This is a genomic window from Xanthomonas sp. F4 (genome assembly GCF_011761895.1).
On record NZ_JAASQX010000002.1, the window covers coordinates 455,430 to 513,100 of the forward strand.

47 protein-coding genes (1 of these 47 only partly in view) are annotated in these 57,671 nt (G+C 69.1%); 28 read left to right on the forward strand and 19 right to left on the reverse strand.

What is annotated here, in order from left to right; translation table 11 throughout:
- The 3 genes from FHR66_RS09915 to FHR66_RS09925 form a co-directional block, all read right to left on the reverse strand.
- Nucleotides 1-81, reverse strand: partial view of a DUF2589 domain-containing protein gene (locus FHR66_RS09915; RefSeq protein ID WP_160967886.1) — the 5' end (the start) only. 552 nt of this gene lie to the left of the window's left edge; 81 of the gene's 633 nt are visible here — the first part of the coding sequence; the start codon lies at nt 79-81; its stop codon lies off the left edge, out of view.
- Nucleotides 82-93: 12 nt separating this feature from the next.
- Complete coding sequence (locus FHR66_RS09920) at nt 94-672, reverse strand: DUF2589 domain-containing protein (RefSeq protein WP_173003349.1); 579 nt, start codon at nt 670-672, stop codon at nt 94-96.
- Between the two features lie 70 nt (nt 673-742).
- Nucleotides 743-1,282, reverse strand: a complete 540-nt coding sequence (locus FHR66_RS09925; protein ID WP_160967888.1) for a glycoside hydrolase family 108 protein — start codon at nt 1,280-1,282, stop codon at nt 743-745.
- A 180-nt stretch (nt 1,283-1,462) separates the two neighbouring features.
- On the opposite strand from FHR66_RS09925, the gene can reads away from it, so the two are divergent.
- From can to FHR66_RS09965, 8 genes are all read left to right on the forward strand, one after another.
- Nucleotides 1,463-2,125 carry a carbonate dehydratase gene (can, locus tag FHR66_RS09930; protein ID WP_160967890.1) on the forward strand — a complete coding sequence of 221 codons (663 nt, stop codon included), beginning with the start codon at nt 1,463-1,465 and terminating at the stop codon, nt 2,123-2,125.
- 39 nt (nt 2,126-2,164) lie between these two features.
- Nucleotides 2,165-2,689: a 3-hydroxyanthranilate 3,4-dioxygenase gene (locus FHR66_RS09935; protein ID WP_160967892.1), complete on the forward strand. Its 525-nt coding sequence runs from the start codon at nt 2,165-2,167 to the stop codon at nt 2,687-2,689.
- Between the two features lie 31 nt (nt 2,690-2,720).
- Nucleotides 2,721-4,862 carry an FUSC family protein gene (locus FHR66_RS09940; RefSeq protein WP_160967894.1) on the forward strand — a complete coding sequence of 714 codons (2,142 nt, stop codon included), beginning with the start codon at nt 2,721-2,723 and terminating at the stop codon, nt 4,860-4,862.
- Between the two features lie 123 nt (nt 4,863-4,985).
- Nucleotides 4,986-6,257 carry a kynureninase gene (kynU, locus tag FHR66_RS09945; RefSeq protein ID WP_160967895.1) on the forward strand — a complete coding sequence of 424 codons (1,272 nt, stop codon included), beginning with the start codon at nt 4,986-4,988 and terminating at the stop codon, nt 6,255-6,257.
- Between the two features lie 46 nt (nt 6,258-6,303).
- Nucleotides 6,304-7,668: an FAD-dependent oxidoreductase gene (locus FHR66_RS09950; RefSeq protein ID WP_160967897.1), complete on the forward strand. Its 1,365-nt coding sequence runs from the start codon at nt 6,304-6,306 to the stop codon at nt 7,666-7,668.
- 148 nt (nt 7,669-7,816) lie between these two features.
- The gene (gene sbcB / locus FHR66_RS09955) at nt 7,817-9,256 is read left to right on the forward strand and encodes an exodeoxyribonuclease I (RefSeq protein WP_160967899.1); all 1,440 of its coding nucleotides are present in this window, start codon (nt 7,817-7,819) and stop codon (nt 9,254-9,256) included.
- Nucleotides 9,253-9,939 (forward strand): DUF2461 domain-containing protein, encoded by a 687-nt coding sequence (locus tag FHR66_RS09960; RefSeq protein ID WP_017914978.1) that lies wholly within the window; start codon nt 9,253-9,255, stop codon nt 9,937-9,939. The genes sbcB and FHR66_RS09960 overlap by 4 nt, the downstream gene beginning before the upstream one ends.
- 110 nt (nt 9,940-10,049) lie before the next feature.
- Nucleotides 10,050-10,586, forward strand: a complete 537-nt coding sequence (locus FHR66_RS09965) for a DUF2939 domain-containing protein (RefSeq protein ID WP_160967901.1) — start codon at nt 10,050-10,052, stop codon at nt 10,584-10,586.
- 402 nt (nt 10,587-10,988) lie between these two features.
- On the opposite strand, the gene FHR66_RS09970 is transcribed toward FHR66_RS09965, so the two are convergent.
- From FHR66_RS09970 to FHR66_RS09990, 5 genes are all read right to left on the reverse strand, one after another.
- Nucleotides 10,989-11,921 carry a hypothetical protein gene (locus tag FHR66_RS09970; protein ID WP_167087754.1) on the reverse strand — a complete coding sequence of 311 codons (933 nt, stop codon included), beginning with the start codon at nt 11,919-11,921 and terminating at the stop codon, nt 10,989-10,991.
- Between the two features lie 479 nt (nt 11,922-12,400).
- Complete coding sequence (locus FHR66_RS09975; RefSeq protein ID WP_160967904.1) at nt 12,401-13,213, reverse strand: fused MFS/spermidine synthase; 813 nt, start codon at nt 13,211-13,213, stop codon at nt 12,401-12,403.
- Nucleotides 13,210-14,175, reverse strand: coding sequence for a 5'-nucleotidase (locus FHR66_RS09980; RefSeq protein ID WP_160967905.1), 966 nt, complete (start codon nt 14,173-14,175; stop codon nt 13,210-13,212). The genes FHR66_RS09975 and FHR66_RS09980 overlap by 4 nt, the downstream gene beginning before the upstream one ends.
- Before the next feature lie 133 nt (nt 14,176-14,308).
- Complete coding sequence (locus tag FHR66_RS09985) at nt 14,309-15,079, reverse strand: NAD kinase (RefSeq protein ID WP_184646711.1); 771 nt, start codon at nt 15,077-15,079, stop codon at nt 14,309-14,311.
- A 370-nt stretch (nt 15,080-15,449) separates the two neighbouring features.
- A complete protein-coding gene (locus FHR66_RS09990; protein WP_160967909.1) occupies nt 15,450-20,582 on the reverse strand; it encodes an NAD-glutamate dehydrogenase in 5,133 nt (1,710 codons plus the stop codon).
- A gap of 241 nt (nt 20,583-20,823) precedes the next feature.
- Here FHR66_RS09990 and FHR66_RS09995 point away from each other — a divergent pair, with 241 nt between their 5' ends.
- The 3 genes from FHR66_RS09995 to FHR66_RS10005 are packed head-to-tail and all read left to right on the forward strand — an operon-like array spanning nt 20,824 to nt 25,943.
- Complete coding sequence (locus FHR66_RS09995) at nt 20,824-21,477, forward strand: TetR/AcrR family transcriptional regulator (protein WP_160967911.1); 654 nt, start codon at nt 20,824-20,826, stop codon at nt 21,475-21,477.
- Nucleotides 21,474-22,757 carry an efflux RND transporter periplasmic adaptor subunit gene (locus tag FHR66_RS10000; protein WP_160967913.1) on the forward strand — a complete coding sequence of 428 codons (1,284 nt, stop codon included), beginning with the start codon at nt 21,474-21,476 and terminating at the stop codon, nt 22,755-22,757. The genes FHR66_RS09995 and FHR66_RS10000 overlap by 4 nt, the downstream gene beginning before the upstream one ends.
- 12 nt (nt 22,758-22,769) lie before the next feature.
- Complete coding sequence (locus FHR66_RS10005; protein ID WP_160967915.1) at nt 22,770-25,943, forward strand: efflux RND transporter permease subunit; 3,174 nt, start codon at nt 22,770-22,772, stop codon at nt 25,941-25,943.
- Nucleotides 25,944-26,424: 481 nt separating this feature from the next.
- On the opposite strand, the gene FHR66_RS10010 is transcribed toward FHR66_RS10005, so the two are convergent.
- Nucleotides 26,425-27,573: an acyl-CoA dehydrogenase family protein gene (locus FHR66_RS10010; protein ID WP_160967917.1), complete on the reverse strand. Its 1,149-nt coding sequence runs from the start codon at nt 27,571-27,573 to the stop codon at nt 26,425-26,427.
- Nucleotides 27,574-27,699: 126 nt separating this feature from the next.
- Between FHR66_RS10010 and FHR66_RS10015 the strand changes: the two genes are divergently transcribed.
- From FHR66_RS10015 to FHR66_RS10030, 4 genes are all read left to right on the forward strand, one after another.
- Entirely contained in the window at nt 27,700-28,689 is a 990-nt protein-coding gene (locus FHR66_RS10015) for an ArsR/SmtB family transcription factor (RefSeq protein WP_160967919.1), read from the forward strand.
- The gene (locus FHR66_RS10020) at nt 28,686-29,828 is read left to right on the forward strand and encodes a homocysteine S-methyltransferase family protein (protein ID WP_160967921.1); all 1,143 of its coding nucleotides are present in this window, start codon (nt 28,686-28,688) and stop codon (nt 29,826-29,828) included. Before FHR66_RS10015 ends, FHR66_RS10020 begins: the two co-directional genes overlap by 4 nt.
- A 103-nt stretch (nt 29,829-29,931) precedes the next feature.
- Complete coding sequence (gene metH / locus FHR66_RS10025; RefSeq protein WP_160967923.1) at nt 29,932-32,697, forward strand: methionine synthase; 2,766 nt, start codon at nt 29,932-29,934, stop codon at nt 32,695-32,697.
- A 77-nt stretch (nt 32,698-32,774) separates the two neighbouring features.
- A complete protein-coding gene (locus FHR66_RS10030) occupies nt 32,775-33,686 on the forward strand; it encodes an NAD-dependent epimerase/dehydratase family protein (protein WP_237475350.1) in 912 nt (303 codons plus the stop codon).
- A gap of 397 nt (nt 33,687-34,083) precedes the next feature.
- Here the strand turns inward: FHR66_RS10030 and FHR66_RS10035 are convergent, their stop codons facing one another.
- The 7 genes from FHR66_RS10035 to FHR66_RS10065 form a co-directional block, all read right to left on the reverse strand.
- Nucleotides 34,084-34,836, reverse strand: coding sequence for a transporter (locus FHR66_RS10035; protein ID WP_167087826.1), 753 nt, complete (start codon nt 34,834-34,836; stop codon nt 34,084-34,086).
- Nucleotides 34,837-34,981: 145 nt separating this feature from the next.
- A complete protein-coding gene (locus tag FHR66_RS10040; protein ID WP_160967925.1) occupies nt 34,982-37,126 on the reverse strand; it encodes an SGNH hydrolase domain-containing protein in 2,145 nt (714 codons plus the stop codon).
- A 2-nt stretch (nt 37,127-37,128) separates the two neighbouring features.
- Nucleotides 37,129-37,836: a DUF2058 domain-containing protein gene (locus tag FHR66_RS10045; protein WP_160967927.1), complete on the reverse strand. Its 708-nt coding sequence runs from the start codon at nt 37,834-37,836 to the stop codon at nt 37,129-37,131.
- Between the two features lie 27 nt (nt 37,837-37,863).
- Complete coding sequence (locus tag FHR66_RS10050; protein ID WP_017908102.1) at nt 37,864-38,100, reverse strand: SlyX family protein; 237 nt, start codon at nt 38,098-38,100, stop codon at nt 37,864-37,866.
- On the reverse strand, nt 38,090-39,436 hold the full coding sequence (locus FHR66_RS10055) for a UDP-glucose dehydrogenase family protein (protein ID WP_160967929.1): 1,347 nt from the start codon (nt 39,434-39,436) through the stop codon (nt 38,090-38,092). The genes FHR66_RS10050 and FHR66_RS10055 overlap by 11 nt, the downstream gene beginning before the upstream one ends.
- Before the next feature lie 15 nt (nt 39,437-39,451).
- Nucleotides 39,452-40,402: an FKBP-type peptidyl-prolyl cis-trans isomerase gene (locus FHR66_RS10060; RefSeq protein ID WP_160967931.1), complete on the reverse strand. Its 951-nt coding sequence runs from the start codon at nt 40,400-40,402 to the stop codon at nt 39,452-39,454.
- A 100-nt stretch (nt 40,403-40,502) separates the two neighbouring features.
- Entirely contained in the window at nt 40,503-41,069 is a 567-nt protein-coding gene (locus tag FHR66_RS10065) for a glutathione peroxidase (protein WP_048492503.1), read from the reverse strand.
- Between the two features lie 128 nt (nt 41,070-41,197).
- Here FHR66_RS10065 and FHR66_RS10070 point away from each other — a divergent pair, with 128 nt between their 5' ends.
- The 6 genes from FHR66_RS10070 to FHR66_RS10095 are packed head-to-tail and all read left to right on the forward strand — an operon-like array spanning nt 41,198 to nt 45,137.
- Entirely contained in the window at nt 41,198-41,440 is a 243-nt protein-coding gene (locus FHR66_RS10070) for a hypothetical protein (protein ID WP_160967933.1), read from the forward strand.
- Nucleotides 41,441-41,442: 2 nt separating this feature from the next.
- The gene (locus FHR66_RS10075) at nt 41,443-41,805 is read left to right on the forward strand and encodes a GntR family transcriptional regulator (RefSeq protein ID WP_160963726.1); all 363 of its coding nucleotides are present in this window, start codon (nt 41,443-41,445) and stop codon (nt 41,803-41,805) included.
- Complete coding sequence (locus FHR66_RS10080; protein ID WP_160967935.1) at nt 41,802-42,683, forward strand: ABC transporter ATP-binding protein; 882 nt, start codon at nt 41,802-41,804, stop codon at nt 42,681-42,683. Before FHR66_RS10075 ends, FHR66_RS10080 begins: the two co-directional genes overlap by 4 nt.
- Nucleotides 42,680-43,672 carry an ABC transporter permease gene (locus tag FHR66_RS10085; protein ID WP_167087756.1) on the forward strand — a complete coding sequence of 331 codons (993 nt, stop codon included), beginning with the start codon at nt 42,680-42,682 and terminating at the stop codon, nt 43,670-43,672. Before FHR66_RS10080 ends, FHR66_RS10085 begins: the two co-directional genes overlap by 4 nt.
- Before the next feature lie 43 nt (nt 43,673-43,715).
- Nucleotides 43,716-44,540: a GIN domain-containing protein gene (locus tag FHR66_RS10090; RefSeq protein WP_167087758.1), complete on the forward strand. Its 825-nt coding sequence runs from the start codon at nt 43,716-43,718 to the stop codon at nt 44,538-44,540.
- Nucleotides 44,541-44,582: 42 nt separating this feature from the next.
- A complete protein-coding gene (locus FHR66_RS10095; RefSeq protein ID WP_160967941.1) occupies nt 44,583-45,137 on the forward strand; it encodes a DUF2884 family protein in 555 nt (184 codons plus the stop codon).
- A gap of 99 nt (nt 45,138-45,236) precedes the next feature.
- Here the strand turns inward: FHR66_RS10095 and FHR66_RS10100 are convergent, their stop codons facing one another.
- Nucleotides 45,237-46,100, reverse strand: coding sequence for a DMT family transporter (locus FHR66_RS10100; protein WP_160967943.1), 864 nt, complete (start codon nt 46,098-46,100; stop codon nt 45,237-45,239).
- A 161-nt stretch (nt 46,101-46,261) separates the two neighbouring features.
- Between FHR66_RS10100 and FHR66_RS10105 the strand changes: the two genes are divergently transcribed.
- The gene (locus FHR66_RS10105) at nt 46,262-47,629 is read left to right on the forward strand and encodes an aminotransferase-like domain-containing protein (RefSeq protein ID WP_160967963.1); all 1,368 of its coding nucleotides are present in this window, start codon (nt 46,262-46,264) and stop codon (nt 47,627-47,629) included.
- 79 nt (nt 47,630-47,708) lie between these two features.
- Nucleotides 47,709-48,149, forward strand: a complete 441-nt coding sequence (locus tag FHR66_RS10110; protein WP_160967945.1) for a hypothetical protein — start codon at nt 47,709-47,711, stop codon at nt 48,147-48,149.
- A 262-nt stretch (nt 48,150-48,411) separates the two neighbouring features.
- Here the strand turns inward: FHR66_RS10110 and FHR66_RS10115 are convergent, their stop codons facing one another.
- On the reverse strand, nt 48,412-49,845 hold the full coding sequence (locus FHR66_RS10115) for a class II fumarate hydratase (RefSeq protein ID WP_160967947.1): 1,434 nt from the start codon (nt 49,843-49,845) through the stop codon (nt 48,412-48,414).
- 390 nt (nt 49,846-50,235) lie between these two features.
- Entirely contained in the window at nt 50,236-51,237 is a 1,002-nt protein-coding gene (locus FHR66_RS10120; RefSeq protein ID WP_160967949.1) for a YiiG family protein, read from the reverse strand.
- Between the two features lie 398 nt (nt 51,238-51,635).
- Between FHR66_RS10120 and FHR66_RS10125 the strand changes: the two genes are divergently transcribed.
- The 5 genes from FHR66_RS10125 to FHR66_RS10145 all read left to right on the forward strand — a co-directional run bounded on the left by FHR66_RS10125 (nt 51,636) and on the right by FHR66_RS10145 (nt 57,522).
- Entirely contained in the window at nt 51,636-52,955 is a 1,320-nt protein-coding gene (locus FHR66_RS10125) for a hemolysin family protein (protein ID WP_167087760.1), read from the forward strand.
- 37 nt (nt 52,956-52,992) lie between these two features.
- Nucleotides 52,993-54,360 carry an adenylosuccinate lyase gene (gene purB, locus FHR66_RS10130; RefSeq protein WP_167087762.1) on the forward strand — a complete coding sequence of 456 codons (1,368 nt, stop codon included), beginning with the start codon at nt 52,993-52,995 and terminating at the stop codon, nt 54,358-54,360.
- A 122-nt stretch (nt 54,361-54,482) separates the two neighbouring features.
- Entirely contained in the window at nt 54,483-55,088 is a 606-nt protein-coding gene (locus tag FHR66_RS10135; protein WP_160970487.1) for a DUF3060 domain-containing protein, read from the forward strand.
- 285 nt (nt 55,089-55,373) lie between these two features.
- Nucleotides 55,374-56,615, forward strand: a complete 1,242-nt coding sequence (locus FHR66_RS10140; RefSeq protein WP_160970485.1) for a ribosomal protein uL16 3-hydroxylase — start codon at nt 55,374-55,376, stop codon at nt 56,613-56,615.
- Between the two features lie 7 nt (nt 56,616-56,622).
- A complete protein-coding gene (locus FHR66_RS10145; protein WP_160970483.1) occupies nt 56,623-57,522 on the forward strand; it encodes a GNAT family N-acetyltransferase in 900 nt (299 codons plus the stop codon).
- Nucleotides 57,523-57,671: the final 149 nt, after the last annotated feature.

Here is a 57,671-nt window from a genome sequence, read left to right on the forward strand (position 1 = left end):
CGCATCCAGCGGGCCGCCGATCAGGTCGCCCATCGGCAGACCCTTGAATTGACTTGACATGTTGACGAGTTCGTCAGCCATTGCAGTGACTCCTTAGTTGGTGGGATTGGTTACATCGTCCGTGCCCGCGACGTCCGGCTTGTCGGCCATGACCGTCTTGAACACGCCCTGCGTCTGCGCCAGATGGTTCAGCAATCTGGCAGCTCCGTCAGTCGGTTCGGTCCCCTCCACGCGCAACACGACGTGGACGGCACTCTGGCGCTGGCTCCGCGCGCTGGCGCTGGTATCCACGCGCACGCTGGAACGGGTGGCGGTGCGCTTGGCCTGCCAGGCACCGCGCGGGCCGGGCGACTCCGGCGCGAAGAAGCCGTCGGCGGATTGCAGGCCGCCGAGGTCGCCGAGCTGCGCATCGAAGCTGATCTCCACGTCCTTGATCCGCAGCACGTTGGTCGAGACCAGCGGCAGCAGCGGCGCGCGGTAGTAGTCCTCGTCGCCTTCGGCGGCCTGCGGGTGCTGCGACGGCAGGCGGATGATCACGCTCTTGGGCCGGTGGAACTCGTCGAAGTAGTCGCCGAGGTTGGCCATCTGGTGCTGCTCGATGCGGTCCTGCGCCTCGATCACGGCGCCGGCCAGCGCTTCGATCAGGTCGTTCAATGCGGTCGGTCCAGCCATGGTCGCTCCTGGGGAAAGAAGGCTGCCGTCGGCGACGGCGGCGGATCGGCGTCGTACGCCGTGTGCGCGCTCAGCTCAGGTCGGGGAAGGAATCGGTGCGCGCCAGCCAGCCCTTGAGAAACTTGGCCAGCGGCGGCCTGGCCGCGACCAGCCGCTGGTAGTAGTCGCGCCGGCCCTGCTTGTAGCGTGCGTACAGATCGCGCTGGTCGGCCGCCAACAGCGCCGCCAGGGTGGCCGAGCCCAACTTGCCGTCCTCCGGCAGCTTCAGCGTCGGAGTCTGCGCATTGAGCACGCGTTGCAGCAGCTTGATGGCGTTGTTGCCGGCATTGACCTGGAAGTCGAACAGGATGTTGACCAGCGGCTGCAGCGCGATCTCGTCACCATGCACCGCATTCCAGTAGCAGGTCTTGTAGATCACCCCGGCCTGCGCGTCGGTGAGCGCGCGCAGGTTGTCCAGGGTCGGTTCCAGTTGCAGCAGGCTCTTGGCGTACACGCGGAAGGTCGCCAGGGTGATGCCCTTGTTGGTGGCGCCGCCCGGATCGACCGGATCGTTGACGAAGCCGCCCTCGTGCTTGAGCAGGGTCGAAAAGAACGCGTTGAAGTCGGCCATGGGATCCTCCGCTGATGCCCGGTGTGGGCGTGGAGGAAGTCTGCGCAGCGGGCCGCGCCAACGGGATCGGCAAAAGCCCGATCCGGCGACGCCTGCGCACTGAGGCGCCGCGGCCCTCATGCGCGTCGGCGTATGCGTCAGCTGCACGCCGGACCCAGGCTTCTGGAATAATGCGACGCTATGAGCAAAATCGCGCAACTCCTGGACAACAACCGCTCCTGGTCCGAACGCATCAACCGCGAGGATCCGGAGTTCTTCAGCCGCCTGTCCAAGCAGCAGACCCCGGAGTACCTGTGGATCGGCTGTTCCGACTCGCGGGTGCCGGCGAACCAGATCATCGACATGGCGCCGGGCGAGGTGTTCGTCCACCGCAACATCGCCAACGTGGTGGTGCATACCGACCTCAACTGCCTGTCGGTGATCCAGTTCGCGGTCGAGGTGCTGAAGGTGCGGCACATCCTGGTGGTCGGCCACTACGGTTGCGGCGGAGTGCATGCCGGCCTGACCCGCGCGCGGCTGGGCCTGGTCGACAACTGGATCCGCCACGTCACCGACGTGGCCGAGAAGCACGAGCACTGCCTGCAGCAGGCCGGCGCGCTCAACGTGCAGCACGCGCGGCTGTGCGAACTCAACGTGCTCGAGCAGGTGGTCAACGTCAGCCGCACCTCGATCGTGCTCGACGCCTGGGCACGTGGCCAGGAACTGACCGTGCACGGCTGGGTCTACAGCCTGCGCGACGGCCGCGTGCACGACCTGGGCATGGAACTCGGTCGCATCGACGACCTGGTGCCGCGCTACGATGCCGCCCTGGCGCGCATCAGCCAGGACCGCGAGGACCGCTGAGCGGCGCGCGCCGTTCCGTCATCGCCCGCGAGGATCCCCATGCTCCCTGCCCCGTTGAACCTGCACGCCTGGATCGACGCCCACCGGCACCTGCTGAAGCCGCCGGTCGGCAACAAGTGCATGCATGCCGGCGACTTCATCGTGATGGTGGTCGGCGGGCCGAACGCGCGCAGCGACTACCACTACGACGAAGGCCCGGAGTGGTTCTACCAGCTCGAAGGCGAGATGGTGCTGAAGATCCAGGAGGACGGCGCGGTGCGCGAGATCCCGATCCGCGCCGGCGAGACCTTCCTGCTGCCGCCGAAGGTGCCGCACTCCCCGCAACGCGGACCGGAGTCGGTGGGCCTGGTGATCGAGCGGCGACGCCTGCCGCACGAACAGGATGGCCTGCTGTGGTACTGCGAGCGCTGCAACCACCTGCTGTACGAAGCCTACTTCCCGCTGCAGAACATCGAGACCGACTTCCCGCCGGTGTTCGCGCGCTTCTACGCGTCCGAATCGGTGCGCACCTGCGCCGCCTGCGGCCACGTGCATCCGCTGCCGGCCGCTGCCGCCGCGCCGTGACCGCCCTGCGCCCGCGCCGTTCCCCATCGCGATGCTGCGCGGCCTGATCGCGCTCAAGCCGCGCGACGTGCCGGTGCGCGTGGCCCTGCGCAACACCGCCGCGGTGGTCGCGCCGCTGGCGCTGGGCGTGGCCGCCGGCCATGCCGAACTGGGCCTGGCGGTGTCCACCGGCGCGCTCAACACCATGTTCTCCGACCAGCCCGGCCCGTACCGGGCGCGGATGCAGCGCATGCTGATGGCCGCGCTGGCGGCGGGCGTGGCCGCGTTGCTGGGCATGCTGATCGGCGCGCACACGGTCGCACTGGCGCTGTGCGCGCTGCTGCTCGGCCTGGGCGGCGGCCTGCTGGTGGCGCTGGGTCCGGTGGCGGCGCGGGTCGGGCTGACCAGCATGATCCTGCTGGTGGTCAGCGCCGACGTAGGACTGCCGCCTGCGCAGAGCGTGGGCGTGGCCGCGCTGATCTTCGCCGGCGGCGTGCTGCAGATGCTGATGGCGCTGGCGGCCTGGCCGCTGCAGCGCTACCGCCCGGAGCGCTTCGCCCTGGCCGACCTGATGCGGCAACTGGCCGGCCTCGCCCGCCAGCGGCCGAGCGCGACCGCGGCGCCGCCGGCCACCGAAGCGGTGCTCGAGGCAATGGTGATGCTGCACGGCGAACACCGTTCGCGCGGGCGTGCGGTGCAGGCGTTCCGGGTCATCGCCGAGCTGTGCGAACGCGCGCGGCTGGAGCTGCTGACCCTGGCCGATCTGCACGGGCGCCTGGACGCAGCGTCGCCCGCGCGGCTGCCGATCGAACGCGTGCTCGAACGCAGCGCGGTGGTGCTGGACCAGCTGGCGCATGCGCTGGACAGCGCCGAAGACCCCGACGCCGCCAACGACTCGATGACCGGCTTCGACGATCTGGTCGAGGCCCTGGCGCAGGTGCAGGCGCAGACCGAGGACACCCGCGAACGACGCCTGCTGCGCATCGCCGTGGCCCGCGCGCAAGGCCTGGGCGGCCAGCTGCGCGCGCTGGTGCGCAATGGCCGCTGGGCCAGCAGCCGCGGCGAGATCCAGGCCGAACTGGCCGAAGCGCGGCTGCCGCCGGCGTTGCGCCCGCTGGCGCCGCTGCAGACATTGCGGGCGAACCTGAACCTGTCGTCGGTGGCGTTCCGCCACGCGCTGCGCTGTGGGGTATGCCTGGCGCTGGCGGTGCTGTTCGCCCGCTGGCAGGCGATCCCGCACGGCTACTGGATCCCGATGACCACCGCGATCGTGCTCAAGCCGGATTTCGGCGGCACCCTCAGCTTCGGCGCGCTGCGCGTGGCCGGCACCTTCGCCGGGCTGCTGCTGGCCACCGTGCTGGCGCATTTCGTAATGGACGGGGCGGTGGTGCGGCTGCTGTTGCTGACGGTGTTCTGCCTGGGCTTCCGCCTGCTCACCCAGGTCAACTACGGGCTCGGCGTGGCCTGCCTGACCGGCATGCTGGTGCTGTTGCTGTCGTTCGAGGGCATGGCCCCGGGCGAGGCGATCGGCGAGCGCATCCAGGCCACCGTGCTCGGCAGCGCCCTGGCGCTGGCGGCCTACGCGCTGTGGCCGACCTGGGAACGCAAGCACATCCGCGCCATCCTGGCGCAGTTGCTGCTCGCCTACCGCGACCATCTCGACGCGGTGCTGGAGGGGCGCCTGCAGGCGCTGCCGGACACCCGCGCGGCCTCGCGCACCGCCCGCACCAATGCCCAGGCCTCGATCGAACGCCTGCGCGGCGAGCCACGGCGCAAGCGCAACCTGCGCGAACTGACCCTGGCCGAATCCGTGCTGGCCAACGGCAACCGGCTGATCCGCGCCTCGCTGGCGCTGGAGGCGGTGCTGCGCGATGCGCCGCCGTTGCCGCCGCTGCCGGAACTGCCGCAGTTCCGGCAGCAGGCGCACGCCGCACTGACCGAACTGGCCGAGAGCCTGCGCACCGGCACGGCGCCGCCGCAGGCCAGCCTGCGCACGGACGAGCGGCGCCTGGCCGAGGCACTGGCTGCGCAGCAGGACGGCAGCGACGGCGGCGCCCTGGCCGCGCTGGCCGACACCAGCGACCGCGTCGCCGACAGCATCGGCACCCTCACCCACCTGGTTCGCGGTGCGCTGCTGCCGGCCGCGGCGGCATCGAAGGATCCGCCGCCGGTGGGCGCGCAGCGCAGCGGGTGAAGGCGCGTCGTACCGACGGCGCCAGCAACGTCCGCAGCGCCCCAAGCGCCACGCCTCCGGTTAGCTACCTCACGTCGTCCCACACCCTCTAGACTCTCGCCCTGCTTCCAGGAACCCAAGCCGATGAACGAGATCCTGTCCCGCCAGCATGCCATCGCCCTCGACGCCGCCGATCCGCTGCGGGCCCTGCGCCAGGAGTTCCTGTTCCCGCAGCACCAGGGCGCCGACCAGGCCTATTTCGTCGGCAACTCGCTGGGCCTGCAGCCGCGCGGCGCGCGCGCCGCGGTGCAGGAGGTGCTGGACAAATGGTCGTCGCTGGCGGTGGAAGGCCATTTCAACGGCGACACCCAGTGGATGACCTACCACGAACTGCTGGCTGCGCCGCTGGCACGGCTGGTCGGCGCGCATCCGCACGAAGTGGTGGCGATGAACACGCTGACGGTGAACCTGCACCTGCTCATGGTCAGCTTCTACCGGCCCACCCGCGAGCGCCCGGCGATCCTGATCGAGGCCGGCGCGTTTCCTTCCGACCAGCACGCGGTGGCCTCGCAGATCCGCTTCCACGGCCTCGACCCGGCCACCGACCTGATCGAAGTGCAGCCCGACGGCGCCGACGGCACCGTGTCGCTGGCGGCGATCGAGCGCGCCATCGGCGAGCATGGCCCGCGCCTGGCGCTGGTGCTGTGGCCGGGCGTGCAGTACCGCACCGGCCAGGCGTTCGACCTGGCTGCGGTGGCGCAGCTGGCGCGTGCGGCCGGCGCCGCGGTCGGTTTCGACCTGGCCCATGCCATCGGCAACGTGCCGCTGCACCTGCACGATGCCGCCCCGGACTTCGCGGTGTGGTGCCACTACAAATACCTCAACGCCGGCCCCGGCGCGGTCGCCGGCGCCTTCGTGCACGAGCGCCACGGCCACGGCGACACCCCGCGCTTCGCCGGCTGGTGGGGCCACGACAAGCGCACCCGCTTCCGCATGGCGCCCGAGTTCGTCGCCGCGCCCGGCGCCGACGGCTGGCAGCTGAGCAATCCGCCGATCCTGAGCATGGCGCCGCTGCGCGCCTCGCTGGACCTGTTCGAGCGCGCCGGGCTGGACGCGCTGCGGCAGAAGTCGCAGCAGCTCACCGGCTACCTGGAGACGCTGATCCGCGCCCGCCTGGCCGACACCCTGCAGATCATCACCCCGTCCGACCCGGCACAGCGCGGCTGCCAGCTGTCGCTGCGCGTGGCCGGCGGCCGCGAGCGCGGCCGTGCCCTGTTCGAGTACCTGCAATCGGTCGGCGTGCTCGGCGACTGGCGCGAACCGGACGTGATCCGGATCAGCCCGGTGCCGTTGTACAACCGCTACCGCGACGTCTACCGCTTCGTCGAGGAAGTGGAAACCTGGGCCGGCGTCTGAGCCGCCTTTTTCGCGCGGCGGCCTGCCGCGCTTTCCGGACACCGCATTGAACGCATCCCCCCGCAGCATCACCCTGATCGGCGCCGGCCTGGCCGGCTCCCTGCTCGCCATCCTGCTCTCGCGCCAGGGCTGGCAGGTCACCGTCTACGAACGCCGCGGCGACCCGCGCGTGCACGATTACGAGCGCGGCCGCTCGATCAACCTGGCCCTGGCCGAACGCGGCCTGCACGTGCTGCGCCAGGCCGGCGCCGATGCCGCGGTGATGGCCAAGGCGGTGATGATGCGCGGGCGCATGGTGCATTTCGCCGACGGCCAGCAGCAATTGCAGCGCTACGGCCGCGACGACAGCGAAGTGATCTGGTCGGTGCACCGCAACGATCTGAACATCACCCTGCTGCAACTGGCCGAACAGGCCGGCGCGCGCATCCACTTCTACCGGCGCCTGCACACGGTGGATTTCGATGCCGGCTATGCGCGCTTCATCGACGACCGCGACGACCAGCCGCACGACATCCGCTTCGACAGCATGATCGGCGCCGACGGCGCCGGCTCGGCGCTGCGCGCAGCGATGCAGCGCAAGGCGCCGATGGCCGAGCACATCGAGTTCCTCGATCATTCCTACAAGGAACTGGAGATCCCGCCCAGCGCCAGCGGCGGCTTCCGCATCGAACCCAACGCGCTGCACATCTGGCCGCGCGGGCATTACATGTGCATCGCCCTGCCCAACGATGAAGGCACCTTCACCGTCACCCTGTTCCTGCCCAACAAGGGCGAGCCGAGCTTCGCCACGGTGCGCAGCGGCGAGGAGGCGCTGGCGCTGTTCGCGCGCGATTTCGCCGACGCACTGCCGCTGATGCCGCAACTGGCCGAGCACTGGGAACAGCATCCGCCGGGCCTGCTCGGCACGCTGCGCCTGGAGCGCTGGCACCTGGACGGCCGCGCGGTGCTGCTGGGCGACGCCGCGCACGCGATGGTGCCGTTCCACGGGCAAGGCATGAACTGCGCGTTCGAGGATTGCGCGGCGCTGGCCGCGCACCTGCAGCGCGAGCCGGACCTGGCGCGCGCCTACGCCGCCTTCGAGGCCGAGCGCAAGCCCAACGCCGGCGCGATTCAGCAGATGGCGCTGGAGAACTACGTGGAAATGCGCGACCGCGTCGGCGACGCGGGTTTCCTGCTGCAGCGCGAACTCGGCCAGGCCCTGCAGGCACGGCATCCCACCCGCTTCGTGCCGCACTACACCATGGTCACCTTCCTGCGCACGCCGTACGCGCAGGCGCTGGAACGCAGCGAGGTGCAGCGCGACATCCTGGTCCAGGCCACGCAGGGCCACAGCGATCTGTCGCGGATCGACTGGAACCGGCTGGAGCGCATCGTGCACGCGCGGCTGGCACCGCTGGAGGGGGCGCATTGAACCGGCGTACCCTATCCGGATGTCCTATCTTCCCTAGGAGCGCCGCGGCGGACATTCCCGGTAACGCCCGTCGCGGCTGAAGCCGCTCCTACACAAGCACTGCCGCGCTCCGCGCCTCGCCTGCCTTGCCCGGACCATTCGACTCTTCATGCCAGACAGCTTCCTCTTCTACGACCTGGAAACCTTCGGCGCCGATCCACGGCGCACGCGCATCGCGCAGTTCGCCGCGGTGCGCACCGATGCCGAACTCAACGTGATCGAGGAGCCGATCAGTTTCTTCGTCAAGCCGGCCGACGACCTGCTGCCCTCGCCGGTCGCCACCCTGATCACCGGCATCACCCCGCAGCAGGCTTTGCGCGAGGGCGTCAGCGAAGCCGAGGCGTTCGCACGCATCGCCGAGCAGATGGCACGGCCGCAGACCTGCACGCTGGGCTACAACTCGCTGCGCTTCGACGACGAGTTCGTGCGCCACGGCCTGTTCCGCAATTTCCACGATCCCTACGAACGCGAGTGGCGCAACGGCAACTCGCGCTGGGACCTGCTGGACATGCTGCGGCTGATGCACGCGCTGCGCCCGGAGGGCATCGTCTGGCCGCAGCGCGAGGACGGCGCCACCTCGTTCAAGCTGGAGCAACTGGCACTGGCCAATGGCGTGCGCGACGGCGATGCGCACGAGGCGCTGTCCGACGTGTACGCCACCATCGGCATGGCCCGGCACTTCCGCCGCAGCCAGCCGCGGCTGTGGGACTACGCGCTGAAGCTGCGCGACAAGCGCTTCTGCGGCGGCCTGCTCGACGCGGTGGCGATGCAGCCGGTGCTGCACGTGTCGATGCGCTATCCGGCCGCGCGCCTGTGTGCGGCGCCGGTGCTGCCGCTGGCGCGGCATCCGCGCATCGACAGCCGCGTGCTGGTGTTCGACCTGGAAGGCGACATCGAGCCGCTGCTGCGCTATTCGCCGGAACAGATCGCCGATCGCCTGTACACGCCGCAGGCCGATCTGCCCGAAGGCGAACAGCGCATCCCGCTCAAGGAAGTGCATCTGAACAAGGCGCCGGCACTGGTCGCCTGGGCGCACCTGCGCGAGGCGGATTTCGCCCGGCTGCGACTGGACCCGGCGCACCTCCTGGCCAAGGCCGCGCGCCTGCGCGAGGCCGGCCCGGCGCTGGCGGAGAAGGTGCGGCGCGTGTTCGCCAACGAGCGCGCCGCGGTGCCGGCCGATGTCGACGCCTCGCTGTACGACGGCTTCCTCGCCGATGGCGACAAGCGCGCAATGGCACAGGTCCGCGCCACCCCGCCGGCGCAATTGGCTGCACTGGAAGGCCAGTTCCGCGATCCGCGCCTGCCCGAACTGCTGTTCCGCTACCGCGCGCGCAATTGGCCGGAAAGCCTGTCCATCGCCGAGCAGGCGCGCTGGGACGACTACCGGCGGCAGCGCCTGCAGCAGGACAGCGGCCTGTCCGAACTGAGCTTCGACGGCTTCTACGCGGAGCTGGCCGGTTTACGCCTGGCTCACCCGCAGGATGCTACCAAGCAAGCCCTGCTCGACCAGTTGGCCGCCTGGGGCCACGACCTGCAACGCAGCCTATGACCAGCTATTTCAGCGACGCCAGCTTCAAGTTCCTGCGTGCCCTGGCGCGGCACAACGACAAGGCCTGGTTCAACGACAACCGGCACAAGTACGAAGAACACGTGCGCCAGCCGTTCCTGCGCCTGATCACCGACCTGCAGCCGGACCTGGCCCAGGTCAGCGAGCACTTCCGCGCCGATCCGCGCGGTGTCGGCGGTTCGCTGTTCCGCATCCATCGCGACGCGCGCTTCTCCCACGACAAGTCGCCGTACAAGACCTGGCAGGGCGCGCGCCTGTTCCATGAGCGGCGCAAGCAGGTGCCGGCGCCCTCGTTCTACATCCACCTGCAGCCGGGCGAGAGCTTCGTCGGCGCCGGGCTGTGGCATCCGGAGCCGGACACGCAGCGCAAGGTGCGCCAGTTCATCTTCGACAATCCCGGCAGTTGGAAGGCCGCCGCGCATGCGCCGGCGCTGCGCCGCCGCTTCGATTTCGAGGAAAGCGAGATGCTGGTGCGGCCGCCGCGCGGTTTCCCGGCCGACTTCGAATGCATCGACGACCTCAAGCACAAGAACTGGGTGTTCTGGCGCCAGCTCGACGACGCGACCATGACCGGCCCGCGGCTGCGTACGCAAATCGCCGCCGACCTGCAGACGCTGGGTCCATTCGTGGACTATCTGTGCGCGGCGCTGGATCTGGAATTCTAGGGAGGCAACGCTCGCTGCAGGAGCGGCTTCAGCCGCGACAGGCATTACCGGTCACGCGTCGCGGCGGAAGCCGCTCCTACAGAACGCCCACACGCGCAAGGAGACATGCGATGAAGAAATGGCTGGCATTGCTGTTCCTCGCCCTGCTCGCCCTCGGCGGCTATGTCGCCGCCGGGCCGTACCTGGCCATCCGCGGTATCGACCAGGCACTGCGCGAGCGCGATGCCGCCGCGTTGGAACGCTACGTCGACTTCCCCACCCTGCGGGTCAACCTCAAGGCGCAGGTGGACGATGCGCTGGTGCGCCGCGCCGGGCCGGACCTGCAGTCCAGCCTGTTCGGTGGCGCGCTGCTGTCGCTGGCCGGTGGCCTCGGCGGGATGAGCGTGGACGCGATGGTCACCCCGGCCGGCATCGGTGCGCTGATGCAGGGCGATGCATTGTGGAAACGCGCCAGCGGCGACACCGTCGGCGGCGACACCTACGCCGCGCCGCGCCCGCCGCAACCGCTGCGCCAGGCCGAGCACCGCTTCGAATCGACCACGCGCTTCGTTGCCACCGTGCACACCGCCGACGGCACCGCGGTACCCTTCGTATTCACGCGCGACGGCCTGCAGTGGAAGCTCAGCAATATCCTGCTGCCGTTGTAGGCGATGCGGCGGTTGGCGGCAAATGGGCGCGGCCGGAGACTGGAGGCCACCTCGAGCCGCCACGCATGCGCGTTGCTCTTGTAGGAGCGACTTCAGTCGCGACGGGCGAAGCGCCAATGTTTCATCAGGCAGCCTGCAGTTGGGACTGAAGTCCCTCCCACACTAGGCACTCTAGCGATCTCGATCCGCTCACTTAACGTGACGCGACGCAGCGTTGGACCATCAGCCGCAGCATCACTTCTCATGAATCAGCGGCGACGCAGGGCATCAGTAACGCCCGTCGCGGCTGAAACCGCTCCTACAAGCGCGACGAGGTGGTCCGCTGAGCCACCGACAAGCGCGTTTGCAAGAGGCTCGCTGAGGTCCCCGCCCACACCACACGACTCGGCGCGCGCGGAAGCGCTACAGCTGCAGGCAGATCAACTCGGACAGTTCCGGATCGCCGGCACTGCGCCACAGGTTGCGGGTGGCGAACGCGCATCCCGCGTCAGGGCACATCAATACGATCTCGAACTCCGGCGGCGCCTGCACCCACCGGTGCCGGCCGCCATCGTCGGTACGAAAAGAGGCAACGCTGGTCTGCACATGGCGCGGCGACTCGTCGGTTGTCGGCGTCGTTGCGGCCACCGACAGCATGCTGCCATCCCGGGTGACCGCGATGTTCCAGAAGTCCATGCCGAGGTCGATCTCCGTCACCGACGTGTATGGCGGGTCCATGAAGCCGGCGGTCGCGGTCGGCGCTGCCCAGAACACCCGATTGCCCTCGACGATCCGGCCGGGTCCGAGCGAGAGCCAGAGGCGGCCCTGTCCATCCATCGCCGATTGGCAGGTCGGCGGCGTCTGCGCGATGCGCTTGGGCGGCTGCGGCAGGCCCGGCTCCGCCAGCCAGAGGCTGCCCTCGGCCGCCACCGCCAGGAGCTTCGCGTCGGGCGTCGCGTGCAGCTGCAATTCGTCCGCCAGCGCCCTGCGCCGCACGCTGCCATCCGCCAGCGCGATGGCGCTGAGCTGTGCGGAGCGCGCGTTCGCCGCATGCACGTGGCCGCCCAGCGGCAACAGGCGATCGATGTAACGCGGAATGCGCGAGGTCCATTTTTCCACTACGCGCAGCGTGCCGGCATCGAGCCGGAACAGCTTGGTATCGGTGGCCACCAGAACGCTGCCCTCGCCGTCTCTGGCGAACGCCCGCGCCTGGTTGCCGAGGGCGACCGACGCCAGTTCGGCCCCCGTCGCCATGGCCAGCGCGCGAACCCGCAGCGCACCGAAGCTGACGCCCCATCCATCCGCGACCAGCACATGCCCGGCCTGGTCATCCACCCAGAGTCGATGGGCGGCCACGCCGGGAACCGTGGTCCGCCACAGAATCGTGGCAGCCTGGGGATGTGCGCTCGTGTGCGCAGGCAGGGACGCAGCTGAACCTTGTCGCGGACGCATCGATGCGAGAACTCTTCCATCAAAGACGGCAGGATTTTCGCAAATCGCAGCTGAGCGGGACGTGTTTGCCAGCGATGGCGGGCTGCGTCCAGACAGGTGCCGCGGACCGGGCGCTGCAGGCGCCAGGCAAGGATGTCCTCGCGCGCGCCACATCGCAGATGCTCACCTCGCGCACCCCGCAACCACCATTCACGCTGCAGCGACTGCGCACCGCCGTGCGCATCGTGCCAGTGCGCGCCCCGACCCGTACCGGCACGCGCCAGTCCGCGCTTCGGGTGAGCAGCCGGTGGCCGCCGGAAAGGCCGATGGGGCAGGCGCGCAGAGCATCGCGCCTGCACGTCGCAACTCGAAGGACATAGTGCCCCTACGAAGCCAGATCCTGCCTAGCGCTGAGTGCCTGCCCCGGTCCTGCCCGCCATCGCTTGCTGCAAGCGATGAAACGGCGTGCGCAATTGCCAGCGCGCCGACCACGGCAGGCGCGCCAGCGCCGCGTGCGCCTCCAGCGCCGGCAGCGCGCCGGTCCAGGCGAACACCACGTGGTTGTCCATGCCCGGCTCGTCCAGGCGCAGCACGCGGCCGCCGAATAGCGCGCGCAGATGCCCCAGGTGGCGGCGGGTGTCGGTGTCGTACAGGTTCACCGCCAGCACCCCGCCCGGCGCCAGCGCCGCATGGCAGTCCTCGTAGAAGCCGCGGCTGAGCAGCGCCGCCGGGATGCCGTCGGCATCGTAGGCGTCGAGCAGCAGCAGGTCGTAGCGGTCGCGCCGCTGCGGGAGCAGCCGCGCGCCGTCGCCGTGCACGGCCTCGAAGCGCGCGTCGTCGTCCGGAATGCGGAAGGCGGCGCGCAAGGCCAGCACGTCGGCATCGGCCTCGATCGCCTCGATCCGCGCCTGCGGCAGGTGCCGATAGCAGAACTTGGCCTGCGAGCCGCCGCCGAGGCCGACGATGCCGATCCGCCGCGGGTCCGGACGCAACAGCAGCGCGGCCAGCATGCTGCGGGTGTAGCCCACCTGCAGCACGTCCGGCCACCAGGTGTACATGCGGCTCTGCGTCACCTCGCCCTTGAACTGCAGGCTGGTATAGCGCCAGCCATGGCGTACGTAGGGTCGCCCGGGACGCAGGTCGGCGCGCGCGTCCACGGCTGGCCGCAGCAGGCGGCGCAGCGCAGCCCAGCGGCCGCCGCCGGGCGCCGCGCTCACGGCTTGGCGATGTCGTTGGCGACCCCGTGCGGCACATGCCCGGCGGCGACGCGCTCGCGGGCCGCGCTGTCGATGTTGTGCTGCGAATCGTCGAAGAAGATGTCCGCGCCGAAGGCCTGCAGGAACGGCCCCTTGTGACGGCCGCCGAGGAACAGCGCCTCGTCCAGGCGCACCCCCCATTCGCGCAGGGTGCGGATCACCCGCTCGTGCGCGGGCGCCGAGCGCGCGGTGACCAGCGCGGTGCGGATCGGCGAGGCCTCGCCGGCCGGGAACGCCGACTGCAGCGCGTGCAGCGCCGACAGGAAATTGCGGAACGGGCCGCCGGTCAGCGGCTGGCGCGCGTTCTCGCGCTCGTAGCGGCCGAACGCCTCCACGCCCTGCTCGCGCGAGAAACGCTCGCCCTCGTCGCCGAAGATCACCGCATCGCCGTCGAAGGCGATGCGCAACTGCGTGGACAGACGATCGGCATCGATCGCGCCTGCCGCCGCGGCCGCCTCCTGCGCGTGCTCGCCGGGCGGCTTGGGCAGGATGGTCGCCGCGGCGATGCCGTGGCTGAGCGCGCGGCGCACCGACTCCGGGTTGGCCGAGAGGAACAGGTCGGTACCGAACGGCTTGACGTAGGGCCAGGTCGCCTCGCCGGAGGTGAAGGTGGCGCGGACGATGCCCAGGCCGTAGTGCTGGATGGAATTGAAGATGCGCAGCCCGGTGTCGGCGGAATTGCGCGACAGCAGGATCACCTCCACCGGCGGCGTCTCCGGCGGCGTGCCCTGGTTCAGCGCCAGCAGCTTGCGCACCACCGGGAACGCGACCCCGGGCGCGAGCACATCGTCCTCGCGCTCGCGCTGGTACGCGCTGTACGCCTCCACGCCGTCCCGCTCGAACAGGGCATGGCCCTCTTCCAGATCGAACAGGGCGCGCGAGGTGACCGCGACGGTGAGCAGACGGGGGGAGTTGTCGGACATGAGAGCAGGGATTCGGCAGTGGGGATTGGGGATTGGCAAAAGCGGGCAAAGGAGTCGGAACGTGGACTGGAGACCGGAAGCAAAGCGGATGCGCTGTTGCGAATCCCCAATCCCGACTCCCGAATCCCCGCCCCTACACCATGAATTGCTCGCTCAGGATCCGCTCCTCCAGATTGTGTTCCGGGTCGAACAGCAAAGTGACCAGGCGGTCGCGGGATTCGCGGATGGTGACTTCGACCACGTCGCGGGTCTCGTGCGAGTCGGCGGTGACGCTGACCGGGCGCTTGTACGGGTCCAATACGCGGAAGCGCACCTCGATGTCGGCCTTGAGGATCGCGCCGCGCCAGCGCCGCGGCCGGTACGGCGCGATCGGGGTCAGCGCCAGGGTGTGCGAGCCCAACGGCAGGATCGGTCCGTGCGCGGAAGAGTTGTAGGCGGTACTGCCGGCCGGGGTGGACACCAGCACGCCGTCGCAGATCAATTCATCGACCCGGGTCTGGCCGTTGAGATCGATGCTCACGTGCGCGGCCTGGCGGGTCTGCCGCAGCAACGAGACCTCGTTGTAGGCCAGCGAGCCGGTGGTGGCGCCGGATTCGGTCTGCGCCAGCATTTCCAGCGGCCGTAGCTTGGCCGGCTCGGCCAGGGCCAAACGCGCGACCAGGTCGTCGTCGCGGAACTGGTTCATCAGGAAGCCGACCGTGCCCAGCTTCATGCCGAACACCGGCTTGCCCAGGCTGCCGTGACGATGCAGGGTCTGCAGCATGAAGCCATCGCCGCCGAGCGCGCACAGCACATCGGCGTCGGCGGGCTCGCAATCGCCGTAGCGCGTGACCAGTTGTTCGCGCGCACGCTGGGATTCCGGCGTGACGCTGGCGAGGAAGCAGATGCGGGGCGAGGACGGCATGGGCGCATTCATGGCGCCGATCATACCTGCCCGGTCATGAAAGCCGGGATTCGGGAATCGGGATTGGGGATTCGCAGAAGCGGGCTGTCGCATCGGAGGCCGGGCTGCGAACGCGGCAAACACCGATAAAGGCCGGGATTCGGGATTCGGGATTCGGGATTGGTAGAAGCGGGCGGTCGCGTCGAGCGATGGGGATCCGCTTGGCGAATCCCCAATCCCGACTTCCCAATCTCGGCAATGGAGGAGAGCCCCCCTTCTGTTAAGGGGGGCGCGGCGAAGCCGCGGGGGATAGGCAAGGCCGCCGTGCGGCGCCAACCGTTTGCGGCGCAAACGGTTGGGTCAGGCCCGCGCAGCGGGCCTGACCACGGGGCTACACCCCGTGTGCCGTCACCCCGTGCGCCGCCAGCTGGCCGAGCCGCTGTACCGCCACCGACACCGTCGGGTAGTCCAGCGTCTTCTGCGCGGCCAGTTCCTGCAGCATGCTCAGGGTGAAGCGCAGGCTGCTGTCGTCGCGCTGCAGCCAATGCTGCACCTTGGCCTCGGCGGTGCCACCCGGCAGGCTCAGCGCCTGGCCGGCCAGCACACCGTGGTGCTTGGCCAACTCGTCGCGCAGCACGCCGCGGGCCACCGCATGCCAGCGGCCGTTGACCTCCAGCGCGTCGATCTGCTCGAACAGCCACGGCAGCTGCAGCGCCTCGCCCAGGCGGAAGTGCACCTTCGACACCTCCACCGGCTTGAGCTTGCGGGTGCGCGCCATCTCGATGATGTCGAACGCCGGCTCCAGGAAGCGCAGTTCCGACAGCTGCTGGGCGAGCGCCGGCGGCAGGCCCTTGTCCTGCCACTCCTGCACCAGCGCTTCGTAGCGCGGACGCTGCGAATCGGGCAGCACGCCGGAGGCGACGCGGATGTCGTTGAACGGCTCGTAGTAGCGCTCCACCGCCGCGGTGATGCCCGGCATCGGGCCCGGACGGAACAGCAGCCAGCGTACGAAGGCGCGCTGCAGCGTCCAGATCACCTCCAGCGCGTCGATCTGCACCGACTCGGGCACCTTGCCGTCCAGCGCATCGATCTGCGTCCACAGCGCGCGCGCATCCAGCGTCTCGCGGCTGATGGTGTAGGCCTTGGCGACCTCGGCGATGCTGCGGCCGGTGTCTTCCTGCATGCGCATCAGGAAGGTGGCGCCCATGCGATTGATGGTGGTGTTGGTGACCGCGGTGGCGATGATCTCGCGCTTGAGGCGGTGCCGCTCCATCGCGTCGGCGTACTTCTTCTGCAGCGGCTGCGGGAAGTAGCGCTGCAGTTCCTTGGACAGGTACGGGTCCTCGGGAATGTCCGATTCGAGCAGTTGCTGGAACGCCACCAGCTTGGAATAGGACAGCAGCACCGCCAGTTCCGGCCGGGTCAGGCCCTGGCCACGCGCCTTGCGCGCGGAGATCTCCGCGTCCGAGGGCAGGTATTCGATCTGCCGGTCGAGCAGGCCCTGCGCTTCCAGGGTGCGGATGAAGTGCTGCTTGGAGCCCAGGCGGGTGACGCTCATCCGCTCCATCAGGCTCAGCGCCTGGTTCTGGCGGATGTTGTCCCACAGCACCAGCTCGGCGACTTCGTCGGTCATCGACGCCAGCAGCTTGTTGCGCGCGTCCAGGGTCAGCTTCTTGGCCTGCACCACGTCGTTGAGCAGGATCTTGATGTTGACCTCGTGGTCGGACGTATCCACGCCGGCCGAGTTGTCGATGAAGTCGGTGTTGAGCAGCACGCCGACCTGCGCGGCCTCGATGCGGCCGAGCTGGGTCAGGCCGAGGTTGCCGCCCTCGCCCACGACCTTGCAACGCAGTTCGCCGCCGTTGACGCGCAGGCCGTTGTTGGCGCGGTCGCCGACGTCGCCATGGGTCTCGATGGCCGCCTTGACGTAGGTGCCGATGCCACCGTTCCAGAACAGGTCCACCGGCGCCTTGAGGATGGCGTTCATCAGGTCGTTCGGCGAGAGCTGCTTGACGCCCGGCTCCAGGCCCAGCGCCTCGCGTACCGGCGCGCTGATCTCGATCGACTTGAGCGTGCGCGGGTAGATGCCGCCGCCGGCGCTGATCAGCTTGGCGTCGTAGTCGGCCCAGCTGGAGCGCGGCAGCTTGAACAGGCGCTCGCGCTCGGCGAAGGACGTCGCCGCGTCCGGGTTCGGGTCGAGGAAGATGTGGCGGTGGTCGAACGCGGCGAGCAGGCGGATGTGGCGCGACAGCAGCATGCCGTTGCCGAACACGTCGCCGGACATGTCGCCGATGCCCACGCAGGTGAAGTCCTCGCTCTGGCAATCGCGGCCCAGCGCGCGGAAATGGCGCTTGACCGACTCCCAGGCGCCGCGCGCGGTGATGCCCATGCCCTTGTGGTCGTAGCCGACCGAGCCGCCGGAGGCGAACGCATCGCCCAGCCAGAAGCCGTGGTCCAGCGCCAGACCATTGGCGATGTCGGAGAAGGTGGCCGTGCCCTTGTCGGCGGCGACCACCAGGTACGGATCGTCCTGGTCGTGGCGCACCACCTGCGGCGGCGGCACGATCTTGCCGCCGACGATGTTGTCGGTGATGTCCAGCAGGCCCTGGATGAACAGCTTGTAGCAGGCGATGCCTTCGGCCAGCACCGCATCGCGGTCACCACCGACCGGCGGGCGCTTGCAGAAGAAGCCGCCCTTGGCGCCGACCGGCACGATCACCGTGTTCTTGACCATCTGCGCCTTGACCAGGCCCAGCACCTCGGTGCGGAAGTCCTCGCGCCGGTCAGACCAGCGCAGGCCGCCGCGCGCCACCGCGCCGAAGCGCAGGTGCACGCCTTCCACGCGCGGGCCGTACACGAAGATTTCGCGGTACGGACGCGGCTTGGGCAGGTCCGGCACCTTGGCCGAATCCAGCTTGAAGCTGATGCAGTGGCCCAGCCCGCCGTCGGCGGCGCGCTGGTAGTGGCTGGTGCGCAGGGTCGCCTCGATCACGCCCTTGAAGCTGCGCAGGATGCGGTCCTCGTCCAGGCTCGCCACCTGGTCGAACAGCTTCAGCAGCGCGGCCGAGACCGCCTCCAGCTGCGCGGCGCGGCTGCCGCTGCGCGCGTCGATCACCGGCTGCAGCGCCTTCAGCGCGGCATCGTCGCCGTTGGCCAGCAGGCGCAGCTGCGCGGACAGCGCGGCCTGGCCCTCGGCGATCTGCGCCTTGCTCTCGTTGCCGGTGGCCGGATCGAAGCGCGCCTCGAACAGTTCCACCAGCAGCCGGGCCAGCAGCGGATAGCGGTTGCAGGTCTCTTCCACATAGGCCTGCGAGAACGGCACGCCGGTCTGCAGCAGATACTTGCAGTAGCCGCGCAGCACCGCGACCTGGCGCCAGCTCAGGCTGGCGCCGACGATCAGGCGGTTGAAGCCGTCGTTCTCGGCATCGCCGCGCCAGATCCGCACGAACGCCTCGCACAGCGGCGCGTCGGCGGCTTCCACGTCGATGCTGCCGGCCAGCGGCTCGACCTCGAAATCCTGGATCGACAGCGCGGTGCCGTCGACCACCAGCCGGTACGGACGCTCGGAGATCACCCGCAGGCCCAGGTTCTCCATCATCGGCAGCACGTCGGACAGCGGCAGGTCGTCGTGCTGGCGGTACAGCTTCAGGCGCAGGCTGTCGGCGCCGTCGCGGCGCAACGCCTGCAGGCTCAGATGCAGGTCTTCCGGACCACGCAACGCGGCCAGGCGCTCCACGTCGCGCGCGGCGATCTGCGCGGTCGACTCCTCGATGTAGCCGGCCGGCAGCGCGCGGCCGTAGCCGGCGGCCAGGCGCAGGCCATCGCGCTCGCCGCAGCTGGCCACCAGCGCTTCGCGCAGGTCGTCGTGCCAGTTGCGCAGCAGGTGCGCCAGACGCGACTCCAGCTCGCTGGTGTCGAACTCCAGCGCCTCGCCCGGCTTCGGCCGCACGATCAGGTGCAGCTGCGCCAGCGGCGATTCGCCCAGCACCACGCTGGAATCGATGTATTCGCCGTGCAGCGCGTCCTTCAGCAACGCCTCGATGCGCAGGCGCACGTCGGTGTTGAAGCGCTCGCGCGGGATGTACACCAGCGCGGAAATGAAGCGGCCGTACTTGTCGCGGCGAAGGAACAGGCGGCTGCGCACCCGCTCCTGCAGGCCGAGGATGCCCATCGCCGTGCGGTACAGCTCTTCCTCGTTGGACTGGAACAGCTCCTCGCGCGGCAGCGTCTCCAGGATGTGGCGCAACGCCTTGCCGCTGTGGCTGCTCGGGGTCAGCTCGGACTTGCGCATGACCGAGTCGAAGCGCTCGCGCACCAGCGGGATCTCCCACGGGCGGCGGTTGTAGGCGCTGGAGGTGAACAGGCCGAGGAAGCGCTGCTCGGCGATGATGCGGCCCTTGGCGTCGAACTCCAGCACGCCGATGTAGTCCATGTAGCCGCTGCGGTGCACCCGCGAGCGCGCATTGGTCTTGGTCAGGATCAGCGCTTCCTTGGTACCGGACTCGCTGAGGCCGTGTGCGGCCAGCGTGCGCACCGGCCGCGCCGGCGACTTGTCCTGCCCGCGCAGCAGGCCCAGGCCGCTGTCTTCCAGCGGCGCCAGCACGTCTTCGCCGCCCTGCTTCTCCACGCGGTACTCGCGGTAGCCGAAGAAGGTGAAGTGGTCGGCCGCGGCCCAGCGCAGGAACTCCTGCGCCTCGCGCCGGCCCTTGTCGTCCACCGGCAGGCGCCGCGTGGTCAGGTCGTCGGCCAACGCCAGCATCTTCTCGCGCATGCTGCCCCAGTCGCGCACGATGTTGCGCACCTCGCCGAGGATGCGTCGGATCGCCGCTTCCACCTTGGCCATGTCCTCCGGCGGCTGGCGGTCGATCTCCAGCGCCATCAGCGATTCCGCCTTGCCCTCGCCCACGCTCTCCAGCGTGCCGCCCTTGTCGCGCTGCATGCGCAGCACCGGGTGGCCCAGCACGTGCACGCCGATGCCCAGTTCCGCCAGCGCCATGCTCACCGAATCGACCAGGAACGGCATGTCGTCGTTGACGATCTGCAGCACGGTGTGCGACGACTCCCAGCCGTCGTCCTTCAGGTTCGGGTTGAACACCCGCACGTTGACCGTGCCCGGCTTGCGCTTGCGCGCGAATTCCAGCATCGACGCGGCCAGTGCCGCCCACTCCTGCGCGCTGTGGTGGGGGAACTCGTCCTCCTCCATGCGCTTGTAGAACTCCTCGGCGAAGGTCTGCGCCTGCTCCTGGCGTGCGGCCGGGTAGCGCTTGCGCAGCGCCGCGAACACCGGCGCCAGGCTGAAACCGCTGGCGACCGGCGCGGCGTCGATCACCTTGGCGGTGGCCGGAACGGTCACGGCCGGCTTGGCCGGCGGCGCGGCCTTGCGCGGGACAGCCGGCTTGGCCGGGGTCTTGGCCTTGGCAGGCGACTTCGCAGGTGCCTTGGCCGACTTGGCGGCGGACGCGGTCGCGGAGGTGCTGGCAGCGGCCGAAGAGGTGGAACGGGAAGCGGCGTGTTTGGGTTTCATGACGGAGAGCAGCAACGATGCTCGATGGGAAAGCCGGAATTGTACCGGTGCCTCGTTCAACTACCTTGCTGCATCGCAAACCGACGGTGCGCCAGAGACCACGCGCCAGATCGCGCAAAGTGTCTACAACATCTTCGTCACGCGGCGGTCACCATGCTTTGTCGGCCGCGCTGTTGTCAGCAAGAACGCCCCGGTGTCAAGGCTGTTCTAATTCTAAACTGGACGGTATAGTCCACAATCAATGAGCACCCCCCTCGCCTCCGCCGCACAGCGCCAGGCGCGCGACCAGCGCGTGTACGTCGCCGTGCGCGAATTGCTGGCCGAGGAAGGCATGGGCCTGAGCATGGACGCGGTGGCGGCACGCGCCGGCTGCTCCAAGCAGACCCTGTACAGCCGCTACCGCAGCAAGCAGGCCTTGCTGCGGCGGGCGCTGCAGGACCACCTAGACCTGGCCACCGCGCACCTGGAGCCGGTACAGGATGACCTGCGCGGCGGCCTGCTGCGCTTCGCCTGCGAATACCTGGAACAGTTGTCGGAACCGCGCGTGCTGCAGAGTTGCCAGCTGATCGCCGCCGAGTCGCGGCATTTCCCCGAAGAAGCCCGCGCCATGTTCCGCGACAGCGCCGGCGCGCTGATGCAGCGCCTGAGCGAGCGCCTGCGCGGTGCCATCGCCCGCGGCCAGCTCCGGCATGACGATCCGCACTTCATGGCCGAGCTGCTATTGAGCATGATCGTCGGCATGGATTTCGAGCGTCAGCGCTTCCACAGCGCGCATCGCGGCGACGCCGCCGCGCAGCGCGCCTGGGCCGAGTTCGCCGTGGACGGCTTTTTGCGCGCGTTCGCCGCCGCCCCTCCCCTTCCTTCTACAAAACCAGACCGGAGTACCACCCGATGACCTCCCCGTTGCGTTCTCTCGCCCTGGCCTGCGCCGTCGTGGTGGTGTTGGCGTCCTGCAAGAAACAGGATCAGCAGCAGGCCATGCCGCCGCCGGAAGTGGGCGTGTTGCAGGCGCAGCCGCAGACCGTGCCGCTCGAGCGCGAGCTGGTCGGCCGCCTGTCCGCATTCCGCAGCGCCGATGTGCGCGCCCGCGTGCCCGGCGTGCTGGAAAAGCGTCTGTACACCGAAGGCACCGACGTCAAGGAAGGCCAGCCGCTGTTCCAGATCGACCCGGCGCCGCTGCGTGCGACCCTGGCCTCGGCGCAGGGCCAGCTGGCCGCCGCCGAAGCCACCTACGCCAACGCCAAGGCCGCCGCCGCCCGCGCGCGCAGCCTGGCGCCGCAGGCCTACGTGTCCAAGTCCGACCTGGACAACGCCGAGGCCACCGAGCGCAGTTCCGCCGCGTCGGTGCAGCAGGCCCGTGCGGCGGTCGAAACCGCGCGCATCAACCTCGGCTATGCCACCGTCACCGCACCGATCGCCGGCCGCGCCGGCAAGCAGCAGGTCACCGAGGGCGCGCTGGTCGGCCAGGGCGACAGCACCCTGCTGACCACGATCGACCAGCTGGACCCGCTGTACGTCAACTTCTCGATGAGTTCCGACGAGCTGGCGCAGCTGCGCCAGGCGCAGACCCAGGGCAATGTCGCCCTCAACGCCGAGGACAAGTCGACCGTGCAGATCAAGCTCGGCGACGGCAGCAGCTACGCGCATGCCGGCACCCTGGACTTCTCCGGCGCCGCGGTCGACCCGAGCACCGGCTCGGTGACGCTGCGCGCGCTGCTGCCGAATCCGGACCGGGTGCTGCTGCCCGGCGCCTTCGTCAGCTTCTCGGCCAACCTGGGCCAGCGCAAGGACGTGTACCTGATCCCGCAGGCCGCGGTGCTGCGCGACGCCAAGGGCGCCTATGCCATGGTCGTCGGCAAGGACAGCAAGGTGGTACGCAAGGATCTGACCACGGTCGGCCAGCAAGGCGACAAGTGGATCGTCAGCGGCGGCCTGCAGAGCGGCGACCAGGTCGTGGTCAGCGGCCTGCCCAAGGTCAAGGAAGGCGCACCGGCAGTGGCCAAGCCGTGGGATCCGAACGCCGCCGCCCAGGGCCAGGGCCCGGGTGCCGGCGCGGCTCCCGGCCAGGGCGCGCAAGGCGCCGCGGCGCCGGCCAAGGGCGCCGCCCCGGCGCAGGGCGCAGCGCACGGCGACACGCCGGACGCCGCCTCGCATTCCGACCAGCCGAAGCAGTAACGGACTCCCCCCATGCCTAAGTTCTTCATCGAACACCCGGTCTTCGCCTGGGTGGTGGCGATCCTGATCTCGCTCAGCGGCGTGATCGCCATCCTCAATCTCGGCGTCGAGTCGTATCCCTCGATCGCCCCGCCCCAGGTCACCGTCACCGCCACCTACCCCGGCGCCAGCGCCAGCACCACCGAACGCTCGGTCACCCAGGTGATCGAGCAGCAGCTGACCGGCATCGACCACCTGCTGTACTTCAGCTCGTCGTCGTCCTCCAGCGGCACCGCCACCATCACCCTGACCTTCGAGACCGGCACCGACGCGGACATCGCCCAGGTGCAGGTGCAGAACAAGGTGTCGCTGGCCACGCCGCGCCTGCCCTCGGAAGTGACCGCACAGGGCGTGGTGGTGGCCAAGGCCAACGCCGGCTTCCTCAGCGTGATCGCGCTGCGCTCGGACAACCCGTCGATCGACCGCGACGCGCTCAACGACATCGTCGGTTCGCGCGTGCTGGAGCAGATCTCGCGCGTGCCCGGCGTCGGCAGCACCCAGCAGTTCGGTGCCGAGTACGCCATGGACATCTGGCTCAACCCTGAGAAGCTGCAGGGTTACCACATGTCCGCCAACGACGTGTACACCGCGATCCGCGCCCAGAACGTGCAGTTCGCTGCCGGTTCGCTGGGCTCGGATCCGGCGCCGCAGGGCCAGTCGTTCACCGCCACGGTCAGCGCCGAGGGCCGCTTCACCTCGCCCGAGCAGTTCGAGAACATCATCCTGCGCGCCGACGGCAACGGCACCGTGGTGCGGCTGAAGGACGTGGCCCGGGTCGCGTTCGGCCCGACCAACTTCGGCTTCGACACCCAGTACAACGGCAAGCCGACCGGCGCCTTCGCGATCCAGCTGCTGCCGGGCGCCAATGCGCTGAACGTGTCCGCGGCGGTCAAGGCCAAGATGGACGAGCTGCAGCCCAGCTTCCCGCAGGGCGTCACCTGGTTCACGCCGTACGAGAGCACCACCTTCGTCAAGATCTCGATCGAGGAAGTGGTCAAGACCCTGGCCGAGGCGATCGTGCTGGTGTTCCTGGTGATGCTGGTGTTCCTGCAGAACTTCCGCGCCACCATCATCCCCACCCTGGTCATCCCGGTGGCGTTGCTGGGCACCTTCCTGGGCATGTGGGCGATCGGCTTCACCATCAACCAGCTGACCCTGTTCGCGATGGTGCTGGCGATCGGCATCGTGGTCGACGACGCGATCGTGGTGATCGAGAACGTCGAACGCATCATGTCCGAGGAGCACCTGGCGCCGAAGGCGGCCACGCACAAGGCCATGACCCAGATCACCGGCGCGGTGGTGGCGATCACCGTGGTGCTGGCGGCGGTGTTCATCCCCTCGTCGATGCAGCCCGGCGCCGCCGGCGCGATCTACAAGCAGTTCGCGATCACCATCGCCATGTCGATGGCGTTCTCGGCGTTCCTGGCGCTGAGCTTCACCCCGGCGCTGTGCGCGGCGTTCCTCAAGCCCACCCACAACGACAACCCGAACTGGGTCTACCGCACCTTCAACAAGTACTACGACAAGCTCTCGCACCGCTACGTCGGCGCGGTCGGCAACACCATCCGCCGCGCGCCGCGCTGGATGGCGGTGTTCGCCCTGCTGGTGGTGCTGTGCGGCTTCCTGTTCACGCGCATGCCCGGCAGCTTCCTGCCGGAAGAGGACCAGGGCTTCGCGCTGGCGATCGTGCAGTTGCCGCCGGGCGCGACCAAGACCCGCACCAACGAGGTGTTCGCGCAGATGCGCGGCGTGCTGCAGCAGCAGAAGGCGGTCGAAGGCATGCTGCAGGTGGCCGGCTTCAGCTTCCTGGGGCGCGGCGAGAACGTGGGCATGGGCTTCATCCGGCTCAAGCCGTGGGACGAGCGCGACATCGCCGCCGGCGACCTGATCCAGCAGTTGAACGGGATGTTCTACGGGATCAAGGATGCGCAGATCTTCGTGGTCAACCTGCCCACGGTGAACGGCCTGGGCCAGTTCGGCGGCTTCGACATGTGGCTGCAGGACCGTAGCGGCCAGGGCGAGGAAGCCCTGCTGCAGGCGCGCAACATCGTGCTCGGCAAGGCTGCGCAGCGCCAGGACACCCTGGCCGGGGTCCGCCCGAACGGCCTGGAGAACTCGCCGCAGCTGCAGTTGAAGGTGGACCGCGTGCAGGCGCAGTCGATGGGCCTGTCGGTCAGCGACATCTACCAGTCGATCCAGCTGATGCTGGCGCCGGTGTACGTCAACGACTTCTTCTACGAGGGCCGCATCAAGCGCGTCAACATGCAGGCGGATGCGCCGTTCCGCACCGGTCCGGAGTCGCTGCGCAACTTCTACGTGCCCAGCAGTACGTCCACCGACAGCAGCGGCCTGCCGCAGATGATCCCGTTGAGCACGGTGGTGAGTTCGGACTGGACCTACAGCTCGCCGTCGCTGAGCCGCTACAACGGCTACTCGGCAATCAACATCGTCGGCAACCCGGCGCCGGGCAGCAGCTCCGGCCAGGCGATGAGCGCGATGGAGGACATCGTCAACAACGACCTGCCGCCGGGCTTCGGCTTCGACTGGAGCGGCATGTCGTACCAGGAAATCATCGCCGGCAACACCGCCACGCTGCTGCTGGTGCTGTCGATCGTGGTGGTGTTCCTGTGCCTGGCGGCGCTGTACGAAAGCTGGTCGATCCCGGTGTCGGTGCTGCTGGTGGTGCCGATCGGCGTGCTCGGCGCGGTGGCGTTCTCGCTGCTGCGCGGCCTGCCCAACGACATCTACTTCAAGATCGGCCTGATCACGGTGATCGGCCTGGCCGCCAAGAACGCGATCCTGATCGTCGAGTTCGCGGTGGAGCAGCGGGCGATGGGCAAGACCCTGCGCGAGGCCGCGGCCGAGGCGGCGCACCTGCGCTTCCGCCCGATCCTGATGACCTCGTTCGCGTTCATCCTCGGCGTGCTGCCGATGGCGATCTCCACCGGCGCCGGCGCCAACGCCCGCCACGCCATCGGTACCGGCGTGATCGGCGGCATGCTGTTCGCCACCGTGCTGGGCGTGCTGTTCATCCCGCTTTTCTTCGTGATGGTGCGGCGCATGCTCGGCGACAAGCTGGACGAGCCGTCGAAGGAGTTCACGCAGATGCAGGAGCAGGGTCTGGCGCGGCATCAGCCGGATCGCTGAAGCGCTGGGATTGGGGATTCGGGAGTTGGGATTCGTCAGTCGGGTCCCGCTCCCCGTCTTGATCCTTCCCTGTAGAAACAAACGAAAAGCGGCCGCAAGGCCGCTTTTTTGTTGTCTGGGAACCTGGTCGGGAAGCGCGGCCCAGAACCCGACGCAACGTTGAGGGTTCCTTGTGGGAGAGACTTCAGTCCCGACGCCTTGCAGCCAGACGCCACTCATTCCTTTTCCACACAAAGGCAACCAAGCGGCCGCATCTCCTGAACCCTCAGCCGATCCGGGAACCGGCCAATCCCCAATCCCCAATCCCCAATCCCGACTCCCGAATCCCGACCTTAGGGACTTCAGTCCCGACGCGCTGCAGCCAGAACGCGCTCATTTCTTTCCCGCCCAAAGAAAAAGCGGCCCTGCGGCCGCTTCTCCTTAACTCACCAGCCGACTCAGGACCGGGCGAATCCCCAATCCCGACTCCCAAATCCCGGCCTCACCGCAGCCCGGTCTCGTTGCGGGCGATCACCAAGCGCTGGATCTCACTGGTGCCCTCGTAGATCTCGGTGATCTTCGCATCGCGGAAGTAGCGCTCCAGCGGCATCTCCTTGGAGTAGCCCATGCCGCCGTGGATCTGCACCGCCTGGTGGGTGATCCACATCGCCGCCTCGGAGGCGGTGAGCTTGGCTACCGAGGCCTCGGTGGTGAAGCGCTGACCCTGCCCCTTCAGCCAGGCCGCGCGCAAGGTCAGCAGTAGCGCCGCGTCCAGCTTGCACTTCATGTCGGCGATCTTGGCCTGGGTCATCTGGAACGCGCCGATCGGCGAGCCGAACGCCTTGCGCTCCTTCACGTACTCCAGCGTGGCCTCGTAAGCGGCGCGGGCCAAGCCGATCGCCTGCGAGGCGATGCCGATGCGGCCGGCGTCGAGCACGCTCATCGCGATCTTGAAGCCTTCGCCCGGCGTGCCCAGCACCTCGTCGGCGCTGGCCACGTAGTCCTGGAACTCGATCTCGCAGGTGGCCGAGGCGCGGATGCCCAGCTTGGGCTCGGTCTTGCCGCGATGGAAGCCGGGCTTGTCGGTGTCGACCACGAAGGCGGTGATGCCCCGCGCGCCCTTGTCTGGCTCGCTCATCGCGAACAGCACGATGTACTTGGCGACCGGGCCGGAGGTGATCCAGCTCTTCTTGCCATTGATGAGGAAGCTGCCGTCGTCCTGGCGCACCGCGCGGCACCGCATCGCGGTGGCGTCGGAGCCGGACTGCGGCTCGGTCAACGCAAAGGCGCCGATCTCGCGGCCCTCGGCGATGGCACGCACGTACTTCTGCTTCTGTTCCTCGTTGCCGTTCTTGAGGATGCCGGCGCAGAACAGCGAGTTGTTGACCGACATGATGGTCGAATGCGCCGCATCGCCAGCGGCGATCTCGACCATGGCCAGCACATAGGCGATCGGGTCCATGCCGGCGCCGCCGTACTCGTCCGGCACCTCGATGCCCATCAGCCCGTTCTCGCCCAGCAGGCGGATGTTCTCCAACGGGAATTCGCCGGTACGGTCGTGGTGCTCGGCACTGGGAGCGATCCGCTCCTGGGCGATGCGCCGCGCCACGTCCTGGATCATCAATTGCTCTTCGGTAAAGCTGAAATCCACGTCGAACCCCTCCCGGGCATATTGGTCCGGCCATTGTAGCCGTGCAGACCATACGCCGGCGTGTGCAACTTGACCGCAACCGCCGCGCGGACCAAAATATCTCTATATCGCGATAGGAAGATATTTATGGATCTGGAGGACTGGTCGTCCCGGCTGAAGGTCTTCGCCGACGCCACCCGCGTGCGCCTGCTGGCGCTGCTGGAGCAGGAGGAGCTGACCGTGGCCGAGCTGTCGGCCATCACCCGCCTGGCACAGCCGCGGGTCTCGACCCACCTGGCCAAGCTCAAGGAGGCCGGACTGGTGCGCGACCGCCGCGCCGGCGTGTCGGCCTATTATCGCTTCGACGAGACCCTGCTGGACCCGGCCCAGCGCGCGCTGTGGCTGGCGCTGAGCACCGGCAGCGACGATCCGCTGCTGCGCCAGGACGCCGAGCGCGTGGCGGCGGTGCTGGCCAACCGCGCCGCCGACCAGAACTGGGCCGACTCGGTGGCCGGCGACATGGAACGCCACTATTCCCCCGGCCGCACCTGGGAAGCGCTGGCGCGCACCGCCCTGCCGTTGCTGGAGACCGGCGACGTGCTCGACATCGCCTCCGGCGACGGCGTGCTGGCCGAACTGGTGGCGCCGCACGCGCGCCGCTACGTCTGCATCGACACCAGCGCGCGAGTGGTGGCCGCGGCCAGCGAGCGCCTGCGCCGGCTCGGCAATGTGGAAGTGCGCGAGGGCGACATGCACGCCCTGCCCTTCGCCGATGCCAGCTTCGACCTGGTGGTGATGATGCACGCGCTGACCTACGCCACCAAGCCGGCGCAGGCGGTGTGCGAATCGGCGCGGGTGCTGCGTCCGGGCGGCCGCCTGCTGCTGTGCAGCCTGGCGCGCCACGAACACAAGGCCGCGGTGCAGGCCTACGGCCACGTCAACCTCGGCTTCGCCGCCAAGGAACTGCGCAAGTTCGTCGGCAAGGCCGGGCTCGAGGTCTCCAGCCTAGAAACCGTGACCCGCGAGAAGCGTCCGCCGCACTTCGAGGTGATTTCGTTGATTGCTGGGAAGCCGGGATTGGGGAGTGGGGATTCGGGATTGGATAAGGCAAAAGCCAAAGCAGGAGCTGAAGCATGACCGGCGCTTTTCCACCAATCCCCAATCGCCAATCCCCAATCCCGGGCCTGCCCTGGCTAAACCCGGAGCGCACGCAGAAACTGCTGCAGGCCTTGTCCGAACGCATCCTGATCATCGATGGGGCGATGGGCACGATGATCCAGCGTCATGGGCTGCAGGAGGCCGACTACCGCGGCGAGCGCTTCGCGGAGGGCTACGACGCGCAAGCCGGGCACGTGCACGGCCCTGGTTGCGACCACGCATCGCAGGGCCACGACCTGAAGGGTAACAACGACCTGCTGTTGCTGACCCGCCCGGAGGTGATCGCCGAGATCCACCGCGCCTACCTCGACGCCGGCGCCGACCTGCTGGAGACCAACACCTTCAACGCCACCGCGATCAGCCAGGCCGACTACCACCTGGAACACCTGGTCTACGAACTCAACAAGGCCGGCGCGCAGGTCGCACGCGCCTGCTGCGACGCGGTCGAGCAACTGACGCCGGACAAGCCGCGGTTCGTGATCGGCGTGCTCGGCCCGACCAGCCGCACCGCCTCGATCAGCCCGGACGTCAACGATCCCGGCTTCCGCAACACCAGCTTCGACGAATTGCGCGCCACCTACCGCGACGCGATCGACGGCCTGATCGACGGCGGCGCCGACACGCTGATGGTCGAGACCATCTTCGACACGCTCAACGCCAAGGCTGCGCTGTATGCGATCGAAGAAGTGTTCGACGCGCGCGGCGGGCGCTTGCCGGTGATGATCTCCGGCACCATCACCGATGCCTCTGGCCGCACCCTGTCCGGGCAGACCGCCGAGGCGTTCTATGCCTCGGTCGCGCACGGGCGGCCGCTGTCGGTGGGGCTGAACTGCGCGCTCGGCGCGAAGGATCTGCGGCCGCACGTGGAGACCCTGGCGCGGATCGCCGACGGCTACGTCAGCGCGCATCCCAACGCCGGCCTGCCCAACGCCTTCGGCGAATATGACGAAACCCCCGAGGAAATGGCGGCGACGCTGCGCGAGTTCGCCGAGTCCGGGCTGCTGAACCTGGTCGGCGGCTGCTGCGGCACCACCCCGGCGCATATCCGCGCCATCGCCGAGGCGGTGCGCGGGCTGCCGCCGCGCGTGCCGCTGGCGACCACGGCGCAGGCCGCCTGATGTCCGCCGCGCGCATGCCCGCCGTCCCCGCCGGCGCACTCCTGCGCGGGCACGGTGCCGCCTGCGCGCACGCCTGCACCTCCCTGTTTCCGGAACGCTGACCATGTCCTCCGCCCGCTACACCCGCCTGTCCGGCCTGGAGCCGTTGCTGCTGACCCCGGACCTGCTGTTCGTCAACGTCGGCGAACGCACCAACGTCACCGGCAGCGCGCAGTTCCGCAAGCTGATCAAGGAGGAGCGCTACGAGGAAGCGGTGGAGGTGGCGCGCCAGCAGGTCGCCAACGGCGCGCAGATCCTCGACGTCAACATGGACGAGGGCCTGATCGACTCGGAGAAAGCGATGGTGCGCTTTCTCAACCTGATCATGTCCGAGCCGGACATCGCGCGCATCCCGGTGATGGTCGACTCCTCCAAGTGGAGCGTGATCGAGGCCGGGCTGAAGTGCCTGCAGGGCAAGAGCGTGGTCAACTCGATCTCGCTCAAGGAAGGCGAGGCACCGTTCGTCGAACACGCGCGCAAGGTGCTGCGCTACGGCGCCGCGGCGGTGGTGATGGCCTTCGACGAGGTCGGCCAGGCCGACACCTGCGCACGCAAGGTGGAGATCTGCACCCGCGCCTACCGCATCCTCACCGAGCAGGTCGGGTTCCCGCCGGAAGACATCATCTTCGATCCGAACATCTTCGCCGTGGCCACCGGCATCGAGGAACACGACAACTACGCGGTCGACTTCATCGAGGCGACCCGCGAGATCAAGCGCACCCTGCCGCACTGCCACGTCTCCGGCGGCGTGTCCAACGTGTCGTTCTCGTTCCGCGGCAACGAGACCGTGCGCCAGGCGATCCATTCGGTGTTCCTGTACCACGCCATCGCCGCTGGCATGGACATGGGCATCGTCAACGCCGGCGGCATGCCGATCTACGACGAACTGGACCCGGAACTACGCGAGCGCGTGGAGGACGTGATCCTCAACCGCCGCCGCAATGCCACCGAACGCCTGCTGGAGATCGCCGAGCGCTACAAGAAAGCCGGGAATCGGGATTCGGGAATCGGGAATCGCGAGAAGCTGGCGTGGCGTGAGAAGACGGTGCACGAGCGATTGAGCCATGCGCTGGTGCATGGCATCGACGAGTTCGTCGAGCTCGATACGGAAGAAGCTCGGCAACAGTCCACGCGCCCGCTGGACGTGATCGAAGGCCCGCTGATGGACGGCATGAACGTGGTCGGCGACCTGTTCGGTGCCGGCAAGATGTTCCTGCCGCAGGTGGTGAAATCGGCGCGGGTGATGAAGAAGGCGGTGGCCTACCTGCTGCCGTACATCGAGGCGGAGAAGCTGCGCAGCGGCGACACCGGCAAGTCCAACGGCAAGATCATCATGGCCACGGTCAAGGGCGACGTGCACGACATCGGCAAGAACATCGTCGGCGTGGTCCTGGCCTGCAACAACTTCGACGTGATCGACCTGGGGGTGATGGTGCCGACCCAGACCATCCTCGATCGCGCCCGCGCCGAGAACGCCGACATCATCGGCCTGTCCGGGCTGATCACCCCTTCACTGGAAGAGATGACCCACGTCGCCCGCGAGATGCAGCGTCAGGGCTTTTCGATGCCGCTGCTGATCGGCGGCGCCACCACCTCGCGCGCGCACACCGCGCTGAAGATCGACCCGCACTATGCGGCGCCGACGGTGTGGGTCAAGGACGCCTCGCGCGCGGTCGGCGTGGCGCAGTCGCTGATCTCGCGCGAACTGCGCGCGGCCTTCGTCGCCGCCAACGACGCCGACTACGCCGAGATCCGCCAGCGCCACAAGAACCGCGGCGACGCCAAGCGCCTGGTGTCGCTCGCGCACGCGCGCGGGCAGCGCTTCGATGGCGGCTGGAACACCTACACCCCGCCGGCCCCACGACAGCCCGGCCTGCATGTGTTCGACGACTACCCGCTGGACGACCTGGTCCCACTCATCGACTGGACCCCGTTCTTCCAGGCCTGGGAACTGGCCGGCAAGTTCCCGGCGATCCTCACCGACGAGATCGTCGGCCAGCAGGCCAGCGAGCTGTACCAGGACGCGCGGGCGATGCTGCAGCGGATCGTCGAGGAGAAATGGCTGACCGCCAAGGCGGTGTTCGGGCTGTGGCCGGCGCAGTCGGTGGGCGACGATGTCGAGGTGGTCCTGGCGGACCACCGGGAGTCGGGAATCGGGATTGGGGATTCGCAGGAACAAAGCCAATCCCCAATCTCCACTCCCCAATCCCGGCACCTCCTGCATTTCCTCCGCCAACAGGTCGACAAACCCGCCGAGCGCCCGGACTTCTGCCTGGCCGACTTCATCGCCCCGCGCGACAGCGGCAAGCAGGACTGGATCGGTGCGTTCGCGGTCACCGCCGGCATCGGTATCGAGCCACACGTGGCGCGCTTCGAGGCGGCGCACGACGACTACAACGCGATCCTGCTCAAGGCCCTGGCCGATCGCCTGGCCGAGGCGCTGGCCGAGCGCCTGCATCAGCGCGTGCGCACCGAATTCTGGGGCTACGTCGGCGACGAGGCGCTGGACAACGAGGCGCTGATCGCCGAGCGCTACCGCGGCATCCGCCCCGCGCCCGGCTATCCGGCTTGCCCCGACCACAGCGAGAAGCAGACCCTGTTCGCGCTGCTCGACGCCGGGCGCAACGCCAGCATGTCGCTGACCGAGAGCTTCGCGATGCTGCCAACCGCCGCGGTGTCCGGCTACTACTTCAGCCACCCGCAGAGCCAATACTTCGTGGTCGGCCGGCTCGGCAAGGACCAGCTCGCCGACTACGCGAAGCGCAAGGGCGTCTCGCTGCAGCAGGCCGAGCGTTGGCTGGCCTCGAACCTGGACTACGATCCGGAGTGAGCCCGGGCCGTCGCAGGTGCGGCCCGCATCGCCTGCTTCGCCATCACGCACGCCCTTCCCGCCCACCGCCCATGCCGATGCCCACCTCATCCCCGCTGAAGATCGTGGTCACCGGCAGCGCCGGCCGGGTCGGCCGCGCGATCCACATCCGGCTCGCGCGCGAGCACCGCGTCAGTGGCTTCGACCGCACGCCCTGCTCCACCGCCGACTGGGTCGGCGACCTCGACGATGCCGCGCTGCTGGCGCGAGCGCTGCAGGGCGCCGACGCGGTGATCCACACCGCCGCGCTGCATGCTCCGCACGTCGCGCATGTGCCGGCGGCACGCTTTCGCCAGGTCAATGTCGACGGTACGCGCCGCGTCCTGGATGCCGCGGCGGCGGCCGGCGTGCGCCGCATCGTGTTCACCAGCACCACCGCGTTGTACGGCAGCGCCGCCACGCCCGACGGCAGCGCCGGCTGGGTCGACGAAACGCTGACGCCGCAGCCGCAGACCATCTACCACCACACCAAGCTGGAGGCCGAGGCGGTGCTGCGCGAAGCGGCCGACCAGGGCGGGCCGAGCGTGCGCATCCTGCGCATGTCGCGCTGCTTCCCGGAGCCGGCCAACGTGATGGCGGCGTTCCGCCTGCATCGTGGCATCGACGCGCGCGACGTCGCCGAGGCCCATGCCGCGGCATTGCGGCATGCCGGGCCGGCGGCCGAGACATTCGTGATTTCCGGGGCCACGCCGTTCCTGCGCGAGGATTGCGCCGACCTGCATAGCGCGGCAGCGACCGTCCTGCAACGACGCGCCCCTGCCCTGGTGGCGGCGTTCGCGCAACGTGGCTGGGCACTGCCGGAACGGATCGACCGCGTCTACTCGGCACGGCACGCGATGCAGGCGCTGGATTGGCGACCGCGCTACGGTTTCGAGGAGGTGCTGGCGCAGTACGACCAGCACGTCCCGGAGGTCCTGCCGCCCGGCGATGGCGAGGTCGCGCGCGAGTGAGCGTGCGGCGGTAGGGGCGAGAATCTCGCGCACCCAGCTCCGCGAGACGCTTCGCGCCAACCCTCACCCCAACCCCTCTCCCGACGGGAGAGGGGCACGCGTATTACCGCTGTTCCCTTCTCCCCTCGGGAGAAGGTGCCCCTAAGGGGCGGATGAGGGTACGGGCGCAGCCACGTCAACCCAAACAGCACGAGACGCTTCGCGCCAACCCTCACCCCAACCCCACTCCCAAGGGGAGAGGGGCACACGTACTGCCGCTGTTCCCTTCTCCCCTCGGGAGAAGGTGCCCCGAAGGGGCGGATGAGGGTACGGGCACAGCCACGTCAACCCAAACACCACGAGCCGCTTTGCGCCGACCCTCACCCAACCCCTCTCCCGATGGGAGAGGGGCTCGGGCTCAGCGCAGCAACACGGAAATGCCGAGGCCGCCCTGCCAGTCCGGGGTCTGCGACGACAGACCGCGCAGCACCGACACATCCAGTTGTACGCGCTTGGCGAACAGCCAGGTAACGCCGCTGCCGAGCGCGCGCATCTCGTCCTCGCCGCCGCCGATGCCGGCCTCGACGTAGGCGCTCAGCGTGTCGCCTGCATAGAAGGTATAGCTCGGCGAGACGCTCCAGCCGGAGCCGTCCTCGCTGTCGCTGACGTTGCCGTACAGCGCCAGGCTGCGCCCCTCCGGCAGGTCCCAGCCAGCGCTCACGCCCAGGTCGTAGCGATGTCCGGCATCGCCGTACGGTGCGCGCCCGACCGGCAGGCTGGCGCTGCCGAGCAGCGACCAGCTGAAGCCGTCGCGGGCGCTGGGCAGCGCCTGCTTCAGGCCGATGCTGGCGTCGCCGCCGCTGTGCCCGCGCCGGTCCTGGCCGCCGCCGCGCACGCGTTGCCAGACCTGGCTGTCGATCGCCAACTGCAGCTCGGTGCGCGCGCTCAGGCCGATCCGCAGCCGGCTGTTGGCGACGTATTCGGTGCTGCGCACATCGCCGTCGCGGTCGTAGCTGCCGTCGAAGAACGCCTGCTCCCAGGCCGCCTGGCCACGCTGCAGCGTGGTCGAGGCGAAACCGATGCCGGGCCGATCGAACGCCGGCGCATCCTCGGCGCAGGCCACGCCGGCGCTGCCGGCAGTGGCGGCCAGCAGCAGCGCCCCGCGCAGCATTGCATCGCCACCACGGCGCAATGGCGGCCGGCGGCAATGGCGGGTGGCGATGGACGACGGCACCGGCGGCGATAGCTGCGGCGCGACCAAACGTAGAACAGGCATGCGCGAACTCCTTGCGATGCGGGAGGCGGAGGGCTGCGCCTCAAGGCGACGGCGGCGAGTTTGCCTGGATCGCAGTGAAGTGCGCGGTGAAGCCCGGCAGCAGCACCCGGTTGCCATAGCCGCTGAGGTGATCGGCATCGAAGAACAACGGGCGGCCTTCGCGGAATCCGGTGCATTGCTGCGCATCGCACAGCAGCGGCAGCGGATCCCACACCGAGGCATGCGGCAGCTGCGCGGCGATGCGCTGCAGGCTCTGCAGCACCGGCGCCCGGTAGCGCTGCATGGTCGCGCGCGGAATCGGGATGCCATGCGCGCAGATCGGATTGCCGCGGTTGAACCAGTCCGAGCAGCGATACGGCGGCGCGCGCAGCACCGGCTTGGGCGCTTCGAAGACGATGCGCACGCCGCGCTGCGCCAGCGGCTGCAACAGCGCCACCGCGGACGCTTCGCCAGCGCTGCGTGCCGCCTGCGCCGCGGCGCCCTCCTGCTCGGCCATCACCGCCGTCTCGTCGAACAGGCGGTCCTGGTCGGCCAGGCGCAACACCCGCAAGGCGGGCAGGAACAGCACATCGCCGTCGCGCGCGTGCGCGGCGACGTCGGCCAGGGTGCTGCGCTCGTAGGCCTGGCAGCCGGGATTGCTGGCCTGCCAGGCCTGCAATCCGACGATCGGGCAACCGCCGACGCCGTACAGGCGCACCGGCACCCCGCTCTGCAGCGCGAAACGCCGCAGCAGTTCGTTGTAGGCCAGCGCATGCGAATCGCCGGCGACGAACAACTGGCCGCCATCGCGATTGTGCAGCGTGCACGCGCCGCGCTCGAACAGCTTGACGCTGCCCACCTGCACCGGCACCTGGCGGGTCTGCAGCGTGCATTGCGGGAATTCCCGGCGCAGGCCCTTGGCATAGGCGTACCAGTCCAGCGGATGCCGGCTGACCGTGCTCAGCCCGTAATAGCGCTGGGTGTCCTGCAGCAGCGCATGGGTGCCGGCGGCGAGCAACACCAGCGCCAACCCGGCGACGATGGTCCGCGCCGGCGTACGCGCGTGGCCGATGCGGCCATGCCGCCAGGGCAGCTCCACCCAGCGGTACGAGGCCAGCGCCAGCAGCGCCACCAACAGCAATGCCGCGGCTCTGGTCGGCACCGAGTCCAGGCCGACGGTCCAGCGGAACAGCACGAACACCGGCCAATGCCACAGATACAGCGAGTACGACACGCGGCCGATCGCCACCGGCACGCGGTGTGCCAGCGCGCGGCGGGTCCAGCCGGCCGGGCCACCATGCAGCAGCGCCAGCAGGCCAAGCGTGCCCAGCACCGGCCACAGCCCGTCCGGCCATGGCGAGTGGCCCGGACGCGCGCGCCACAGGCCGACCGCGATCGCCGCCAGCGCCACCGCCAACAGCGGCGAACGCCAGCTCCACGCGCCCGGTGGCGGCGCCTGCGTGCCGGCCTCGAAGCGTCCGCGCAGCGCCAATACCTGGTACAGCAGCACGCCGCTGCCGAGTTGCCAGAACCGCGCGGTGGTCAGATAGAACGCGGCCGCCGCATCGCTGGCGTCGCGGCTATGCCGCCAGGCGAACGCCAGCGACGCGGCCGAGGCCAACGCCACCAGCAGCGTCGACCCCACCCGGCCGCGCCCGCCGCGGTTCCAGGCCAGGAACAGCAGCGGGAACAGCAGATAGAACTGCTCCTCCACGCCCAGCGACCAGGTATGCGTGTACGGATTGAATTCGGCCTTGGGCGAGAAGTAATCGTTGCCGGTCGCGGCCAGCACCCAGTTGCTGAGGCCGACGAAGGCCATGCGTCCGGTCTTGGCGCTGGTCTCGCTGAGCCAGGACTCGGGAATGAACAGGCCGCTGGCCAGGCCGGTGAGCAGCAGGCACGCCACCAGCGCCGGCGCGATGCGGCGCATGCGCCGCGCGTAGAACTGCGCGAACACACCCAACTGTCCGGCCGCCGGCAGGCGCTGCAGCGACGCGCTGACCACGAAGCCGGAGATCACGAAGAACATGTCCACGCCGGTGAACCCGCCCGGCAGCCACGCCGGATCGAGGTGGTAGGCGATCACCGCCAGCACCGCGATCGCGCGCAGCCCGTCCACGTACGGCAAGTAGCCGCCACCAGTCTGCCCGTGCGGCGGCGTGTGGCCGCGCCCGGCGGCCAGCGTGCCCATCCCTGGCAGCGCCACGCTTACCAGACCAGATCGTCTGGGATCTGGTACTTGGGATCGGCGTAGGGGTCTTCTTCTGCGGTCGCGTTGGGATCGACCCGCAGCGCCACCGCCGCCGGGAAGATCGCTTCGGCCTGGTCCAGCAGCGCCGCGGTCACCAGCAGGTAGCGGCCGTTCTGCTGCAGCACGCCCAGCTCGCCGGCGTTGAGCGCCTTGAGCTGGTCGGGGGTGACGTAGATGCGCTTGATCTTGCCGCCATAGGGGAAATGGCGGGCGATGTCGGCCTCGGCGTGGTTCAGCGCCTGGCCCTTGAGCAGTTCGTCGAGCTTGGCCCGCGCCTCGCGGCGCAGCCGCGCTTCTTCCTGCTTCTGCCGCTCGGCCTCGATGCGCTCGTCCTTCTCGCGCTGGGCGCGGATCGCGTAGGCCTTGGCCAGGTCGATGTCCTCGCGGCTGCGCGGCGGCCGCGCCGCTTGGCCGCCCGCCCCCTGCGGTTTGCCCTGGCCCTGGCCCTTGCCAGGGCCGTTCCCGTGCGGACGGCCACGCCCGCCGCCGGGCTTGCCGGCGTTGGGCGCGCCGCCGGGCGCGCGCTCGCCGCGCGCCCCGGCCGGTGCCGGGCGCTGGCCCGACCGTCCCTGCGGCCGCGGCGCGGCAGGCGGGGCTTTACGTTCGGGTTTCGGCGCGGGCTTGAAGCCCAGGCCCAGCAACTGGTCGCGGAGGGTATCGCTCATCGGGTCGGAATCGATCGGTTCGGGGGATCAGTAATGCGGCGGCGGCGGTTCGTCGGCCGGATCGGCGTAGAGCGTGCTGCGCACCTTGCCCAGATCTTCGAGCAGGTGACGCAGCAACTCGGCGTTGCGCTGGCTTTCGATACGCGCTTCGGCCAGGGCATCGCTCATTTCCGACAGCGCCTGCTCCTGGAAGGAGAGGCGCGTTTCCAGCTCGATCAGGCGGTTCTCCAGCAACCGATCCTGGGTGGAAAAATCATGCTGCATGGATCGAACGTCCCCGGCCGATGCCGTAATACGCCAGGCCGAAGCTCTCGATTTCCTGCGGATCGTAGAGATTGCGGCCGTCGAACACCACCGCATCGCCGATCAGTTCCTTCATGCGGGTGAAGTCCGGGCTGCGGAACTGCTTCCACTCGGTGACCACCGCCAGCGCATCGGCGCCTTCCAGCGCTTCGAAGGCATCGCTGCAGAAGTGCAGGTCGGCGCGCTCGCCGAAAATGCGCTTGGCTTCGTCGGTTGCCTCCGGATCGTAGGCGCGGACCGTCGCGCCCGCTTCCCACAGTTGCGCCAGCAGGCGGCGGCTGGAGGCCGCGCGCATGTCGTCGGTGTTGGGCTTGAACGCCAGGCCCCACACCGCGAAGGTCTTGCCCTTGAGCGGTTGCGCCGCGCCGTAGTGGCGCTGGATCAGTTCGTACAGGTGGCCCTTCTGCGCCTCGTTGACCGCTTCCACCGCATCCAGCAGCCTGGGCGCGTGGCCGTACTGCTGCGCGGTGCGCGCCAGTGCCTGCACGTCCTTGGGGAAGCACGAGCCGCCGTAGCCGGCACCCGGGTAGATGAAGTGCCAGCCGATGCGCGGATCCGAGCCGATGCCCTGGCGCACCTTCTCCACGTCGGCACCGACGCGCTCGGCGATGTTGGCGATCTCGTTCATGAAACTGATCTTGGTCGCCAGCATCGCGTTGGCCGCGTACTTGGTCAGTTCGGCCGAACGCACGTCCATTTCCACGATGCGGTCGTGGTTGCGGTTGAACGGCGCGTACAGGCGACGCAGGCGCGCGGCCGAGCCGGGCTTGCTGCTGCCGATGACGATGCGGTCCGGCCGCATGCAGTCGGCGACCGCATCGCCTTCCTTCAGGAACTCCGGGTTGGACACCACGTCGAACTCGATGGCCTCGCCGCGCGCTTCCAGCTCGGCGGCGATGGCCGCGTGCACCTTGTCGGCGGTACCGACCGGCACCGTCGACTTGTTGACCACGATGGTCGGCCCCTGGATGTGCTGGCCGATGGTGCGGGCCACCGCCAGGACGTACTGCAGATCTGCGCTACCGTCCTCGTCCGGCGGCGTGCCGACGGCGATGAACACGATATCCCCATGCGCGATGGCGCTGGCCGCATCGGTGGTGAAGAACAGCCTCCGTGCGGCGTGATTGGCCTTGACCATCGGCGAGAGGCCAGGCTCGTAAATCGGGACCACGCCCTTGTTGAGCCCATCCACCTTGGCCTGGTCGATGTCTACGCACACCACATGGTGGCCGACTTCGGCCAGACAGGTTCCGGTGACGAGCCCGACATAGCCGGTGCCGAATATCGCTACGCGCATGTAATCTCCTTTCGGTTATTGAAGGATGTTCAAAAGTTCCACGTCGAAGGTCAGCATCGCATCCGGGCCGATCGGGCCGCCCGGCGTTCCCTGCGGGCCGTAGCCCAGGTTGGACGGAATCCAGAAGCGGTACTTGGAGCCCACCGGCATCAGCGCCACGCCCTCGCTCCAGCCCGGCACGACCTGGTTCAGCGCGAACTCGGCCGGCTGACCGTTCTTGTAGGAGCTGTCGAAGACGGTGCCGTCGAGCAGCTTGCCTTCGTAGTTCACCCGCACCTTGCTGGTGGGCGTGGGCCGCGCGCCGCTGCCTTCGCGCAGCACCATGTACTGCAGGCCAGACGGCGTGGTGATCACGCCCTTCTGGTTCTTGTTCTGCGCCAGGAAGGCGTTGCCCTCCTGCTTGTTCTTGGTCGCCACGGCGGCCTGCTTGGATGCGCCGAACGCCTGCAGTGTGGCCATCGCCTGCTCCTGGGTCATCGCGGTCTGGCCCTTGGCGAACACGGTGCGCACCGCGCCCATCAGCGTCGGCAGGTCGATGTCGTTCTGGATCCGCGCCAGCGACGGGCCGACCGCACGGTCGCCCAGCATCAGGCCGACGTTTTCCTTGGACACCGGCGGCGGCTGCGCGCCCGGCGCCATGCCGGGCACCGGCTGACCGTTACGCGCGGCCAACTGCGTGCGCAGCGCGGTATCGGTGGCCTGGGTCTGCTCGTCGGACAGCAGCGGCTTGCCACCCTTGAAGGCGTTCTCGATCGCGCGCTGCAGTGCGTTCACGTCGATGTCCTGGGCGATGGGCTCGAACGAACGCGCCACATCCATGCCGATCGCGTAGCTGACCTTCTGCTTCTCGCTGCCCAGCGTCGCCGCCGCGTTGCCGGCAGCCGGCGCCTGCGCGGACGCTTGGCCGGCGGCCAGCATCATCCCCACCACCAGCGACGCCACGGCGCCGCGCATTCCCATCTTCATTCGCTACTTTCCCTGGAAGTGAACTGTGAACTGGACGCGCCGCGATGGCGCAGACAGAGGCCGGCATTGTCGCATGTGCGGCCGAGATGTTGACCCGCTTTCAGTGCGATGCCGGCTGCGCTTTCAGTTCGCGTTCGATGGCACTGCGCAAGGCCGGATCGTCCGGCGTGACCTTGCTCGGAAATTGCGCGACCACGCGGCCGTCCCGCGCGATCAGATACTTGTGGAAATTCCAGCCCGGCGCCACGCCGGTGGCCTGGGTCAATTGCTTGTACAGCGGCGTCGCATCGTCGCCGATCACATGCACCTTCTCGAACATCGGGAACTTGACCCCGTAGGTGAGCGTGCAGAATTCCTGGATCTGCTTCTCCGATCCTGGCTCCTGGCCCTTGAAGTCGTTAGACGGGAAGCCGAGCACGCTGAAGCCCTGTGCCGCGTACTGCTGTTGCAGCTTCTCCAGGCCGTCGTACTGCGGGGTATAGCCGCACTTGCTTGCGGTGTTGACCACCAGCAGCACCTTGCCGCCGTAGGTCTTGTTCAGGTTCACCTTGTCCTTGCCGGCCAGCGGACGGTAGTCCCGGTCCAGCAGCGAGCCCGCCCAGGCACTGCCGACGGTGCCGGCAGCGGCCAGGATCGCAAGGAAAAACAGACGCTTGGAAAGTTTCATGAGGCACCGTTGGGAAGAAAAGGAAGTCGCGCACGACCAGGTCGGAAGTTGGGTCTGCAGCGTGTTGACATGCTGTGTAACGGTGTTATAGTTAAATACAACACCACTCACCCAGAGCAGGTCCCACGATGAATCTCAAACACCTCCAGCGCAGTCTCCCGGCCCTGGTCATCGTCGGCACCCTGCTCTGCGCGAGCTGGATCGGCGCCCAACGCCACCAGGGACGGCCGCTGGATTATGGCGCCAGCACGCCGCACGACGACAGCGCCGCCGGCGCCGCACCCTCTACCGTCCCGGCGGTGCGGCGACTGCGGGCCTCGCTGTCCGTGCCTTATTTCTCCTTCGCGCGCACCCTGCGCCCACGGAGCTGACCATGAGCGACATCCAATGGAGCGACGGCGCTCCGATCTACCGCCAACTGAAGGAGCGGGTCATCGCGATGATGCTCGACGGCATCCTCAAGCCCGGCGACGCCCTGCCCTCGGTGCGCCAGGTGGCCGCCGAATACCAGCTCAATCCGATCACCGTCTCGCGCGCCTACCAGGAACTGGCCGACGAGGCCCTGGTCGAGAAGCGCCGCGGGCTGGGCATGTTCATGACCGAGGAAGCAGCGCAGAAGCTGCGCGGCAGCGAGCGCGATCGCTTCCTCAACGAAGAGTGGCCTCTGGTGCTGGAACGCATCCAGCGCCTGGGCCTGACACTGCAAGACTTGTTGCCACCGGGGAAAACACCATGACTGCCGCTGTCGCCGCATCCGAATCCGTCGTCTATGCGCAGGGGTTGCGCAAGACCTACAACCACAAGCCGGCGCTGGCCGACGCGTCCTTCACCATCGCGCCCGGCCGCATCGTCGGCCTGATCGGCCCCAACGGCGCCGGCAAGACCACCGCACTGAAGGCGGTGCTGGGCCTGACCGCGGTGGACGGCAAACTGCGCGTGCTGGGCATGGACCCGCGCAAGCAGCGCGATGCGCTGATGAACGAGGTGTGCTTCATCGCCGACGTGGCGGTGCTGCCGCGCTGGATGCGGGTGAGCGAGGCGATCGACTTCGTCGCCGGCGTGCATCCGCGCTTCGATCGCGCCAAGTGCGAGCGCTTCCTGGCCAACACCAAGCTCTCGCCCAAGCTGCGGGTGCGCGAGATGTCCAAGGGCATGATCGTGCAGCTGCACCTGGCCCTGGTGATGGCGATCGACGCGCGCCTGCTGGTGCTGGACGAGCCGACCCTGGGCCTGGACATCCTGTATCGCAAGGAGTTCTACCAGCGCCTGCTGGAAGACTACTTCGACGAGCAGAAGACCATCATCATCACCACCCACCAGGTGGAGGAGATCGAGCACATCCTCACCGACGTGCTGTTCATCCGCGACGGCCGCATCGTGCTCAGCGCCGACATGGAGCACATGGCCACCCGCTACACCGAACTGCTGGTGCCGGCCGAGCGCATCGAGGCGGCGCGCGCGCTGCAGCCGATCGACGAACGCGGCCTGCCGTTCGGCAAGTCGGTGTTCCTGTACGACGGCGTGCCGCAGGCGCAGCTGGCCGCGCTCGGCGAAACCCGCACCCCCGGCCTGGCCGACCTGTTCGTCGCCATCATGAAGGGCACCTACGCATGAACGCTCCCGCCAAATCGATCTCTCCCGTGTCCACGTTCACGTGGCTGCTCAAGCGCGAGTTCTGGGAACACCGCGGCGGTTTCCTGTGGGCCCCGGTCATCACCGGCGGCATCGTCGCCGCGCTGTACACGGTGCTGTCGATCATCGGCAGCATCGCCGGCCGCAACCACGGCGGCGGCTCGCGGCTGAACGACGTGCAGTGGGACGGCCAGGCGCAGAACGCACACCAGATCATCGGCGCGGTCGGCGACGGCACCATGCTCGCCGGCGTGATCCTGGCCTGCATCGTGGTCGGCTTCGTGGTGTTCTTCTACGCGCTGGGCGCGCTGTACGACGACCGCCGCGACCGCAGCGTGCTGTTCTGGAAGTCGCTGCCGCTGTCGGATACCGGCACCGTGCTGTCCAAGGCCGCCTGGGCGCTGCTGCTGGCGCCGCTGCTGGCGATCGGCATTGGCCTGCTGATCGGCCTGGCGCTGTGGGTGGTCACCGCCCTGACCCTGTCGGTCAACGGCATTCCCCAGAGCACCGCGGTCTTCACCGAATCGCACCCGCTGCGCATCATCGGCATGGTCCTGGCCGCACTGCCGGTGCAGGTGATGTGGTCGCTGCCGGCGATCGGCTGGCTGATGCTGTGCTCGGCCTGGGCGCGCAGCAAGCCGTTCCTGTGGGCAGTGCTGATCCCGATCCTGGGCTGCGTGACCGCCAGCATGATGGGCATCCTGCCGATGCTGAACGTCAACCACAACCTGATCTGGTACACCGTGGTCTATCGCGGCCTGCTCAGCGTGCTGCCGGGCAGCTGGGGTCCGGTGCTGAACGAGCAGGTGGCAGAGACCCACATCAGCGGTCCGCAGGATCTGGTCAATGCGATCCATCTCGGTGACAGCTGGGTGCTGTTCCGCGACCCCGACATGTGGATCGGCGCCGCCGTCGGCGTGGCCTTCATCGTCGCCGCGATCTACGTGCGCCGCTGGCGCGACGAAGCCTGATCGCACTGCCGTCTCCCTACCCTTTTCCGCAAGGAGTGTTCCGATGCGCAAGACCCTCATCCTGTGTGCGCTGCTGTCGCTGCCGGCCGTCGCCATGGCCGACGACTGCAAGTATTCCGAACCGCGCGAACTGAAGCTGGACCTGGCCGGCGTCAAGACGGTCCTGCTGGACGTGCAGCAGAACGACCTCAAGCTCAGCGGCGCCAGCGCCGGCGACTCCACCTTGCGCGGCCGCGCCTGCGCTTCCGACGCGGACATGCTCAAGGAGCTGACCCTGCGTCAGCGCCACGATGGCGACACCCTGGTGGTGACGCTGAAGCACGAGGGCAAGATCCACGGCATCAGCGTCGGCAACCGTTACGCCTACCTCAACGTGGCCGGCAGCATTCCGGCCAACCTGCCGGTGCAACTGCAACTGGGCTCGGGCGATGCCGAGATCAGCGGCGTGGCCTCGCTCGACGCCAAGATCGGGTCCGGCGACCTGCATGCGCAGGGCATCCGCGGCGCGGTCAGCGCCACGGTCGGCTCCGGCGACATCGAACTGCGCAATGTCGGCAGCGTGGCGCTGCCGACGCTGGGCTCGGGCGACGTCAAGGCCGACCAGGTCGGCGGCGACGTCAAGGTCGGCACGGTCGGCTCCGGCGACCTGACCGTGCACGGCGTGCGCGGCAGCGTGCAGGTCGACAGCCTCGGTTCCGGCGACGTGCAACTGCGCGATGTCGGCGGCAGCGTCGCGGTGCAGACCGTGGGCTCCGGCGACCTGGACGTGGGCAACGTCGGCGGCAACCTGAGCGTGCAGAAGGTCGGCAGCGGCGACGTCACCCACCGTGGCGTGCGCGGCAGCGTCAATCTGCCCAAGCCGCGCTGATCCTCCACTCCGATTTTCTCACTTCCGCACGAGGACACGCCCATGCAGTACCGTTCCCTGCCCCTGGCCGGCGTCGCCCTGGCCGTCCTGCTCTCGCTCAGCGCCTGCGAGCGCTCGTCGAACGACCGCGTCGTGGTCGATCACGGCGGCGCGCAAAGCCTGACCTTCCTCAACGGCGACCTCACCCTGAAGGCCGATGGCCAGCCGCCGGCCACCATCACCCGCGACGGCAAGTTGTTGATCGACGGCAAGCCGGTGGCCCTGGATGCCGAGCAGCAGCGCCTGTTGCTGGCCTACCGCGGCCAGATCGAAGCGGTGGGCAAGCAGGGCGTGGAAGTCGGCAAGGCCGGCGCCGCGCTCGGCGTGAAAGCGGCCGGCGATGCCATCAGTGGCGTGCTCAGCGGCAACACCGAGCACATCGGCGAGCATGTCGAAGCGCAGGCCGACAAGATCAAGCAGGCGGCGCTGAAGATCTGCGATCAGGTGGCCGCGCTGCGTGCCGCGCAGGATGCGCTGATGCAGAAGGTGCCGGCATTCCGTCCCTACTCCACCCTCGACGACAGCGACGTCAACGACTGCAGGCACTCGGCCGCGTAACCGGCGGCAGCCGCGCTGCCGCGACGATCGTCCACGACCGCCCGCTGTGTCCGCGCTCCGCCCGGCAGTCGCCCCACGCCTGCCGGGCGGGTCGCGGTCTCAGCGGGCGTATCGTTTCGCGCCCGCCACGCAGACCATGGCGACCAGGGTCACCGCCAGCATCGTCCAGCTCACCGTTTCGTGGAGCAACAGCGCGGCCAGGCCCAAGCCGATGAAGGGCTGGAACAACTGCAGTTGCCCGACCGCCGCGATGCCGCCTTGCGCCAGGCCGCGGTACCAGAACACGAAGCCGATCAACATGCTGAACAACGAGACATAGCCCAGGCCGAGCCATGCCGGCATGTGCACAGCGCCGAACGACGCGGGCTGCGTCAGCAGGGCCAGGGACACCATCAGCGGCAGCGACAGCACCAGCGCCCAACAGATGACCTGCCATCCGCCCAGCGTGCGCGACAGGCGCGCGCCCTCCGCGTAGCCCAGCCCGCACAGCACCACCGCGGCCAGCATCAGCAGGTCGCCCTGCAGCGAGGCGTCGATCCCGCCGATCGCCGCATAGCCGACGACGCTGCAGGCACCGGCCAGCGAGAACACCCAGAACGGCGGACGCGGGCGTTCGCCGGCGCGCAACACGGCAAAGACGGCCGTGCACAACGGCAGCAGGCCTACGAACACGATGGAATGCGCCGAAGTGACGTGCTGCAGCGCCAGCGCGGTCAGCAGCGGAAACCCGGCCACGACCCCCAACGCCGTCATCGCCAAGGCGGGCAGCTCGGCGCGGCGCGGACGCGGTTGCCGAAACCCGAGCAGGAGCGCCAGCCCGAGCGCGGCGGCAATGCTGGCGCGGGCGCAGGTCAGGAACACGGGGGAGAAATCGGCGACCGCGACGCGGGTCGCGGGCAACGACCCCGCAAAAATCATCACGCCGATACATCCATTGATCCAGCCACCGGTGGTTTTTTCCATGCGCGTCTCCTTCGGCATCGCCGTTGCAGTAGACGCCACGCGGGACCGATCCGGCCAGGTACGATCCAATACGGTTTCGCAGTACTGTTATGCCTCAAGACCCAGTACAGCCGACGACAGTGAACAGACCCGCAGCAGCCGGCACGCGCATCGATGCGGTGATGACCGATATCCGCGCCCGCATCGCCAACCGCACCAGCCTGCCGGGAGCGCGCCTGCCCTCCGTACGCACGCAGGCGCGCGCGCTGCGCGTGTCGGTGTCGACGGTGGTGGAAGCCTATGAGCGGCTGGCGGCCGAAGGCGCGATCGTGGCGCGACCGGGGTCGGGCTTCTATGTGGCCGGGCCGGTGGCACCGCTGGCGTTGGCGCAACTCGGCCCGAAGCTCGACCGGCAGATCGATCCGCTATGGGTGTCGCGGCAGTCGCTGGAAGCGGATGCGCGCGTGCTCAAGCCCGGCTGCGGCTGGCTGCCGCCGACGTGGCTGTACGCCGCGGGCATGCGCCGCGCGCTGCGCACGCTGGCGCGCGCCGACACGCTGGAACTGACCGAGTACGCCACGCCCCTGGGCCACCCCGGCTTGCGCCAGTTCCTGTCACGACGGTTGGCGGGCAACGGCGTGCAGGCCCCGCCCGAACAGATCCTGCTCGCCGAATCGGGGACGCATGCGATCGACCTGATCGGTCGCTTCCTGCTCTCGCCCGGCGACACGGTGCTGGTCGACGACCCCTGCTACTTCAATTTCCATGCCTTGCTCAAGGCGCATCGCGTGCAGGTCGTGGGCGTGCCCTATACGCCGCACGGACCGGACGTGGCGCACTTCGAAGCGGCGCTGAAAACGCACGCGCCGCGGCTGTACATCACCAATTCGGGGATCCACAACCCCACCGGCGCGGCCCTGTCCGCGGCGACGGCGCACCGGCTGCTGCTGCTGGCCGAGGGCTCGGACCTGGTGATCGTCGAGGACGACATCTTCGCCGACTTCGAGACCAGCCCAGCCCCACGGCTGGCGGCCTTCGACGGCCTGGCGCGGGTGATCCAGGTCGGCAGCTTTTCCAAGACGGTCTCGGCATCGCTGCGCTGCGGCTACATCGCCGCGCGTGGCGACTGGATCGAAAGCCTCGCCGACCTGAAGATCGCTACGAGCTTCGGGGGCGGCCGGCTGGCGGCCGACGCCGTGCTGATCGCCCTGACCGACAGCGGCTACCGCCGGCATCTGGAGAGCTTGCGGCGGCGCCTGGCGGAGCAGATGGCCAGGACCGTGGCGCGGCTGCAGGACCTTGGCATCCGGCCCTGGCTGATCCCGCAGGCCGGCCTGTTCCTTTGGTGCAGGCTGCCCGCGGGCATGGAGGCCTCGGCGATCACGCGCGCCTGCCTGCAGGAGGGCGTGGTACTGGCGCCGGGCAATGCCTTCAGCCAGTCGCTGAGCGCGGGCGATTTTCTCCGCTTCAACGTCGCGCAATCCACCGACGAACGGATGTTCGGCGTGCTCGCGCGCGCCATGCAGTCCGCTCCGAACCCGCGCCGCTAGCGCGCGTCCGGCACGCCTCGCCACGACCGAAGCCGCCGCACGTTCTAGAATGCCCGCACTCCCCCACTGCACCGCCCCCATGAAGAAGACGCTGTTCGCCTGGTTCTCGCTGCTGTCGTTGTGCCTGCTGCTCGCCGCCTGCGGCGGACGCGGCGGCGAGACCACTTCCTCGCGCGCCGAGCGCAGCAAGCCGCGGGTGGCGGTGGACAGCATGAACGTGATGTTGCGCCGCGCCCCGGCCGCCAATGCCACCATCGGGCCCGACGGCAGCCTGCGCATCGACGACATCGAGCTGCCGTTGCCCCCCGCACAGCGCACCGAACTGCAGCAGTTGTTCATGCACCTGCAGATGCAGCGCCAGCGCACCCTGGAGACCGCGGCGCCGGATCCGAACATGCGCTCGGTCGGCTTCGCCCCGACCCCGGAGATCACCGCCGCGCAGGCGGCGGTGCTGCGCGACATTCCGTCGCTGCAACCGTACCGCGACAGCTTCGGCAACCTGCAGGCCGAACGCCGCTGAGGCCTGCCGGCGCCGGCAAGCCCGGCACGAGGGAGCCTCGAAGAATTGGAGGTGCCCCTGTAGGAGCGGCTTCAGCCGCGATTGGCCTTCACGGTAAAGCCCATCGCGGCTAAAGCCGCTCCTACGAGGGTTTGCGGAGTAGTGTCCGGGCGCGATGTGGGAGGGACTTCAGTCCCGACGGCTTTCACCGTGCGATCGTCCGCTGCGCCTGGCACGACCATAACGCCGTGCCAGGCCTTGCTGCTTGCAGCGCCAGCGCGACTCAGCCGCCGCCGCCCGCGCCGGCATGGATGCCGCCTTCGGTCAGCGCAGCCGGGTCCAGCAGCCGGCGCAGTTCGTCCTCGCCGAGGCCGCTGTCCTCCTTGGCCACCTCCAGCACCGGCCGGTTCTCCTTGTAGGCGCGCTTGGCGATCGCCGCGGCCTTCTCGTAGCCGATGATCGGATTCAGCGCGGTGACCAGGATCGGGTTGCGGTCCAGCGCCTCGCGCACGCGCTCTTCGCGCACCTTGAGCCCGGCGATCGCCGAATCGGCCAGCAGCACCGATACGTTGCCCAGCAACTGGATCGACTCCAGCAGGTTGGCCGCGATCAGCGGCAGGGTCACGTTCAACTGGAAATTGCCGGTCTGCCCGGCCACGGTGATCGCGGTGTGGTGGCCGATGACCTGTGCGCAGGCCATCACCGTGGCCTCGGGAATCACCGGATTGACCTTGCCCGGCATGATCGAGCTGCCCGGTTGCAACGCCGGTAGTTCGATCTCGCCGAGGCCGGCCAGCGGCCCGGCGTTCATCCAGCGCAGGTCGTTGGCGATCTTGATCAGCGCCACCGCCAGCGCATTGAGTTGCCCGGACAGTTCCACCGCGTCGTCCTGCGCGGCCAGGCCCTCGAATTTGTTCTCGGCGCTCTCGAAGGTGAAGTCGGTCAGCGCCGACAACGCCTTGGCGACCTTGCCGCCGAAGCGCGGATCGGCGTTGATGCCGGTGCCGATCGCGGTGCCGCCCAGCGGCAGCCGGCGCAGGCGCTTGAGGCTGTCGTCGATGCGCGCCTGCGCCGACACCAGCTGCGCCGACCAAGCGCCGAACTCTTGGCCGAAGGTCAGCGGCATCGCGTCCATCAGGTGGGTGCGCCCGGTCTTGACCACGCCCTGCAGCTGCTTGGCGCGCTTGTCGATCGTCTTGCGCAGGTGCTTGAGCGACGGTAGCAGATGCTCGCGCGCGGCCAGCAGCGCGGCGACGCGGATCGCGGTGGGGACCACGTCGTTGGAACTCTGGCCGAGGTTGACGTGGTCGTTGGGATGCACCGTCGGCAGTGCGTTGCTGCCGTGCTTGCCCTCGCCCTTGGCGGCGCGGTTGGCCAGCGTGGCAATGACCTCGTTGGCGTTCATGTTCGACGAAGTGCCCGATCCGGTCTGGTAGATGTCGATCGGGAAGTGCGCGTCGTGGCGGCCGTCGGCCACCTCCAGCGCCGCGGCCTGGATCGCCTTGGCGACGGCCTTTGGCAACAAGTCCAGGTCGGCGTTGACGCCGGCCGCGGCGGCCTTGATCAGGCCCAGCGCGCGGATGAAGCCGCGCGGCATCGGCTGCCCGGACACCGGAAAGTTCTGTACCGCACGCTGGGTCTGCGCCCCCCACAAGGCATCGGCGGGCACCTGCAGTTCGCCCATGCTGTCGTGTTCGACCCTGAATTTGTCACTCATTGCGCAATCTCCGCATCTGCAAAAAGGAATCCATCGGCGCCGTCATCGGACGTCCGGGGAGGCAGGCTGGCGGGATTGCGGCTGGCGCGCGCATTATCCGTGGCGCAGCGCCCGGCGTCAGCCAGTGTGCGCCGGCGGATGTTAGGAATGTCTGGAGGCGCGAGAAGCGCGGCAGCCCGCCATGACCGGCAGGCGTATGCGGTCCAGGATCGACTTTGCGAAGCCTGGCAACGGCGCGACGCATGATGGCACATTCCGCGAGCGCGCTATCGTGATGCGGACGGCGCGAACCGTGCGCACCGTCGGCGAAGGACGGGACTCCGGCATGCCGGGGCCGCCCTGGCGACGGCACCGGCGGGACCGGCGGCCTTGCGCCGCCGGCCCGCGCGCTCAGCGCTGGCGGTTGCTCTGGAACACCAGGTCGTTGTAGCTCTTCATCAAGCGTGCCGGCGAGCCTTCCGGCGCGACGATCGGGTTGTCCAGCGAGCGCTGCTCGAATGCGCTGTACGGGATCTTTTCCGCCACCCGCTTGATGCGCGCCTTGGATTCCTTGCGGAAGTTCTCCGCGGCGGTCTCGAAACCGCTCCAGTCGGACTTGCCCGGCTCCTGGTTGGCGACCTTGGCATGCGCCTCGTCGGACAGGCTGTTGAAGCCCGCCACCAACGCCGTGGCCTTGGCGGTGTCGAAATCGTCGTCCTGCATCAGGCTGACGATGTCCTTGGCCTCGAGCATCATCGACAGCCGATAGAAGTCGCGGGTGCGGCCCTCGGCCTTTTCCATCGCCTTCAACTGCTCGCGCTGGGCGGCGTCGTTCTGCGCCTCCAGTTCGTGGCTGAAGGCCTCGCTGGCCTCGTGGAATTCGGACAGCGCGGCCATCAGCGGCGCATGCATCTGCTTGCCCTTGGCGAACTGGTCGTCCTGGTAGTCCTCGCGGTCGTAGTAGTCGCGGGCCTGGTTGGCCAGCGGCTGCAACGTCTTCAAGGCGGCCAGATAGCGCTTCGCCGCCGCATCCAGGGCCGGCAAGGACGGCTTGGCCGCGATCGCCTGGGTCATCGGCGCATCGCACAGCTTCATCGCGTATTCGTCGATCGGGGCGGGCCCGTACACGCTGGTTTCCTTGCCGGTGGGGCCGGCCTTGGGGTCGGCCATCCAGCGTATGTACTGCTGCGCACCTTCGTGGATGCGGCCATCGACCTTGTTGAAGCATTCGATGTAGGCGTTGAGCTTGCTGGTCAGCGCCTGGTCCGCGTCGCTGGCGGCAGCGTCGGATGCATGGCTGGCATCGGCACCGGCATCGGACGCAGTCGGCGTGGCCGAGGGCTTGCCGCCGCAGGCGGTCAGGAAAACGGACACAGCGGCGGCCAGCGCCGCCAGACGCAAAGAAGATTTCATGGGGGAATGTTGATGTTGAAAACGGTTACAGAAAGTTTAGCAAACGAAAAGATTGTGGTAGCGTGATGGTTGGAGGCCGGGATGATCAGCCATTCGGCTGCTGAAAGGCCGGCGATTCGGGATTGGGGATTCGCAACAGCGACTCCGCGCGCTGATCCACGGCGCATGTTGCAGCGCTGGCATGTGACGGAATACGCGAGACGGCGCGCGCCGGCGGCAACGACGCAACGCATCGGCTAGACTGCGACGACGTATCACCGACGGAACGCGCACGCCGCCATGGGCGACGATTCAGCCTGTAGATGCCGGCGCACGCTGCGCAGGGCCACGCACCCCGCCGTTTCCACCCCTCCCGCCCGGCGCCATGACGCGCCAGCGGCGCGCGCCGGGGAACGCACATGATCGGCAATCTCCTGCTGCTGGCGCTGGCGATGCTGCTGGTGCTGCTCAACGGTTTCTTCGTCGCCGCCGAGTTCGCCCTGGTCAAGCTGCGCCACACCCAGGCCGTGGGGCTGGCCGAGCACCACGGCTGGCGCGGCCGCTTGCTGCTCAACGTGCACGGCCACCTCGACGCCTACCTGTCGGCCTGCCAGCTCGGCATCACCCTGTCCTCGCTGGGCCTGGGCTGGGTCGGCGAACCGGCCTTCGCGCACCTGCTGCAGCCGCTGTTCGACCTGCTGGGGCTCAGCGAGGAGGCGGCACGCCTGAGCGCTTTCATCATCGCCTTCAGCGTCATCTCGTTCCTGCACATCGTGCTCGGCGAACTGGCCCCCAAGTCGATGGCGATCCGCCGCCCGGAGCGCATGTCGCTGTGGACCGCCGCGCCGCTGTACCTGTTCTACTGGGCGATGTATCCGGCGATCTGGCTGCTCAACACCAGTGCCAACACGCTGTTGAAGGCGATGGGCTGGGGCGAGGTCGAGCATGCCTCGCACCGCTACTCGCGCGAGGAACTGAAGCTGATCGTCGGCCGCCAGCAACCCGCCGGCGGCGCGCCCGATCACGAACTGACCCTGATGAGCCACGCGCTGGAACTGCCGGAACTGGTGGCCGGCGATCTGATGCGCGCGCGCGACCATCTGCGCGGGTTCCGCGAGGGCATGGCGCTGGACGCGGTGATGGCCGAGTTCGCCGAGAGCCGCTACAGCCGCTACCCGTGGTTCGACCGCGACGGCGAGCAGGTGCTCGGCATCCTGCACATGAAGGACCTGCTGGTGGAGATCGCCGGCGGCCGCCGCAGCGACGACCTGCGCCTGCTGCTGCGCCCGGCCAACCTGATCGCGCTGGAGACGCCGGTGCCGCTGGTACTGGAGCGCTTCCGTACCGGCGCCACGCACATGGCGCTGTGCGTGGACGAGCACGGCCGCATCCTCGGCTACTTCACCCTGGAAGACCTGCTGGAAGTGGTGGTCGGCGACATCGAGGACGAACACCCGCACGTGGTCAAGGACGCACCGACCCGCGGCGCCGACGGCAGCGTGCTGGTGGCCGGCTCGACCTCGATCTTCCGCCTCGAGCGCCTGCTCGGCCGCGACCTGCGCGCGCCGGAGCACCTCAACTCGGTCGGCGGACTGATCGTGCACCAGTTGCAGCGCCTGCCCGAGGAAGGCGAGCAACTGCAGATCGACGGGCACCTGTTCACGGTCAAGCGCATGGCCGGGCATCGCATCCAGGCGGTGACCGTGCGCCTGGCGCCGGCCGAGGCCGCGCCGACGTAGAATGGCGCCCCCGCCGACACCACCCCACGCCCCCGCCATGTCCGATTCCGCCCTGCTCGCCCTGTCCCCGCTCGATGGCCGCTATGCCGGCAAGGTCGACGCCCTGCGGCCGATCTTCTCCGAATACGGCCTGATCAGGGCGCGGGTGAAGGTGGAGATCGAATGGCTGCTGGCGCTGGGTGCCGAGTCGGGCATCGGCGAGCTGGCCGCGTTCTCGCCGGCGGCGGCGCAGCGCCTGCGCGCGCTGGCCGACGGCTTCGGCGTGGAACACGCGGCGCGGGTCAAGCAGATCGAGCGCACCACCAACCACGACGTCAAGGCGGTGGAGTACTTCATCAAGGAGCAGCTCAAGGACGACGCCGAACTCGGCCCGGCCCTGGAGTTCGTGCATTTCGCCTGCACCAGCGAGGACATCAACAACCTCAGCTACGGACTGATGCTGGAGCAGGCCCGGCGCGAGGTGCTGCTGCCGACCCTGGACGCGGTGATCGCCACGCTCCGCGCCCTCGCGCATGCGCAGGCCGCGCAGCCGATGCTGTCGCGCACCCACGGCCAGACCGCCTCGCCCACCACCCTGGGCAAGGAGATCGCCAACGTCGTCGCGCGCCTCGAGCGCCAACGCCGGCAGATCGCCGCAGTCGAGCTCACCGGCAAGATCAACGGCGCAGTGGGCAACTACAACGCCCACGTCGCCAGTTACCCCGACGTCGACTGGCCGGGCTTCGCCCAGCGCTTCGTGGAAAGCCTGGGCCTGGTGTTCAACCCCTACACCACCCAGATCGAGCCGCACGACAACGTCGCCGAACTGGGCGACGCCACCCGCCGCGCCAACACCGTGCTGATCGACCTGGCGCGCGACATCTGGGGCTACATCTCGCTGGGCTACTTCAAGCAGAAGCTCAAGGAAGGCGAAGTCGGCTCCTCGACCATGCCGCACAAGGTCAACCCGATCGACTTCGAGAACGCCGAAGGCAACTTCGGCATCGCCAACGCCCTGTTCGAGCACTTCTCGGCCAAGCTGCCGATCAGCCGCTGGCAGCGCGACCTCACCGACTCCACCGTGCTGCGCGCGCTCGGCACCGCCTTCGGCCACACCCAGGTGGCACTGGACTCGCTGGCCAAGGGCCTGGGCAAGCTGACCGTGAACCCGGAGCGCCTGGATGCCGACCTGGATGCCGCCTGGGAAGTGCTGGCCGAAGCCGTGCAGACGGTGATGCGCCGCCACGGCCTGCCCAACCCCTACGAGCAGCTCAAGGCGCTGACCCGCGGCCAGGGCATCACCGCCGCCTCGATGCGCGCCTTCGTCGAGACCCTGGAGCTGCCCGAGGACGCCAAGCAGCGCCTGCGCGACCTGACCCCGGGCGGCTACGTCGGCCTGGCCGAGCGGCTGGCGCGCGGCATCTAGGGCGTGTCACCAATCCCCGCGCAATCTCGACCCTTCGGGTTGGTGACACGCCCTAGCCGCGGCCCGTCCATCCTGGGTTAATCGGCCAGCGGCATGCTGGTGGCTCACAGCAGAGCCCCGCGATGAAACGCACCCCGTTGTTTGTGCTGCCGCTGCTGGCCCTGGTCGGCTGCGCCCAGGCGCCGCGCCCGCCGGCCGGCGATGGCGCGCACACCGCCGCCACGCGCACCATGGTCATGCAGGCCGCGCCGCCGCCGATCGCGGCGGCACCGTCGGCCGGCGACATTGCCGACGGCGACGAGCGCGACGCCGAGGCGCCGATCCGCATGGCCGCTTCGGCCAGCGGCGACATCGATTGCGACGGACGCGACCTGAACATCGTCGGCCGCGACGCCACCCTGGTGCTGCACGGCCACTGCGCCACGGTCAGCCTGTTCGGCCGTAACGGCAATCTGCAGATCGAGCGGGCCGACACCCTGCGCGTGCTCGGCGACAACGCCCAGGTGGCGATGCGCGGCGACGCCGGGCAGGTCGCGCTGTTCGGCCGCCATGGCCGGCTGCAGATGGCGCGCATCGCCACCCTCGAAGTGTCCGGCGACCAGAACCAGCTGCAGGCCAGCGAGATCGACACCATCGCCCTGCAGGGCAACGACAACGCCATCGTCCAGCGCAGCGGCACTGCTCAGGTCGACGACGGCGGCCGCGACAACCGCATCCTCAGCCAGTAGCGCGCCCGGTGCTGAGTCACCCGCTGTTTGCACCACAACGGGGCGCTGCCGCGACTCCCAAGCCCCGTTGCACTTAGCGCCGCCCACGGGCCGCGCGCACGTGGTCACCTGCGACGCGCGGTCGCGGCACACGGCCAGGGCGGCCAACGGTCCCTATCCGTGCGCAGCGGCGTACACGAAGGCCAGCGCGATGGCCCCACGCGCCAAACCGGCGGACAATGGCCGGGTCGGCCGGCGCAGCTGCGCGCCGCCTTTTACCTTCCGCGTTGCAAGGACCCATCGCCCATGGCTGCCCGCAAGACCGCTGCTCCCGCCTTCGAACTCCACGCCCGCCCCGGGCAACCGCTGGGCATGCCCGCCGCGACCTTCCTGCGCGACTACTGGCACAAGCGCCCGCTGCTGATCCGCAACGCCTTCCCCGGCTTCGTCTCACCGATCGAGCCGGGCGACCTGGCCGGCCTGGCCTGCGAGGAGGCGGCGCTGTCAAGGCTGATCGAGCACGACCGCGCCAACGACCGCTGGCGCGTGCGCAGCGGCCCGTTCCAGGAGCACGAGTTTCCCGGCATGCCCGACCACGACTGGACCCTGCTGGTGCAGGACGTGGACAAGTGGGACCCGGACATCCGCGCCCTGCTCGAGCAGTTCCGCTTCCTGCCGCGCTGGCGGGTGGACGACGTGATGGTCAGCTTCGCCGCGCGCGGCGGCTCGGTCGGCGCGCACGTGGACCACTACGACGTGTTCCTGCTGCAGGCCCACGGCCATCGCCGCTGGCAGATCGACGCCAGCGTCGCGCTGGGCCGGCCGGCGCCGCCGACCGACTTCCGCGACGACGTGGAGCTGAAGCTGCTGCGCCAGTTCGACCCGACCCACGACTGGGTGCTGGGGCCGGGCGACATGCTGTACCTGCCGCCGCTGGTGCCGCACCACGGCGTCGCCGAGGACGCTTGCCTGACCTTCTCGGTGGGCATGCGCGCGCCGTCCTCGGCCGAACTGATCGCCGATTACCTGGACACCCTGATCGACGGCGCCGACGAGGCGCTGCGCTACCACGACGAAGACCTGCAGGCGCCGGCCGACCCCTACGAGATCGACGCGGCGGCGATGGGCCGCGTGGTCGAGGCGCTGAACGCGCTGCGCATGAACGACCCGGACAAGCTGGGTGCCTGGTTCGGCCGCTTCATCACCACCTACCGCGCCGCCGGCGAGATCCTGCCGCCGGCCGGCATGCCCCCGGCGGAGGAGATCGCCGCCGCGCTGGAACAGGGCCTGGTCCTGCAGCGGCATCCCTGGGCGCGGCCGGCCTGGCGGCGGACCAGCCGCGGCGCCATGCTGTTCTGCAGCGGCCAGGAGTTCGCGCTGCCGGTCAAGGACGCCAAGCGCCTGGCCGCGGCCGAGCACATCGACGGCACGGACTACGCGGCGCTGTCGGCGGCCGGCAAGCAGGCCCTGCTGGAGCTGATCGAAGGCGGCTTCTACCAGCCGCTGGAGGACGAGGACGCGACCGACGCGGACGCCGACCCGGCCTGATCCGACCATGTCCGGCCCCGGTTTCCGCATCGCTGCGCTGGATCCCGTCCACGACGGCGCCGAACTGCGCGCGCTGCGTGCCGTGGCCGGCACCGCGGACCCGGCCGACGCCGCCGCCGCGGCGGCGCTGGACACGCTGGGCGACCATCTGGTCGCGCGCAGCGACGACGGCCAGGCGGTGGGCGCGGCCCGGCTCGGCGCGGATCGGCGGATCGCCGCCCTGACCGTGCGGCCGGACTGGCGCGGCCGCGGCGTCGGCAGCGCGCTGCTGCGCGGCCTGATCGAGGAAGCGCAACGCCGGCGCTGGCCGCAACTGGAGCTGCATGCGCCCGCTGCCGCCCTGGCGTTCTGCGCCCGCCACGGCTTCCTGCCGCCGCCGGGCGGCATGGCCGCCAGCGCGGAGACCGTGCCGCTGCGCCGGCGCTTCGACGGCGCCGTGGCGGTGGAGGACGCGGCGATGGCGATCGCCGCCAGCATCGCGGTGCTGGCGCAGGCCCGCCGCCAGGTGCTGATCCATAGCCGCGCGCTGGATCCGGGTCTGTTCGACGATGCGCGGGTGCTGGAGCAGGTGCGGCGCTTCGCGGTCGCCGCGCACGCCAAGCAAGTGTGGATACTGCTGCACGACGCGGCCGCGCCGCAGCGCGCCGGCGCGCCCCTGCTGGCCCTGGCCCAGCGCTTGCCCAGCGTGTTCCAGTTGCGCGAGGTCAGCGATCCGGTGGACCGCAGCGACGCCACCGCCTATCTGGTGAACGAGGGCGGCGGCTACTACTTCCGTGGTCTCGGTCACCGTTACGACGGCGAGACCGACCTGCTCGGCGGTGGCCGCGCGCGGCAGTTGCGCACCGTCTTCGAACGGGTCTGGGAGCGTGCGCGCCCCTGCAGCGAACTGCGCGCCCTGGGTTGGTGAGACCGGACCGGCGCCGCCACGCGCGCCGCGGATGAACCGGGATCGGCCTTTGACCACGCCGAATGCACACCCCGGCTGGTTCATGGGGGTATAATTTTTGCGCTTGATTACGCCCGCGCGGCCCACGCGTCCGCCGGTTCCTACCGCAA

Coding starts and splice junctions, on each gene's coding strand:
- FHR66_RS09920 (WP_173003349.1), bottom strand. CDS start 672: ATGGCTGGACCGACCGCATTGAACGACCTGATCGAAGCGCTGGCCGGC.
- FHR66_RS09925 (WP_160967888.1), bottom strand. CDS start 1,282: ATGGCCGACTTCAACGCGTTCTTTTCGACCCTGCTCAAGCACGAGGGC.
- can (WP_160967890.1), top strand. CDS start 1,463: ATGAGCAAAATCGCGCAACTCCTGGACAACAACCGCTCCTGGTCCGAA.
- FHR66_RS09935 (WP_160967892.1), top strand. CDS start 2,165: ATGCTCCCTGCCCCGTTGAACCTGCACGCCTGGATCGACGCCCACCGG.
- FHR66_RS09940 (WP_160967894.1), top strand. CDS start 2,721: ATGCTGCGCGGCCTGATCGCGCTCAAGCCGCGCGACGTGCCGGTGCGC.
- kynU (WP_160967895.1), top strand. CDS start 4,986: ATGAACGAGATCCTGTCCCGCCAGCATGCCATCGCCCTCGACGCCGCC.
- sbcB (WP_160967899.1), top strand. CDS start 7,817: ATGCCAGACAGCTTCCTCTTCTACGACCTGGAAACCTTCGGCGCCGAT.
- FHR66_RS09960 (WP_017914978.1), top strand. CDS start 9,253: ATGACCAGCTATTTCAGCGACGCCAGCTTCAAGTTCCTGCGTGCCCTG.
- FHR66_RS09965 (WP_160967901.1), top strand. CDS start 10,050: ATGAAGAAATGGCTGGCATTGCTGTTCCTCGCCCTGCTCGCCCTCGGC.
- FHR66_RS09980 (WP_160967905.1), bottom strand. CDS start 14,175: ATGTCCGACAACTCCCCCCGTCTGCTCACCGTCGCGGTCACCTCGCGC.
- FHR66_RS09985 (WP_184646711.1), bottom strand. CDS start 15,079: ATGCCGTCCTCGCCCCGCATCTGCTTCCTCGCCAGCGTCACGCCGGAA.
- FHR66_RS09990 (WP_160967909.1), bottom strand. CDS start 20,582: ATGAAACCCAAACACGCCGCTTCCCGTTCCACCTCTTCGGCCGCTGCC.
- FHR66_RS09995 (WP_160967911.1), top strand. CDS start 20,824: ATGAGCACCCCCCTCGCCTCCGCCGCACAGCGCCAGGCGCGCGACCAG.
- FHR66_RS10000 (WP_160967913.1), top strand. CDS start 21,474: ATGACCTCCCCGTTGCGTTCTCTCGCCCTGGCCTGCGCCGTCGTGGTG.
- FHR66_RS10005 (WP_160967915.1), top strand. CDS start 22,770: ATGCCTAAGTTCTTCATCGAACACCCGGTCTTCGCCTGGGTGGTGGCG.
- FHR66_RS10015 (WP_160967919.1), top strand. CDS start 27,700: ATGGATCTGGAGGACTGGTCGTCCCGGCTGAAGGTCTTCGCCGACGCC.
- FHR66_RS10020 (WP_160967921.1), top strand. CDS start 28,686: ATGACCGGCGCTTTTCCACCAATCCCCAATCGCCAATCCCCAATCCCG.
- metH (WP_160967923.1), top strand. CDS start 29,932: ATGTCCTCCGCCCGCTACACCCGCCTGTCCGGCCTGGAGCCGTTGCTG.
- FHR66_RS10030 (WP_237475350.1), top strand. CDS start 32,775: ATGCCCACCTCATCCCCGCTGAAGATCGTGGTCACCGGCAGCGCCGGC.
- FHR66_RS10035 (WP_167087826.1), bottom strand. CDS start 34,836: ATGCTGCGCGGGGCGCTGCTGCTGGCCGCCACTGCCGGCAGCGCCGGC.
- FHR66_RS10045 (WP_160967927.1), bottom strand. CDS start 37,836: ATGAGCGATACCCTCCGCGACCAGTTGCTGGGCCTGGGCTTCAAGCCC.
- FHR66_RS10050 (WP_017908102.1), bottom strand. CDS start 38,100: ATGCAGCATGATTTTTCCACCCAGGATCGGTTGCTGGAGAACCGCCTG.
- FHR66_RS10055 (WP_160967929.1), bottom strand. CDS start 39,436: ATGCGCGTAGCGATATTCGGCACCGGCTATGTCGGGCTCGTCACCGGA.
- FHR66_RS10060 (WP_160967931.1), bottom strand. CDS start 40,402: ATGAAGATGGGAATGCGCGGCGCCGTGGCGTCGCTGGTGGTGGGGATG.
- FHR66_RS10065 (WP_048492503.1), bottom strand. CDS start 41,069: ATGAAACTTTCCAAGCGTCTGTTTTTCCTTGCGATCCTGGCCGCTGCC.
- FHR66_RS10070 (WP_160967933.1), top strand. CDS start 41,198: ATGAATCTCAAACACCTCCAGCGCAGTCTCCCGGCCCTGGTCATCGTC.
- FHR66_RS10075 (WP_160963726.1), top strand. CDS start 41,443: ATGAGCGACATCCAATGGAGCGACGGCGCTCCGATCTACCGCCAACTG.
- FHR66_RS10080 (WP_160967935.1), top strand. CDS start 41,802: ATGACTGCCGCTGTCGCCGCATCCGAATCCGTCGTCTATGCGCAGGGG.
- FHR66_RS10085 (WP_167087756.1), top strand. CDS start 42,680: ATGAACGCTCCCGCCAAATCGATCTCTCCCGTGTCCACGTTCACGTGG.
- FHR66_RS10090 (WP_167087758.1), top strand. CDS start 43,716: ATGCGCAAGACCCTCATCCTGTGTGCGCTGCTGTCGCTGCCGGCCGTC.
- FHR66_RS10095 (WP_160967941.1), top strand. CDS start 44,583: ATGCAGTACCGTTCCCTGCCCCTGGCCGGCGTCGCCCTGGCCGTCCTG.
- FHR66_RS10100 (WP_160967943.1), bottom strand. CDS start 46,100: ATGGAAAAAACCACCGGTGGCTGGATCAATGGATGTATCGGCGTGATG.
- FHR66_RS10105 (WP_160967963.1), top strand. CDS start 46,262: ATGACCGATATCCGCGCCCGCATCGCCAACCGCACCAGCCTGCCGGGA.
- FHR66_RS10110 (WP_160967945.1), top strand. CDS start 47,709: ATGAAGAAGACGCTGTTCGCCTGGTTCTCGCTGCTGTCGTTGTGCCTG.
- FHR66_RS10115 (WP_160967947.1), bottom strand. CDS start 49,845: ATGAGTGACAAATTCAGGGTCGAACACGACAGCATGGGCGAACTGCAG.
- FHR66_RS10120 (WP_160967949.1), bottom strand. CDS start 51,237: ATGAAATCTTCTTTGCGTCTGGCGGCGCTGGCCGCCGCTGTGTCCGTT.
- FHR66_RS10125 (WP_167087760.1), top strand. CDS start 51,636: ATGATCGGCAATCTCCTGCTGCTGGCGCTGGCGATGCTGCTGGTGCTG.
- purB (WP_167087762.1), top strand. CDS start 52,993: ATGTCCGATTCCGCCCTGCTCGCCCTGTCCCCGCTCGATGGCCGCTAT.
- FHR66_RS10135 (WP_160970487.1), top strand. CDS start 54,483: ATGAAACGCACCCCGTTGTTTGTGCTGCCGCTGCTGGCCCTGGTCGGC.
- FHR66_RS10140 (WP_160970485.1), top strand. CDS start 55,374: ATGGCTGCCCGCAAGACCGCTGCTCCCGCCTTCGAACTCCACGCCCGC.
- FHR66_RS10145 (WP_160970483.1), top strand. CDS start 56,623: ATGTCCGGCCCCGGTTTCCGCATCGCTGCGCTGGATCCCGTCCACGAC.